The following is a 55,047-nucleotide window of genomic DNA, read 5'->3' as shown; positions in this document are numbered from 1 at the left end:
CGGCAGCATGGCCGAGGCGGACCTGGCCGAGCTCTACACCCGGGCCACGGTCTTTGCCCTGGCCACCCGCTACGAAGGTTACGGCATGGTCTTCGGCGAGGCGCTGCTGCACGGTCTGCCCATCGTCACCTGCGCCGCCGGGGCGGTGCCCGAGACGGTGCCCCCCGGCACCGGCCACCTGGTGCCGGTCGACGATGCCGCCGCCTTCGCCGCCGCGCTGCGCCACCTGCTGACCGACGCGCCCGCCCGCGCCGCCATGGCGGCGGCCAGCACCGCCGCGGGCCATGCCCTGCCCCGCTGGTCCGATACGGCGGCGGTGATGGGCCGCGTCCTCGACAGCCTGTGACGGCGCGGCTAGGGTCGGGCCATGTTCGCCGCCCGGCCCCTGTCGCTGCCCCCCGCGCGCCTGCTCTGGCCCGCCTTCTTCGGCACGGTCCTTGCCGCATGGGCGGGCGTGTTCCTGATGGCGCGCGCCCAGGCCCTGCCCGATGGCGCCCCGCCGGGCCTGCTCGCCTCGCTCTGCGTCGCGGCGGGCCAGGCACAGCCGCTGGCACTATTCGCGATGTGGGCGCTGATGGCGGCGGCGATGATGCTGCCGACCTTCGCCCCCGCGCTGTCCACCTTCCGCAACCTCGCCGCCACCGGCGCCACCGACGACCGCGCCGCCATGGCCCTTGCCGGGGGCTACCTCGCGGTCTGGCTTGCCGCATCGGCCGGTGGCGCGGCGCTGCAATCGGCCCTGTCCCAGGTCGCGCTGATCGGCCCCGACGGCGCCAGCCTGTCGCGCCCGCTGACCGCCGCGCTGCTGGCGGGTGCCGGCCTGTGGCAGTTCACCGCCTGGAAATCCGCCTGCCTGTCGCGCTGCCGCCATCCCTTGACCTTCTTCCTCGAACGCTGGCGCCCCGGTTCCGGCCCGGCCTTCCGGATGGGCCTGTCGATGGGCGTGCATTGCCTTGGCTGCTGCTGGGCGCTGATGGCCACGGCCTTTGTCGGCGGCACGATGAACCTGCTCTGGATGGGTGGCGCCACCCTGCTGATGGCGGCCGAGAAACTGGCGATCGGGCGGCGCCTGACCCGGCCACTTGGCGTGGCGCTGCTGGCCTGCGCGGCGGCGGTGGGCGCGGGACTACTGTAGCGGATAGGGGGGCGGCATGACCGACTGGGCCATCAAGGGCGAACTGATCCTGAACTGCAACTGCACGGTGTTCTGCCCCTGCGTCGTCAGCCTGGGCAAGCATCCCCCGACCGAGGGGTATTGCCAGGCCTGGATGGGCATCCGCATCGACAGCGGCCATTTCGGGGACGAACCGCTGTCCGGCCTCGCCATCGGCATGTGGCTCGACATTCCCGGCCTGATGGCGCGCGGCAACTGGAAGGCCGCCGCCTTCATCGACGACCGGGCCTCCGATGCCGCCTTCGACGGGCTGACCCGCATCTTCTCGGGCCGCGCGCGCGGAACGACCGGCCTGTTCTCGATGCTGGTGGGCGAATTCGCGGGCGCCGAACGCGCCCCCGTCAGCTATCAGACCGAGGGCAAGAAACGCCGCCTCATCGTCGGCAAGCGCATCCAGGGCGAGGTCGTCCCCATCGAGGGCCCCGATCCCGACCGCGACGTGACGGTCACCAACACCGGCTACTGGATGGGGCCCGACATCACCATCGCCACCGCCACCCGGGGCCGCGTGCGCAGCCATGGCCGCGTCTGGGATTTCGACGGCCGCAGCGCCGAGATCTGCCAGATCGACTGGCACGGGCCGGCCTGACGCCCGCGCCCCGGCCGGCGGGGCCGCGCCTTGCACCCGCCGCCGGCCTTGTCCATAACCGGCGGGCCGTCAGTCAGGGAGGGGCAGATGTTCCGCGCATTGCTGGTCGAGAAGGACGAGGCGGGCCAGACCCGTGCCACCCTGCAGGATCTGCCCGATGATCGGTTGCCCCCGGGCGACGTGACCGTGGCGGTCGAATACTCGACGCTGAACTACAAGGATGGCCTCTGCGTGACCAGCGGCGGCGGCCTGGTGCGCAGCTATCCCCATGTTCCGGGGATCGATTTCGCGGGCCGCGTGGAAAGCTCCGACGATCCGCGCTACCGCCCCGGCGATTCGGTGGTGCTGACCGGCTGGCGCGTGGGCGAGGCGCATTGGGGCGGCTATGCCACCCGTGCCCGCGTCAGGGCCGACTGGCTGGTGCCGCTGCCCGCCGGCCTGACCACACGCGACGCGATGGCCGTGGGCACGGCGGGGCTGACCGCCATGCTGGCCGTCATCGCGCTCGAGGATCACGGCCTGACCCCCGCGAAGGGCGAGGTTCTGGTGACCGGCGCCGCCGGGGGCGTGGGCTCGGTTGCGACCGCGATCCTTGCGAACCTGGGCTATGGCGTCGCCGCCGTGACCGGCCGCCCGGAAACCGAATCCTACCTGAAATCCCTGGGCGCCGCGCGGATCGTGCCGCGTGCCGAACTGGCCGAAACCGTCAAGCGCCCGCTTGAATCCGAGACCTGGGCGGGCTGTGTCGATGCCGTGGGCGGGGCCATGCTGGCCCGCGTGCTGGGCCAGATGAAATACGGCGCCTCGGTTGCCGCCGTGGGCCTTGCCGGGGGGGCGGCGCTGCCCGCAACCGTGGTGCCCTTCCTGCTGCGCGGCGTGAACCTGCTGGGCATCGACAGCGTGATGCGCCCCTATGCCGACCGGGTGCGCGCCTGGGACCGGATCGCCCGCGACCTGCCGATGGACCGGCTGCACGCCATGGTGCAGCCCGCCACGCTGGCCGACCTGCCCGCACTCGGGGCGGCGATCCTCAAGGGCCAGGTGCAGGGCCGCGTCGTCGTGGATGTGAATGCCTGACGCACCGGTCCGGGCGTTGCGTTAACTATGCCCGCCGCGCGCGGCCTGTCGGGACGGATGCCATACGCGGAACCGACGGCTGCTGGACGGGTGCCATACACCGAAATCCGCGCCGGATCAGCGCGTTAACCTGATTCGCCCGTCAGAATTGCGGCATCCCCGCCGGTCGCGCGGCGCGCTTCTGCGCCGCGATGCGGAACGGTGCGTTCGGGGCGCCATAGCCCTGATAGTTGCCCTGCCGCTGCACGATCTCGAAGAACAGCCCGTCCGGCCGGCTGGCCGAATAGAGCTGGAAGAACTGACCCCCCGGCTCCTCGTCATACATCACATTCGCCGCCCGCAGCCGCGCCGTCAGCGCCGGGTCCAGCCCGAACCGCGCCTCGACGTCGTCGTAATAGTTCGCGCCGATCTGCAGCACCGGGAACCCCCGCGCGGCAAGTCGCGCCGCCGTTCCGAAAATATCCTTTGTTTCAAAGGCTATATGCTGCACGGCCGAACCAAAGCTTTCCTCCACGAACCGCCCCGCCAATGTCCGGCGGGCCTCGGCGCCGTTCAGCGTCACGCGCAGCGCGCCCGACCTCACCGCCTGCGACCGCACCAGCCCGTCAGGATCGGCCACGTCGACCATCGGTGCCTTCACCCCGTCGAACACCGAGGTGTAGTAGAGCGCCCAGCTCAGCATCTCGTCATGCGCCATGGTCTGACCGATGTGGTCCACCCCGGCCAGACCCGCACCTTCGGGCGCCGCCACGCTGCGGAAATCCACCTGCCAGATGCGCCCAAGGTCCGATCCGTGGTCCAGCAGCCGGATCATGCTGCCCCCCACCCCCCGGATCGCCGGGATCGCCAGCTCACCCGCCGCGACCGGCTGGTCATGCACCTCGGCCCCCAATGCCACCGCCCGCCGGAACGCCCCCTCCGCATCCGGCACCGTCAGCGCGATCTCGGACACCGTCGTCCCATGGGCCACATAGGCAGAATGCGCAAACCCCTCGGTCTCGGTATTGACAAGGATGTTCACACCGCCCTGCCGCCACAGCGTGACGGCTTTCGACACATGCCGCCCCGCAGGTTCGAACCCGCTGGAATTCAGGAATAATTCCAGAGATTTGGCATCATCCGGGTCGGTCGCGAACTCGATGAACTCGACCCCTTCGACCGGCGCCGGGGCGGGAAATCCGGGCAGCTCGGGCAACAGGCCGGGCTCGGCCCGGCGCACCCGGTCGGCCAGGTGGATCAGGCTGCGGTGCCCGTCCTGCGCCACCAGCCGCGGCAGCCCCGCGCGGAACTGGTCGTTGAAGATCTCCAGCGACAGCGGCCCGCCATAGCCCGTCGCCATGACCGCCCTCAGAAAACCCGTCACGTCCAGGTCACCCTCGCCCGGCATGTTCCGGAAGTGTCGCGACCAGTACAGCAGGTCCATCGGGATGGCCGGTGCATCGGCAAGCTGGACGAAAAAGATGCGGTCGCCCGGGATACGACGGATGGTATCGGGGTCGATGCCCCGCCCCAGGGTGTGGAACGAATCCAGGATCAGGCCGACGTTCGGATGCTCCGCGCGGCGCACCACCTCCCAGGCGTCGCGGTGGTCGTTCACATGGCGACCCCAGCACAGCGCCTCGAACCCGACGCGGATTCCATGGCGCGCTGCCAGCTCGCCCAGATCGTGGAAATCCTGCGCCATGCGGTCGATGCCGCCCAGGGCGGCCGGGTGGACCGAGGAACAGACCAGCAGCAGATCCGTGCCAAGCTCGTCCATCAGGGCGAACTTGCGCGCCGCACGGGCAAAGGCCCGGCTGCGGTAAGGCTCTGGCAGACCTTCGAAATCCCGGAAGGGCTGGAACAGCGCGATTTCCAGGCCATGGTCGCGCACCATGGCGCCCACCTCGCGCGGGGAATGGTCGGCGGCGATGAAATCCTGCTCGAAGATCTCGATTCCGTCGAACCCCGCCTGGGCGATGGCGTCCAGCTTCTCGACAAAACGTCCCGAAACCGAGACGGTGGCAATGGCCGTTTTCATGACACGTCGCGCCCCGCCAGAAGGTCTGCCCGCAGCTGCGCCTCATCCAGAGGCAGGCCGGTAAAGATCGCCCAGGCGTCGACGCCCTGGCCCACAAACAGCTCGTAGCCCGAGATGATGCGCAGACCCGCCGCCCCGGCATCCTGCAGAAACTGTGTGTCCACAGGGGTATAGACCGCATCAAAGGCCCAGGCCGCCCCCGGCATCGCCGGGGCGGGCAGGGGCGTGCCCGCGTATCCGACCATGCCCACGGGCGTGCAGTTCACCAGGCCCGAGGCACCCTCGGACATCGCCTGGGCGTCGCTGCCGGTCCGCGTCAGCAGCCCCGGGCGCACCGTCCGCAGCGCTTCGGCCAGTGCCTCGGCCTTGGGCAGGTCGCGGTCGGCGATGCGGATCTCCGTCATCCCGAGCGCGACAAGACCAAAGGCCACCGCCTTGCCCACGCCCCCCGCCCCGATCATCAGCACCGGCCCCGGCGGGGTGTCGCCCATCACGCGGCGGTAGGCCGCGACGAAACCCGAATGGTCGGTGTTGAACCCCCTCGGACCGCCTGCGTCAAAGCGCACCGTGTTCACCGCCCCGATCGCGCGCACCAGCGGATCGTCGATCGAGACCTTTGAGGCCGCGCGTTCCTTGTAGGGGTAGGTCACGTTCACGCCACGGTAGCCGCCAAGCGCCACCCGGTTGAAAAGGCTGTCGAAATCCGCTCCTTCAAGGCGCGGGATCAGGCTGTCGTAGACGACCCGCCGATGGTTCTGCGCCCCCGCCAGCCGATGCAGGCGCGGCGACTGCGATGCGGCGATGTTGTCGCCGATCAGGCCAAGACGGATGGTATCGGTCATCGCGGCGCCCCTGGATGTCGTGGTCGCGGTTGCGGTCATGGTCTGGCGCCCCGGCGCAGAAGGCCGCGCAGCGGCAGTTTCGACAGCACGATCAGCACCACCGCAGCCAACAGCACCGCCGACAGGGGGCTTGTCAGGATGCCCTTCAGCAGCAGGGGCAGGCTTTCCTGGTCCGAGATGATGGCGCGGCGCCAGTTGTCATCCAGAAGCCGCGACAGGATCACCCCCAGGATCACCGGCCCCAGCGTATAGCCGTAGAGCCGCATGAAGTAGCCCAGAACCCCGAAACCCAGCATCCAGTAGACATCGTTCAGGCTGTTGCCCACCGCATAGGCCCCCACGATGGACAGCAGCAGGATCACGGGCACCAGCACGGTGCGCGGCATCTCGACGATCTTCACGAACAGGCGGATCCCGGTCAGCCCGAAGATCAGCATGAAGATGTTCGCCAGACACAGCGCGCCCACGATGAACCAGAACATGTCGGGTTGCTGGATCATCAGAAGCGGCCCCGGGTTCAGCCCGTGGATGAACAGCGCGCCGATCATGATCGCGGTCACTGCGTCACCGGGAATTCCCAGTGTCATCATGGGGATGAACGCCCCGCCGACGGCCGCGTTATTGGCGGTTTCGGGCGCGACGAGCCCCTCTTTCGCGCCCTGGCCGAAGGGCACCTCGGGGTTCTTCGTCACGCGGCGGGCATGGTCATAGGCCATCAGCGCGGCGATGTCGCCACCGGTGCCGGGCAGCGCGCCCACGATCACCCCGATGGACGAGGTCTGCAGCGACAGCGGCAGATACCTGCGGACCGTGCCGAAGCTGGGCACCACCCGCGCGATCCGCTGCTTCACCGCCGCCTTGTCGATGTGATGCAACTGCATCAGCGCCTCGGACACGCCGAACATCCCGATCATCACGGCGATGAAAGACACGCCACCCATGAGCTGCATCGACCCGAAGGTGAACCGCTGCTCCATCGTCATCGGATCAAGGCCGATCGACCCGATCATCAGGCCCAGGGCCCCGGCAAAGACCCCCTTTGTCAGGCTTTCCCCCGACAGCGAACCCACCAGCAGGATCCCCAGGATCGCCAGCAGCATGAAGTCGCGCGGCTGGAACCGCAGCGCAAAGTCCGACACCGCGGGCGCCGCGAGGGCCAGCACCAGGATGCCGATGAAGCCGCCGAAGAAGGACATGACCGTGGTGATGCCGATGGCCTCGCCCGCCTCACCCTTCTGGGCCATGGGATAGCCGTCAAGCGCCGTGGCGATGGCCGAGGGCGCCCCCGGAATGTTCAGCAGGATCGCGGTGCGCGACCCGCCATAGACCCCGCCCATGTAGATGCCGATCATCAGCGAAAGCGCCGGCAGCACATCCCAGGCGAAGGTGAACGAGATCAGGATCGACACGGCCATCGTGACCGACAGGCCCGGGATGGCGCCGATGTAGATGCCGGCGAAGGTGCCGAGACCAACCAGCGACAGCAACTTGAGGTCCAGCATGGGCACCAGCAGGGCAGACAGGATCTCCATGGCTCAGTTCCCCCCGGATGCGAGGTTGCGGACGAAGGCGAGGAATTCGGCTTCGGGCACGATGCCCGCAGGCATCAGGACCGAGAACACCAGCCGGAACACGACCCAGACCAGGATCACGCAGAAGGCCGAGATGCCGAACGTCCAGACGAGGCCGCGGCCCGACAGCATCCGGATCATCGCCGCGAGGAACAGGAACGAGGTCGGAAGGAACCCCAGCGGCTTCAGCAGCAGCGCGTAGGCCGCGATGAGCAGGATCGTCGCGATCACCGGCAGCGGCAGGATATCGCGTTCGATCCGTTCGCCTGTCACGCCTGACTTGCGCAGCGATTCAATCAGCACGATGCCTGCGGTGATCACCATCAGGCCCGTCGTCGCCATCGGAACGGTGCCGGGGGCCGAAAGCGCCTCGAACCCGGAAATCTTGTAGGCGGTATGGAACAGGAACAGGCTGACGGCAAAGACGGCGGCGTTGAACGCCAGTTCGCCGGGGCGCCTCGGGTGTTGCGAAACCATCTTCCCCTCCCTCGGGATCGGTCCGACCTTGGCCCGGGCACCTTTGCCCGGAATGGAAACGCCGCCCCGCTTGTCGAGGAAGGGGGCGGCGTCGCATCAGGTCACATGGCCGTCAGGGCTTCGGAATGCCGACCGTGGCCGGGTCGTTCTTGCCAAGGCCCGCTTCCCACACCAGCCAGGCAGTGGTGGATTGCCAGCGGCTCAGGAAATCCTGCGCCTCGGCGCCGGACAGCGACATCATCTTGAACCCCCGACCGTCCATCAGGGCCAGGAAGTCGGCCGATGTCGCGCCCTCGGCATAGGCGGCGGTCAGCTTGGCCACGACGTCGTCCGGCGTGCCGTTCTTGACGAATATGCCGAAGAACGGACCCCAGGGCAGGAAGTCGGCGAATTCCGGGTTGGTCGAGACGATGGTGGCGGCCTCGGGCAGTTGCGGCGCCGGTTCGGTGTCGAACAGGGCGATGGGTTTCATCTTGCCCGCCTTGACGTTCTCGATGGCCGCGCCAAGGACGGCGGGCATCACGTCGACGGCCCCGCCCATCAGCGCGGTCAGCGCCGGGCCGTCGCCGTCATAGGGGATGAAGGTCACGTCGATCGGCGTCTTGGCATTGATCATCGCCGTCACCACCGAGGGCAGGCCCCCCGGCCCCGTGGAGCCGAACTTCACCGCCTTGGGGTTGGCGTTGATGTAGGCGATCATCTCGGGGAAGGTGTTGAAGGGCGCATCCGGCCGCGCCACCAGCAGCGGCACGCCACGGGCGATCACATTGATCGGGATGAAGTCGGAATAGTCCTTCTCGCCCAGGCCCATCACCTTGTAGAGCAGCGGGTTCTCGGCGCCGAACAGCAGCGTGTAGCCATCGGCCTCGCCATTCGCCACCTGGTTCAGCGCGATCGCGCCGACGCCGCCGGTGACGTTCTGCATGACGATCTTGCCGCCCAGCACCGCCTCGGCATGAGGCGTGATCGCGCGCGACACGGTGTCGGTCGAGCCGCCGGCACCCCACTGGATGATGCCCTGGATTTCGCGTTCCGGGTATTCGGCAAGGGCCGGCAGGGCGGCCAGGCCAAGCGCAAGGGCCGCGCCGATCAGCGTTTGTTTCATGGGTTCCTCCCTCGGATATGGGCGGCCCGCCGTGAAGGGCCGCATGACAGGACTTTGACAGGATCGAAACATAACCGCAAATACCGCGAGTGCGAACTTGTGAACATCATGTTATTCTCGGGGCGGGATCCCAGGTGTCGCGCGCGCGGGCCTGCGACAGTTCCCGGCGAAAGCGCTCGATGGCAAAATCGGCAAAGCTGGACAGCTGCCGTCCCTTCTTCTGCAGCACATAGGCGGTGACGCTGGCCGGTTCCTTCAGCGGGCGGCGCACCAGTCCGGGCATGTAGACCTCGGCCACCGAGAACTCGTCGATCACCGCGACGCCCAGCCCGTGCCGCACAAGGCTGACCGTGGTCTGCGCGAACCGGCCCCGCATCGAGTAGCGCAGCGCGATCCCTGCGGCCCGGAACGGCTGGGCCAGCAAGGCGCCATAGGGGTCTTCCGGATCGACACCAATGAAGGCCTCGCGCGCCAGGTCGTGAACCGAGATCACCTCCTGTGCGGCCAGCGGATGCCCCTCGGGCACGATGGCCACCACGCGCCCCTCGACCAGGGGCTGGCTTTCCACTGCGGGATTGTCCAGGGGCGAGCTCATCACAACGAACTCGCCCCGCTCCAGCAGCAGGTAGTCGAGCGTCTCCTCGATCTTCAGGATGTTCAGGTCGATGAACAGGTCGGGAAACCGCGCGCGCATGCCACGAATCGCGCGTGCAGCGATGAACTGCGCGATCGAGGGCGCCGACGCGAAGGCCAGCGTGTAATCGGCACCCTTGCGCAGCGACGACACGGCGGTGGTCAGGTTCTCGACCTGCCGGTACACCTGATGGATCATCTCGAAGATGGCATGCGCCTCGGGGGCAGGCACGAAAAGGCCCGCCTTGCGCTCGAACAGGCGCATCCCGATCAGATCCTCGGTGTGGCGGACCAGGCGGCTGATGCCGGGGGCCGACACGTTCAGCAGCTTGGCGGCCCCCTGGATGGTGCCCGCCATCATCACCGCCCGGATGACCTCGATCTGCCGCAGCGTGAGTTCCCGCATGGCGCCGATGCTATCCGGCGCTGTACGGGCCGCAAAGGGGATTGCAGATTGGAATGAAATTCCGTATTGGAACATTGGTCCGAATCTGGGGTGCCCATGTCGAATGGTCTTGAGCGGGGTCTGGCTGTGCTGGACCTTCTGTCCCGGCACCCCGACGGTCTGTCGGTCGGTGCCGTCGCGGCGGCGCTCGACCTGCCGGGCAGTGCCACGCACCGGTTGCTGAACGACCTCATCCGCCTTGGCCATGTGCAGCAGCGTCAGGCGGGCGGCGACTATGCGCTGACCATCCGGCTGGCGGCCATCGGCCTGTCGTGGCTGGGCAGGGCCGGCGTCACCGATCTGGCGCAGCCGGTGCTGGACCGGCTGGCTGCGGACTGCGGTGAACTGGTGCGGCTGTCGGTTGCCGACCCGCCGCATCTGGTCTGGGTGGCGGTGGCGCAGGGCGCGACGCATGGCCTGCGCTACGATCCCGCCCGCGACCAGGGCGCCGAAGTCAGCCTGGCCTACAGCGCCACCGGCCGGGCCTGGCTGGCCAGCCTGCCCGAGGATCAGGCGCTGTCGCTGGTGGCCAGGCAGGGGCTGACCCCGCCCGAGGGCGCGGCACCGGGCAGCCGCATCGGCATTGCCGACCTCATGGCGATCATCGGTGAAGCCCGGGCGCGCGGGCATGCCGATGCGGTGGATTGCTTCCTTGCGGGAATGGCCGCCATCGCCGTGCCGATCCAGTCGCCCGGCACCCCTGCGATCGGCTGCCTGTCCATCGCCGGGCCCGCCGTCCGGCTGAGGGCGGCGCAGCGCGATGCCCTGGCCGCCCCGCTGCGCGAGGCGGCGGCCCGGATCGCCGATGCCGCGCCCGCATCGGCCTTCTTCCGCCGAGCCGTGCGATGACCGCTCCGGTGGACTGTGACCTTCTGGTGATCGGCTCGGGCGCGGCGGGGCTGGCGGCGGCGGTGACGGCGGCGCATCACGGGCTGCGCGTGGTGCTGGCCGAGAAGGATGCGGTTCTGGGCGGAACGACCGCCTGGTCCGGAGGATGGATCTGGGTGCCCGGCAACCCGCATGCGGAACGCGCCGGGATCACCGATGACCTGGCGACGGCGCGCACCTATCTGCAGGCCGTCCTGGGGGCCCGGTTCGACGCCGCGCGGGTCGATGCCTTCCTGGCCCATGGCCGGGGGATGGTGGAATTCTTCGAGACGCGGACGGCGCTGACCTTCGAGGGCGGATTTGCCATTCCCGATACCTATGGCCATCTGCCCGGCGCAGGTGTTGCCGGGCGTTCGGTGATTGCCGAACCCTATGACGGGCGCGGCCTTGGTCCGCTGATCGCCCTGTTGCGGCGGCCGATGCGGGAAACCGCCTTCATGGGCATGACCATACAGGCGGGCGCCGACCTGCGGGCCTTCCTGACAATGACGCGCAGCGCTGCGGCCCTTTCCCATGTCGCCGGTCGCTTCACCCGGCACCTTTGGGATCTGCTGCGCCACGGCCGCGGGATGCAGTTGCGCAACGGCAATGCGCTTGTCGCGCGGCTGATCCGTTCGGCGGTGGACGCGGGCGTGATGCTGCTGCCCGGCAGCCCGGCGTTGCGCCTGACCGCCGATGACGGCCGGGTGAGCGGCGCCATCCTGCGGCAGGGCCCGGGCGAGGTGACGGTGCGCGCCGCGCGCGGCGTGGTGCTGGCGGCGGGCGGTTTCCCGCATGATCAGGCCCGCCGCAATGCCCAGTTCCCGGCGCCCGCGTGGCACCGCACACTCGCGGTGCCGTCGGCCACGGGCGACGGGCTGCGCATGGCCGAGGCTGTGGGCGGGGTGCAGGCGCAGGGGCTGGCCAGCCCCGCCGCGCTGTGCCCGGTGTCCGAGGTGCGCCACCCGGACGGCACCGTCGGCACCTTCCCCCATATCATCGAACGCGGAAAACCCGGGATCATCGCGGTTCTGCCCGACGGGCGGCGGTTCTGCAACGAGGGGCTGGGCTACCACGATTTCGTCACTGCCCTGCTGGCGGCCACGCCCGAGCGTCGGGCGCCGGTCGCCTGGCTGGTCTGCACACGGGCCTTCCAGCGTCGCTACGGGCTGGGCATCTCGCGTCCGGCACCGGTTCCGCTGGGGTACTGGCTGCGGTCGGGCTATCTGCGGCAGGGCCGCACCATCCCGGACCTGGCCCGCGCCTGCGGGATCGAACCCGACGGGCTGGCGGCGACGGTGGCGGCATGGAACGCCGATGCGTCGCGCGGTGAAGACCCCGCGTTCGGCCGGGGCAGCACGCCCTACATGCGGTTGCAGGGCGACCCCGATCATCGCCCGAACCCCTGCGTCGCGCCGCTGGACCGGGGGCCGTTCCTGGCCGTCCGGGTTGTCCCCGGCAGCTTTGGCACCTTCGCCGGGCTGGCGACCGATGCCCATGCCCGCGTCACCGATGCCACCGGCGCGGTCATTCCCGGGCTCTTTGCGGCGGGTGCCGACATGGCCTCGGTCATGGGGGGGCATTATCCGGCGGGCGGGATCAACCTGGGGCCTGCGCTGACCTTCGGCCATGTCGCCGCCCTGCATGCCGCCGGTCGGCTGGAGCCTGTGCAATGAACCCGCCCCTGTCGCTGGCGCATCTGACCGTGATCGACCTGCCGCCGCCGCAGATGGTGCGGGTCGCGGCCGGGGCCGGGTTCGACATGGTGGGGCTGCGGCTGATCCGCGTGACCGACACCTCGCCCGGCTATCCGCTGATGGATGACCCCGCGATGCTGCGCGAAACCCTGGCCGTGCTGCGCGACACCGGCCTGACGGTGCTGGATATCGAGTTCGTGCGGCTGACGCCCGGGTTCGACGCGGCCGCGCTGCAGCCGTTCCTGCGGGCAGGGGCCGAGCTTGGCGCGCGCCATGTCATCTGCGCGCCCTATGACCCCGATCATGCGCGGCTGGCGGACAACCTTGCGCGACTCGCCGATCTTTGCGCCGGGCATGGCTTGCGCGCGGTGCTCGAGTTCTTTCCCTGGACGGACGTGCCCGACCTAGCGACCGCCGCCCGCGTGGTCGCGGCGGCCGGGCATCCCGACCTTGGCGTGCTGGTGGACATGCTGCATTTCGACCGGTCGGGCAGCCGGCTGGCCGACATTGCCGCGCTGCCGCCCGGCCGCCTGCCGTTTGCGCACCTGTGCGATGCGCCGGTGCTGCCGGCCTACACCACCGACGACCTGCTGCACGCGGGCCGGGCCGAGCGCCTGCCGCCGGGCGAGGGGCAGATCGACCTGCGGCCGGTGCTTGCGGCACTGCCGCCGGGGATACCGCTGGCGCTCGAGGTGCCGATGACGGCGCTGCGCGCGGCGCGGGGCAGCGCCGCCGTCGCCCGCCACGTCATGCGGAAGACGCGGGCGTTCCTCGGGGCGTCGGGATGATCAGCCGTTGCGGTCGGCCCATCTCGGGCGGTCCAGCGTGAACACCTCGGGCGCATGGGCATAGGCGCCTGCGCCCCCCATCCGGGCGATCAGGTCCAGCCGGGCGGTATCGACATGGCCGCGCTGCGCATCGATCAATGCCGCGTCGTCGATGTGGATGGCGTGGATGTGGCCCACGACAATGCACTGGTGCGGCCCGGTCACCAGCGTCGAGAACGAGGTGCATTCGAAGGACACCGGGCTTTCCGCGATGCGCGGCGGCTTCACATGGGTCGAGGGCGCGACCGCCAGGCCCGCCAGGTCGATCTCGGACACCTCCGGGGGGGCGTCGATGCAGGTCAGGTTCATCGCCTCGGCCAGCCGGTAGGGTACCAGGTTCACCACGAATTCGCCGGTGTCCAGGATGTTGCGGGCGGTATCCTTGAAGCCGCGCGCAGGGTCGGCCATCAGCCCCAGCACCAGGGTGGGCGGTGTGTGGCCCATGGCGTTGAAGAAGCTGTAGGGCGCGGCATTCACCACGCCGGCCGCGCTTTTCGTGGTGACCCAGGCGATCGGACGCGGGGTGATCGTGGCCGTCATCAGCTTGTAGCCGAAGGCCGCGTCGTGGTTGGCCAGGTCGAAGCGCATCAGATCTCGCTCACCGCGCGCTTGGGGCGGGTATCCACGGTCAGCTGAAAGACATCGGGGCGGGCATAGTGGCCCGTGGCGTCGAAGTCGTACTTTCCGCGCGCGATCTCGGCCGGGTCGAGCGTGGCGTAAAGCACTGTCTCGCCGCTGAAATCGGGGCCGGCAAGAACCCGGCCAAGGGGTGACACGATGGCCGATCCGCCGCGCATCATCACCGTCTCGGGGTCGTCGCCGAGCGCGCTTTCGTGGTCGGGGCCATAGGCCGCGCGGGTGATCCACTGGCAGGCCGTCAGCACGAAGCAGCGCCCTTCGAGCGCCACATGCTGCATGGTCGGCAACCAGGTGTCGCGGTCGTCCGCCGTGGGTGCGCAGTAGAGCGTCACGCCCTGATGATACATGTGCATCCGCAGGGCGGGCATGTAGTTTTCCCAGCAGATCACGGCGCCCACGGTGCCGAAATCGGTCTGGAACACGGGCATGGTCGACCCGTCGCCGAAGCCCCAGATCAGCCGTTCGGCGGCCGTCGGCATCAGCTTGCGGTGCTTGCCGACAAGACCCCTTGCGCCGTCGAAATACAGCGCCGTGCAATACAGCGTGCCGCCGTCGCGCTCGATCGCGCCGACCACGGCAAAGGCCCCGGTCTCGGCGGTGGCGGCCGCGATGGCGGCTGTTTCGGGTCCGTCGAGGTCGATCGCCGCCTCGTGGTAGCGGCGGAAGGCGTCGCGCCCTTCCGCCCTGCGGATGCCGACCGGTGCCCCAAAGGATGCGCCCTTGGGATAGCCGCCCAGCAGCGCCTCGGGAAACACGACCAGCCGCGCCCCCGCGGCCGCGGCCGCGCGCAGGGTGGCGGCGGCCTTTTCGGCTGTGGCAAGGCTGTCGCCGGGGATCGAGGCGATCTGGGCGACGGCGGCGGTGAAGGGTGTCATGGGCGAACCTCGGGCTTGGGCGGGGCGGGCAGACCGCCGGGACCGTGGTCCGGCGAAGAAAGCAAGGGAATATCAGGTGCCTCTGGCGTCGATGACCGGGTGGCGGATGGTCCCGATACCTTCGACGCAGGCCACGACCGTATCGCCCGGCCGCAACCATTCCTGCGGGCTGCGACCTGCGCCGACGCCTTCGGGCGTGCCGGTGGCGATGATGTCGCCGGGTTCCAGCGTGATGCCCCGGCTGATGTCGGCGATCAGGTCGTCCACCCGGAACAGCATCTGCCGCGTGTTCGATCGCTGCTTTTCCACGCCGTTCACCGTCAGCCACAGGTCGAGCGCCTGGGGATCGGGGATCTCGTCGGCAGTGACGATGCAGGGGCCGAAGGGGGCATAGCTGTCCATGCCCTTGGAATAGATCCACTGCCCCGCGCGCCGGTTGTCGCGGGCCGAGACGTCGATCATCACCGAATAGCCAAAGACATGGCGCAGGGCGTCGGCCTTGGCCACGCGGCGTGCCGTGGTGCCGATGATCGCGGCAAGTTCGACTTCCCAATCAAGCTGTTGCGTCAGGTCGCCATCGTGCCGGATGGGATCATCCGGGCCGATCACGGTGGTCGGCGGCTTGGAAAAGATCACCGGTTGCTTCGGCAGATCGCGCGCGGTGTCCAGGCTGCGGGCGCTTTCGGCGACGTGTTCGACATAGTTCAGGCCGATGCCGAAGATGTTCTTGCGGGGGCGCGGGATCGGGGCCAGCAGGCGGACATTGGCCAGGTCGGTGGCGCAGCCGAGCGGATAGTGGCCGCCGCATTCGTCGATCATGCCCGACAGCAGGCGCAGGGCATCGGGGCCCGCGTCGATCAGGCCAAGCATGGTGTCGGGCATGTCCTCGCCAAAGGCGGCGCCCAGGGCGACGACGTCGATCACGCGGCCTTCCACCAGGGCGCCAAGGCTGGCGGCGGCTTCGACGTTGGCGCGGTAGCTGACAAGTTTCATATATTCCTCAGAGTCTTGGCTGGTGGCCGCCGTTCTCGCCGAAGGCCTGTTCGCGGTAGAGCCCAAGCGCGCGCATGACCGGCAGGTCGGACAGGCAGAACAGGCAGGCGTCCTCGGTTTCCGAGGCGTTGGCGTGCTCGTGCCAGGCCCAGGACGGGACGCAGAAGATGTCGCGCTCGGCCCAGTCGAAGCGCTTGCCGTTGATCACCGAATGCCCCGCGCCCTTGGCGACATGGTAGAGCATGCTGCCGGTGTGGCGGTGCGCCAGCGTGGCCTGTCCGGGGCGCAGGAGCTGCATGGAGGCGCCCATGGTCTGCATCACGGGGCCGTTGGTGACCGGGTTGACGTAGTCCATCATCACTCCGTCGAAATCGGAACCCTTTGACGCAGCGGCATATTTCAGCAGCGCTTCATAGGTCGGTTCCCATTCGTACTTGAACATCGGGCTGTAGTCGCGGCCCCATGGAACGGCCGAGGGGGTCAGGCCGGGGTTGCCCCAGGTGGCGGTCATGTCGTCGACCGGGTGGGCGACGGCCTGGCGCAGGGCGGGGTGGACCTCGTAGAAATTCGCTTCGAGCGCGTTGACCAGCGGGATGTCCAGACCGTCCTGCCAGATGCAGGTGGTGCCGTCGGGTTCGACCGCGTGTTCGTGCCAGGTGCCGTTCGGGGTAAGAACAAAGTCGTTTCTTTTCAACGACATCTTGTGCCCGTCAACAATGGTGTAGGCGCCCGTCCCCTCCATGATGAAGCGGATGGCGCTGGCCGAGTGGCGGTGGGCCGAGGCGGCCTCGCCGGGGTGCATGACCTGGAGCCCGGCATAGAGCCAGCCCACGGCGGCGGCCACGTCGTCGCGGCCGGGGTTGCGCAGGTAGATCACCCGCCGCCCGGCCTTTTCCGGGGTCACCAGATCGACCGACCGCAGGACGTGCGACCGCAGGTCGGCATACCGCCAAAGCATTGGAACAGAAGCGCTTTTCGGTTCCCACGGTTCGATCTTGTTGGCGACGGTCCAGAGCGCGCCGGCCCCCAGACGGTCAAGATCGTCGTAGTAGGCCAGAAGCTCGGGCGTATCCTCGACATTGGCGCGGCCTGCCACGTCCTCGCGGTGGTTTTCGCGTGCCTGTGCCATCCGACCCCCCTGAGCGCGTTGCGTCGGGGCGCACTTTGGCGTGCGGTGGGGCGCTTGTCCACCGGGTCGGGACAGGGTGCGGCGAATGTGACGCAAGGCACTGGAAAGGCGGGAAAATGCCGTATGGCATCCGTCCCGCGGGCGTCGGTTTCGCGTATGGCATCCGTCCCGACACGTTGTCCGGACAGGTGGTTCGGCGCCGGGGGCATGAAAAAGCCCGGCGCGGGGTGCGCGCCGGGCCGGCGTTCCGGAACCGGGGAGGGGAGGCCGGTCAGAACACGTCGACGAGGTAGAGAAGAATGATGATCGGAATCGGGATGCCGATTGCCCAGGCAAGAACACCGCGCATGATGTGATCCTTTCGAAAGGGGCGGACCGGCATCCGGTTGGCGGCGCAGTCCTTGTGCAGAGGGAACGCGCGACACGCGCCACGGTTCCCGACCGGCGGCGCGATGACCGGCGACCCCGTGTCGGGGAGCGGTGGAACCGGGCGGGCCATCGGGGCGTTGTGGAGGCAGAGCGATCACGCCCCTGACCTGTCGGAGGATATCATGGACATCGACTTTCTGGTGCCGCTGCTGGCGCTTGGCACGCTGCTATCGGTCTGCATCTTTGCGCTGGTGAGCAAGGCCCGCATCGAGGAACGGCGCCACGATCCGCACGCCCCGAAATCGACGCTGGCGGCGGACGGTGCGCAGGGTGGCCTGCACCCCGCCAGCCGCTGACCTGACGACCGCCTGCCTGCCCCGACCTGCCCCGCACCCTGGTGCGGGGCTTTTTTTTCCGGGTTCCCGCGGCGATCAGGCGTTCCGGTTCAGGGCGCGGTGGACAAAGGCGATCTTGTCGCGCACCGGGGCGGCAAGCACGAAGGGATAGAGGTCGGCAAGACCCATGGCGCGATTGACGTGGTTCAGCGCCAGACCGATGGCGCCGGACTGTTCGATGATCCGGGCGGTATCGGCCATGGCATAGGGATCGGGCAGCGGCGCCCGGCCGTCGATCGCGAGGCCCGCCTGGGCGAAGCTGTCGGAGATATCCAGAAGGTGCAGGAGGTGGGCGGTGGTTTCGGCCCAGTCCTCATGCGGGTGGGCGGTGGCGTAGCTGGTGATGAAGCTGTCACCGGTCGCGGCAGGGCTGGCGTAGTGGGCGGCAAGCGCCGCGCCGTAGTCGGCGCGCTCGTCCCCGAACAGCGCGCGGAACCCGCTGGCAAAGCCCTCGTCGCCGACCAGGCGCCAGTGCAGGAAATGCGCGATCTCGTGGCGCAGGTGGCCCATCACCGTGCGATAGGGCTCGCCAAGTTCGGCCTGGCGCAGCGCGATGCGGGCGTGATCGGCCTCGGACACGTTCAGGGTGATGATGCCGTCGGCATGCCCCATGGTGACGGCCACGGCGCCACCCGAGGTATCTTCGGCCACCATGTCGAACAGCGGGCGGGGGCCGGGGTCGGCGGGACCGAACCATCCCAGCCGCAGCAGCCCCGTCAGCACCCAGCGTTTCGCGGTTTCGGCCTCTTGCCAGTGGTGGGCGTTCTGCGGCGGGCCGAGATCGGGGATCGTGCGGGTCATCGCGCAGGACAGGCAGAGATCGGCATCGGGCGCCGCGACCCAGTTGCACCCGGCGGACAGCCGGTTGGCGCAGGGCCGGTCGGGCGGCACGAGCGCACCGGCGACCGGATCGAGCGCCACGGCGGCACCGCAGGCTAGACAGGTGTGGTTCTGGAAGAACAGCCGGGCGCCGCAGGCGGGGCAGGAGAACAACTGCATCGGAGGCTTTCGTGAAAGGGTTCGGCGCGGGTCAGCGGGTGGGGCCGACCGGGCGGACGGCGGTGCGGCGCGGCCCGATCCCGCGGGGCAGCATGACGGCATGCAGCAGGGGCCGGTCGGCCGCGCGGCGGGCGAGCATCGCGGTGGTGACCAGGGTTGTACCCTCCGGCGTGACGCGGAACCAGCGGGAATCCTCGGCCGGATCCTCGCCCACCGCCAGCCCGTCGGGGATGGCTGTGCCGCAGGCGACGATGCAGCGGGTCAGGCGGACGCCGGTGGCCACGCGGGCGCCGGGCATCAGCACGCTGCGGTCGAGCACGGTCCAGCGGCTGCGCTGCGCGGGATGCAGCAGCGGCGACAGCAGGCGGATGCCGCCCAGGGTGAGTTGCGCGCCGAAGCGGCTGCGGGGTGCGGCCACGTCGGGCAGGTTGCGGGGCGCGATGCCCGGAACCAGCGGGCGCAGGCAGGGCGGAACCGGACGCTCGAAGTCGAGCGCGGCGCGGCGCAGGTCGTCCAGCGTGTCGATGTCGCGCCAGTAGGCGGCATCGGGCGGGCGGACGGCCGGGGGGCCGTCGGCCGCGGCGGCGGAAAGGATGTGGCGCGCGATGTTCTCGGGCGCCGCCGGGTTCCGCCGCAGCAGGGCCCGCAGCCAGGGCCCTGACACGGCGTGGATGCCGGTGGGGCCGGACGGGCTGCCGGCCAGCGCGGTGACGGCCGCCCCCGCCGCGCGGTGATGTGCGATCAGGGGACGGAGATCGAGATCATGGACCTGGTCGCCGGGCAGGATCACCACCTCGTCCGCCCCGGCCAGCGCCAGCAGGGCGTCGGCGGTGCGCTGCGGGCCGTCGCAGACCACGAGGCCGCCGGGGAAGGCGGGCGCCCAGACCCGCGCCAGGTGCCGGGCCAGGGTGCCGGGGCAGTGGCCGGTCGAGACGATCACCTGCCCGAGGCCCGCGCGGGCCGCGGCGGCGATCGGAAAATCGACGATGCGGTGGAGCGCGGCGACATGCAGGGCGGGCTTGCTTTCGCGGTCGGTCAGGTCGTGCATGCGGCTGCCGCGCCCGCCTGCGAGCACCAGCGCCACGCTGCGCGACAGACCGGCCGGGGTGGCAGGGCGGGGGGAAGCGGATGTCATGGCACGCTCGCTGGCTGGGAGGGACAGGTGCCGGATGAACCCCGGCGGGCGCGCGGCGGTTCCCTGCGGCAAGGCGCGATGGACGGGGAACCGGACGCGCGCCGGGGGCGTTGGGTATGCAGAGGCCGCTTGGCCCATCCATCATCCGCAAGGAGAACCACATGAAAAATCTCATGATTTCGACGGCCGTCATGGCCGTCCTAGCAGTGCCTGCGCTGGCGCAGGACACCGCGGCGCCGTCGCCCTTCATGGCCGACGCGATCCCGGGTCAGGTGCATGCCTCGGACCTGATCGGGGCGCGCATCTATGCCGTCGAGGGCACGATCGAGGCTGACGGCTATGCCGGGCTGCAGGACAACTGGGACGACATCGGATCGGTCGGCGATCTGGTGGTGAGCCGCGACGGACAGGTCGAGGCGGTGCTGGTTGACATCGGCGGCTTTCTGGGCATGGGCGCGCGCGAGGTCGCGGTGGACATGTCGGCGCTGCGCTTCGTGCCGGACAACGCGACCGAGAACGACCCCGACGACTGGTTCCTGGTGCTGAACGCCGACCGGACGATGCTGGAAGGCGCGCCGGAATGGCAGATGACGATGGCCCCCGAGGGGACGACCGCCGGCGCGCCGATGACGGTTCCCGCGGACAGCGTGGCCGCCGAGGCGCCTGCCGCCGACGACCCGGTCACTGCGGTCACGGACGGCACGGCGATGCGCGAGCCGATCCAGCGGGAGGGCTTCGCGGCCGTCGAGCGGACGCAGCTGACCTCGGAGATGCTGACCGGGGCCACCGCCTATGACGCCGAGGAGAACAACGTGGGTTCGGTGTCGAACCTGGTTCTGACCGAGGCCGGCGAGGTCACCGAGGTGGTCATCGACGTGGGCGGTTTCCTGGGGATCGGCGCCAAGCCGGTGTCGCTGTCGCTGGACCAGATCGACATCCTGCGGGACACCGATGGCGATACGATCCGCGTCTATGTGCCGATGACGAAGGAGCAGCTGACCGAGCTGCCCGCCTTCGAGAGCTGATCTGCCCGGCAGGGATCGAACGGAAAGGCCCGCGCACCCGCGCGGGCCTTTTGGCATTGGCCGAGGCCGGGGCCGGGTGCGGGGGGTGCTGCGATGCACGGCGGCGGCGGATCGGGGAGGGGGCCGGGAAGCTGTGCGGGAAGGTGTTTCGCGAGGATGGGCAGGCTGCGATGCGCCGAGCGGGAGCATCCGTCGGACATGAAAAAGGCCGCAGGGAGGGAACCTGCGGCCTTTTCCGTCCCGGACAGCGGGACCTGGGGATGGGCGGTCAGATAGGAGGCTGACCGCGAACTGCCCGGGCAATCATCGCGACCACGAAGAGCACGATGAAGATGAAGAACAGGATTTGCGCGATCCCGGCAGAGGCCCCGGCAATGCCGCCAAAGCCAAGGACCGCCGCGATCAGCGCGACCACGAGGAACGTAAGTGCCCAACCGAGCATGGGTTTCTCCTTCTGGTTCAAGAGGCGTCCTTGCCACTGGTTACCCAACGCCCGGCGTCCGATCCGGTTCCCGCAAGGCGGCGGAATTCGGCGGACCCTCCGGATCATTCCCGCCGGCGGTCACTGGCGGGCGGAACCCTGCCCCCGCCCGCGCGTTGGTCTTGCATGGACCCTATCCAGAAGGAGACCTCCGATGACGACCTTTCCCTTTGTCGATCCGCTGATGGGTCCGGTTGCCGGGCTGGCCGGGGATGACCCCGCACCGACGGCGCCCGACATGTCGGTCGTGGTGATCGCGCATGAGCGCACGGTCGATGCGGCGGCGGGTTTCGACAAGATGGCCGAAAAGGCCGAGCCGCATTTCCGCCCGGTGGCCGAGCGCTTTCTGGGCCTGCACCAGCGTCACGCGCTGATCCTGGCGGGCATCCTGCGCAAGGGCGGCATCGAGCCCGACGAGGACGGCACGCTGATGGGCACGATCAACCGTGCGGTGGTGGCCACGCGCGCCTTCCTTGACGAGATCGACGAGGATGTGATGGCGCAGGTCCGTCGCGGCGAGGCCCATGTGGTGGAAGCCTACGAGAATGCGCTGCATGCGGGCCTGCCCGATCCCGACCGCCAGGTGATTGCCGACCTGCACGAAGAGCTGACCGCGCTTCTGGCCGAGACGCGGCATCTGAGCTGATCACGTGCGGCCCGGCATCACCTTGCCGGGCCGCCACTGCCGCGGGCGGAATGGTCAGCGATGTGTCATTTTTGCGGACAGGATGGGATCCCGGGCAACGGGGGGCGACAGAGGGTTTTGCCGATGCGCCCGAATTGCAATAAAGTGATGACATGAAGGGGTATACCGACCGCGCCGCGCTTGTTGCGGCGCTGCAGGCTTCGCTGGCGGCGCTGGCGGCACGGGCCGAGCAGAATCGCGATCCGCGCCTGCGGGCGATCGTCGTGCGTCGCCGTGCGTCGCTGCTGCGCCTGCGGCAGGCGATGGTCAGCCCCGGGCCAGACCTTTGGCTGCGGCGCCGGGGCGGTGCGGGTGCGGAACCGTTCGAGACGCTGATCGCGGGAGAGTGGCGGCTTGCCCACAAGGTGACGGCCGCACTGGAGGCCCTGGGCCGCAGCGATCCGGCCTTCGGGCCGCTTTCCGCGCTGCGCGACGAGATCGAGGAGGCGGCGCTGTCGCTGCGGGTGATCGGGCGGACGGCGCCCGGCGCGGCGACCGGGGACGGCGGCTGAAACACGCGCGGCGCGGGTCAATGCGAAACCTGTCGATGCGGAACGGCCCCCGGGTGGGAACCCGGGGGCCGTCGGCCGTGATCGCGGTGCCGGTCAGAGCTGGCGGAACCAGTCATCGACCTCGCGCTCGGCCTCGTCGCGGGCCTTGCCGTAGGTCTTCTGCACCAGGCCCACGATTTCCTCGCGGCGCCCGCTGATGCTGGCCCAGTCGTCGCCGGTGATGTCGCCCCACTTGGCCTTGGCGCGGCCGGACATCTCTTTCCAGGTGCCTTCGATGGTATCCCAGTTCATGGCGATCTCCTTTCGGTTTGCCTTATGCAGACAGAACGCGCGGGTTGCGGTGAAGGTTCCGGACGGGCCGGGAAACAAAACCGGGAACCGCAGGGGCGGGGCGCGCGTTCATCCGCAAAGGTCCGCCCTGTGGCGACCCCGGGGGGCATCGGATGGAACGGCTGGCGCAGCTTGCGACGATCTTCATGGGCGCGGTGGCCGTGGTCTTTGCCATGGTCACGACCCGCGACCTGACGGCGCCGATGGTGCTGGCACTCGCCTTCGGCGTGGTGCTGTCGCCGGTGTCGGATTTCTGGGAACGCTTCGGCTTTTCGCCGGCCTTCGGGGCGCTGACCAGCCTGCTGTTCGCCATGGTCATCCTGATCGGGCTGATGCTGACGTTCCAGCCCATCGTGATGCAGCTGATCGAGGCCGCACCCAAGGTGTTCCGCGATGTGCAGGAGATCGTCGCGTCGTTCCGCAGCTTCACGCAGGGGCTGCCCGAGTTTTCGCAGAACGTGGCCGACGCCCTTTCGCAGGGGTCGGCGACCCCGGGCGCGGAGGCCAACGATGCGGCGTCCGAGATGCCGATCCCGTCGATGACCGATGCGCTGATGCTGGCGCCCAAGGTGGCGGCGCAGGTGCTGACCTTTGCCGGGACGCTGTTCTTCTTCCTGCTCAGCCGGGCGTCGATCTATGACGTGATGGCCCGCCGCCTGTCGGAGCCGTCGAACCGGGCGGTGACGGCGACGCGCCTGCGCGATGCCGAGCATTCGGTGTCGCGCTATTTCCTGACGGTGACGGCGATCAACGCGGTGTTCGGCCTGGCGACGGCAGTGGCGCTGCACGTCATCGGCCTGCCGGGGGCGACGCTGTGGGGCACGGTGGCCTTCATCCTGAACTTCGTCGTCTATCTCGGCCCCGCGATCCTGACGGTGGCGCTGCTGTTCGCGGGGATCGGGGCCTTCGACGGGGCAATGGTGCTGGCCCCGGCGGCGGCCTTCGTGGGGCTGAACATGATCGAGGGGCAGTTCGTGACGCCCGCGCTTGTCGGGCGGAACATGGAGCTGAACCCGCTGCTGGTGTTCGTGGTGCTGCTGTTCGGGATCTGGGTCTGGGGGCCGATCGGCGGCATCGTGGCGATCCCGCTGCTGCTGTGGGCGCGGGTCCTGGGAACCGGGCTTGGCCCGGCGGCGGCTGCGCGGGCGGTCGCGGCGCGCTGATGCCGCGCCGCCGTCAGACCAGTTCCTCGGGCAGGAGCGGCACGGCGTGGCCGTCGCGTTCCGCCACGCGCAGGTCATAGGGGACGACAAAGCCGCTGCGCGCTTCGGGCGGCAGGGCGGCGTTGCGCAGCGCGAGGTCGCGCCAGAGCCGCACGGCACGGGCGGGGTCCAGATAGCCCGGCGCGGCATCGGGCGGCAGCCAGTGCGCCATGGCGCGGTGGCGCAGCGCCCGCACCGTTGCCGGATCGTCCAGCTGCACGCCCGCCTCGGTATCCCATTTCATGCTGCGCCCGTTCAGGTTGGCGGAGGACACGATGGCGGTCCGGTCGTCGAAGACCGACAGCTTGGCATGGACATAGATGATCGGCGCGCCATGCAGGCCGTCGCGCCCCAGGGGGTGATCGCTGGCCCAGCGGCGGCGCTGCGCCGGGCAGCCGACGAACAGCCGCGCGCCGAAGGCCGAGACAAGCGTGCGGATGCAGCGCGATTGAAGCCACTCGCCGCCGCGCACGTCGATGCCGGTCTTGCGCCGGAACGCGAGGTCGTCGGGCGCGCCCGGCAGCATCAGGATCAGCGAGAGGTCCGGTTTGCGCCGCGCCGCATCGGCCAGGCTGCGGGCCAGGGTTCGGTCGCGGAAGAACTGGGTTTCCAGATAGATCAGCCGCTGCGCGCCGCCCACCGCCGCGAGATGGGCATCGCGCAGTTCCGACAGCATCGGTTCGGGGCCGAGGTGCAGGGGCTGGAACCTGCGCTTGCGCGACAGGGTGCGCAGCAGGCCCGATTGCGGCGGCGGCGCGTCGCGCCCCTCGATGGTGCCGAGGAAGGTTTCGAGATGGTCCTGGGCCGCCTGAACCGCGGGGCCGCCGTCGATGCGCAGCTGGATGTCGTGCCAGGTCTGGTCGGGGGCCTGACCGTGGTCAGGGCTGTCGTAGCGACGTTCATCCAGGTCAAGGCCGCCGATGTAGAGCGTGCTGCGGTCGAACACGGCGAGCTTCTGGTGATGCGTGCCGGGAAACAGCCGGGGCACCGGCCAGAACCGCGGCCGCACGCGCCCGCCGGTGCCGATCCGCATCCGCCGTGCCACGCCCGGCATTTCCCGCAGCACCGCGACGCGCGCGGCCGGCGAAAGGCGGTTCAGCCAGGCGGCAGTGCGATGCAGCCGCCGCAGGATGACGGGCCAGAACAGCAGGCGCGGGACAAGGCCGGTTTCGCTGGCGTGCATCGCGGGGATGACGCGCAGGCGGTCATGTGCGCCCGCCAGTTCGGCCGCGGCATGGAACAGCCGCACGGCGCGCCAGGTGTCGCGGTGCATGGCGGCGCGCATGGCCGGATCGACGTCGCTGATGACCATGGTGATCGACACGCCCCGGCGCAGCGTGTGTTCGATCAGGTCGAACCAGGTGGCCCCGATCTGCCGCGCCTCGGCCGAGCGCAGGCGGGTCTGCGGATCGAACACCAGAAAGCTGCCCCAGATCTCGGTGCGGGCCGAAAGAAAGAGCCGTTCGAATTCGGGATAGGCCTCTTGCGCGGTCAGAAGCACCTTCGGGCGGGCGCCGGTGCCCGCCGCCGCGATCGGTCTGCAATCCATCTGTCGGGTCCCCCGGGGCGGCGGCCCGCGCCGGGCCCTGCGCAATGCAACGCGGCACGCCCCGGGACGGTTCCGCACGGGGTCAGGTCTCTGCGAAACGGTGTTCGGCCTCGCTGAGCGCCTTCAGCGGAAATTCGATGACGACGGAGAAGCCCGAAGGGTCGCTGTTGATCGCGAGGTCGCCGGAAAGCTGGGTGGCGAAGGCGGCAAGCAACTGCGCGCCAAGGCCGGTGCTGTCGACCGACGGGGGAACGGTGCGTTCCGCGGTCTCCTGGGCCACGCTGTTGGCCACCCGCAGCGTCGCCCGTCCGTCACCCGCGCGCTTGAGCGAGACCGACAGGCGCACCTGCCCGCTTTCGTCGCGGCCTGCGTGCTTCAGCACATTGGTCAGCGCCTCGGTCAGCACCAGCGACAGGGGCACCGACTGGTCCGGGGTCATCCGGATCGCGTCGAAATCGGTTTCGGGCAGAATCTGCCGTCCGGGCAGAACGCCCATGCGCAGCACCTGCGCGACGATGGTGGACAGCAGCTCATCTGCCCGCACATCGGTCAGGCCGCTGGTCTGGTAGAGTTCGCGGTGAACGGTTGCCAGGCTCATCACCCGGTCGTGCAGGCCCTTGACGATCAGCTTCGCCTCGGGGCTGAACGCCTTGCGCATCTGGATGTTCATGATCGACGCGATCAGCTGCAGGTTGTTCTTGACCCGGTGGTGCACCTCGCGCAGCAGCACCTCTTTCTGGTGGACCATGTCCTCGAGCGCGGCCTCGTCATGCAGGACGCTTTCGACGAGCCGCTCGTAGGCCTCGCCGACGTCGCGAAGCTCGTTCGGTGCGCGGTCGAGACCGGGCGGCTCAACCGACCGGCTGCCGCCCGCAAACGCGATGATCGAGCGGCGCAGGCTGCGGACATGGCGCAGCACCTGGTGTTCGGCCGCGATCCACGCGACCAGCAGGCTGGCAAGCCACATCAGGAAGGGAAACACCCAGAGCGGCAGGATGCCGCCCAGGGTGCCCGACATGGCCACCGTGGGCGACCAGGCGCTGAGGACGTAGAGCGACCCTTCGGCCACCGGGACGACCGCGAAGGCGCGCGCATCGCCCGAGGGCGTCCGGCCGGAAAAGGTGTGGGCGCCCTGCCGCGTCAGGCTTGTCAGGTCGATATCGCGGGGCAGGCGATGTTCGAGCGACTCCATCCCGTAGGCGGCCGTCAGAACCGTGCCCTCGCCCGTGAAGGTGATCAGCGCGAGCGGTTCGGGGGTGGAGGACTTGTTCCCGTCGCCCGAGATCGAGGGGATGTAGTCAAGCGCGCGATGCGGGACGGAGGCCGAGACAAAGCCCAGAAGCGCGCCATTGGACCCGGTGACGGGGTTCGAGAAGATCATCACGGATTCGCCGGTCACCGCACCCTTGGGATTGACGGTCATCACCGGGCGCGGCTTTGCCAGAAGTTGGCGGCGTTCGGGGGTGTCGGGCAGCACATGGGTCTGCCCGGTCGAGGCGCAGGTCACCGGCCCGACGATCGGCACGAAACCGGCGAAGGTGATGCCCGGCTCGATCTCGACGACCCTGCGGAACGTGGCGATGCAGGCGTCGTTCTGCCCCAGCAGCGCGGGCATCACCGCGGCCAGCGCGCGCACCGTCGCCTTGGTGGTGCCGATCATGTCCACCAGCGGGCCGGCGGCAAGCTGGGTCTGGCCCAGCAGCGCCACCTCGGCGCGGGCGCGCGCCTCGGCCTGCACCCGTTCGGCCTGAAGGTAGGCCAGCACCGCAAGCGGGGTCAGCGCCAGGCCCACGGCCATGACCAGGCGTGTTCCAAGGCGACCGGGCAGGGGCCCGCGCGCGGCGTCGGGGATCATGCGGCGCTGAGCCCCGATCGCAGGACGACCGCCATGGTGGCACGGTCGGATGCGGCCAGATCCTCGCCCGGACCGGTCATTCCCAGGATCTCGCACAGCCGGACGCGGGCGCGGCTGGCGCGGCTTTTCACCGTGCCGCGGGCGACGCCCATCATCGCGGCGGCCTCTTCGTAGGAATACCCATTGGCTCCGACAAGGATCAGCACCTCGCGGTGTTCGGCGGAAAGCTGGTGGAAGGCGCGCATGAACTCGCCCATCGCCAGCCGGGAATCGTGATGCGGCTTTTCCGACAGCGAACCGGCGTGAAAACCGTCGGGATCCGAAACCTCGCGCCCGAGCTTGCGGCGGTCGGAGAAGAACGTGTTGCGCAGGATGGTGAACAGCCAGGCCTTGAGATCGGTGCCCAGCGAGAATTTGTCAAAGCGCGTCCATGCCTTGACGATGGTGTCCTGAACCAGGTCATCGGCGGCGGCATGGTTGCGCGTCAGCGACATCGCGAAGGCGCGCAGGGCAGGGATGTGGTCGGCGATCGCATCGCGCGGATCGTGCATCGGCGCAGCGGTTTCCGTCACGATTTTCCCTCCTTCTCGCGCAGCTGCGCCAGCAGCAGGCGGAACCTGTCGGGGACCTCCTCGCTGAGCGCGGCCTGGTAGACCCGCTTCAGGTTCTCGTCGATCTCGCGTGCCAGGGGCGTCGCGACGTTGCGCGCACCCCGGTTTGGCCGTTCGGCCTTGTCAGATATGTCCCCGGACAATTTTTTCACCTTTCCACGCTTCCCCCGGAACCGAACGCTCCACATCCGCGTTGGTTCCGCACGACACGCAAAAAAATCAGGAGCGACATGATGAGTGCGTCCGACGCCGACAGCCTGACGGCCGCCATTGCCCGCAACCTTCCCTACCTGCGCCGCTACGCCCGCGCCATCACCGGCAGTCAGGACAGCGGCGACCGTTTCGCGGCAGCAACGCTGGAGGCGCTTCTGGAGGACATGAAGGTCATGCAGGCCGCCGACGACCCCAAGGTGGCGCTGTTCCATGCGTTCCATCTGGTCTGGGCCAGTGCCGGGGCGCCGCTGGGCGATCCGGACAGCGCCATGTCGGCCCGGGCGCAGGCCCACATGGCCCGCCTGACGCCGCATTCTCGCGAGGCGCTGCTGCTGCATGTCATCGAGGGGTTCAGCCATCGCGACATCGCGGCGATCATGCAGATCGACACCGACGAGGCCACGCACCTGATCGCGGTGGCCGTGGAAGAGATGGAAAGCACCGTCGCCGGCCGGGTGATGGTGATCGAGGACGAGGCGATCATCGCGATGGACATCGTGGATATCGTGCAGGGAATCGGACACAAGGTGACCGGGACGGCGCGCACCCGGGACGAGGCGGTGGCGCTTGCCCTGCGGGACCGGCCCGACCTGATTCTTGCCGACATCCAGCTGGCCGACAATTCATCGGGGATCGATGCGGTCAACGACATCCTGGCGCGTTTCGCGGATACGCCGGTGATCTTCATCACCGCCTTCCCCGAGCGTCTGCTGACGGGCCAGCGGCCGGAACCGGCCTTCCTGATCACCAAGCCCTTCACCGAGGATCAGGTTCGCTCGGCGGTCAGCCAGGCGATGTTCTTTGCCTCGACCGAACCCCTGGCGGCGTGACGCCACGTTCCCCCGGCCGCGACGCGGGCGGGGGAACCCCGGCGGGGTGGCCTGCGTTTCGCATGCACGAGGCCCGGCAGACCGGGCCGTCTGAAACGCAGAGGAAGGAGGATCCCATGATCCGCACCACCGCACTTGCCGCAGCGCTTGCCGCGATGACGGGTTCGGCGCTTGCCAGCGTCGAACGCGTGGCCGAGGTTGAAGTGGTCACCGACATCACCGCAATCCAGAACGAGCGGGCCGCGGCCTATTGGGTCAACCTGGAGACCGACCTCGAGGCCGCGATCCTGACCCGGATCGTCGACCGCACCGCCGAGGAAGGCGCCAAGATCCGCGTGCTGATCCGCGAGATCGAACTCGCGAACGCGTTCGAGCGCACCTACAACCTGTCCGATGCCGTGCTGGTCGGACGGGTGATCGTGACCGACCCCACCGATGGGCGCAACGACAACGTCTATGACCTGTCGCTGTCGCTGCAGGGGGCACCGCAGATGGTCGCCGCCGACGGCACGCCGGTCGTGGTATCGACCATCGACACGCCCGAGGCCTATCGTGCCCTTGTCGAGGCCTATGCCGACAACATCGTGCAGCGCCTGGACTGACGCTGCATTTCAGGCCCCGGGCACCACGCCCGGGGCCGTTTGCGCCCGGTCGCACAGAACCCGCGCGACGCTGTCATGCGCAAAGGGAAAGTCCAGCACCGCCAGATCGTTCGTTTCCGGGCCCGCCGTCTGGCCAAGCAGCACCACCCGCGCACCCCGTGCCTGCATCGCGCCGAGGATGACCGGCGCCTGCGGATCGGCAAGATCGAGGTGCAGGAACGCCATGTGCAGCGCCGTCCCTTCCGGAACGAGTGCCGCCAACCCCGGCCCCGGCGGCGCCATGATGATCTCGGCCGTTGCATCGCACTCGCGGATGCTGCCCGCCAGATCCTCCGCGATCAGCGCGACAGGCTCAGCCACCAGATAGGTCCGCACGCCCATTCCACACCTCCGCCATGTTGAACGCGCATATGGAACCGGTTCGGGCCCCCGCGCATTAAACTGCGACATAGTTGACGCAAGGACATGCCCGATGCCCGCCACCGACTGCGCCCTCTGCCCGCTGCGACAGCGCAGGCTGTTCGTGCCGTTCAGCACCGCCGAACTCGCCTTCATGCAGGATTTCAAGGCCGGCGAGATCACCGCGCAGCGCGGCGACATCGTCCTTCACGAGGGCGAGATGTCGCCCCGGCTGTTCACGGTCTTGTCCGGCATGGCCACGCGGTCGGTGCTGCTGCAGGACGGCCGGCGGCAAGTGATCAACTTTGTATTTCCGGGCGATTTCGTCGGGCTGCAGGCCGGGCTGATGGGCGAGGGCAAGCACACCGTGCAGGCCGCCGCGCCGATGACGTTGTGCAGTTTCTCGCGGGCGCGGCTGTGGGAACTGTTCCGCGATCAGCCCGAGCGCGCCTATGACCTGACCTGGATCGCGGCGGTCGAGGAGCATTTCCTGGGCGAGACCATCGCCACGCTGGGGCAGCGCGACGCCATCGAACGGGTCGCCTGGGCGCTGATGCGGATGTGGCGGCGGCTGGCGGCGGTCGGTCTGGCGCAGGATGCGACCGTGCCCCTGCCCTTCCGCCAGCAGGATCTGGCCGATGCCCTGGGGCTTTCGCTGGTGCATACCAACAAGACCATGGCCCGGTTGCGCCGGGCCGGGCTGGCCATCTGGGCCGAGGGTCGGCTGACACTGCTTGATCCGGTGCGACTTGCCGCGATCGCCGGCCTGACGGATCAGCGCGAGGAGACCCGCCCGATCCTGTGATGCGACCGTTCGGCGCGGGAACCGGGGCCGCCCTTCGCGCGTTGTAGATTCATGAACGATGCGCCGTTTGCGCGATACGCGCAGGCGCCCCAAACCGCCCACACCCGGGATCGCGGCTGCGCGCGCGTTGCGCGGGGCGGTTCCGCCTTGTCGCAAGGAGAACGCAATGAAGGACCAATCCAGGACCGCCACCGCCGAGGAACTGCGCCACGCCGCGGGCGAAAAGATCGCCGCTGCCGCAATGGCAACCCGGGCCGCCGCGGGCGCGGCCGTGTCCGAGGCCCAGGACAAGGCGGTCGAGGCGCTGCATGTCGTGGGGGATGCGGCGGTGAAGCGTGCCGATGGCGCCAAGGTGGCGCTGTCCGATGCGGGCGACCGGCTGGCCAGCGGACTGCGCAACGCCGCGTCCGACGCGGCGCCCGACAGCTTGCAGGCCCGGTCGCTGAACACGCTCGCGGGCGGCATCTCGGATGTTGCGGGCGGGATCGCGCGGCAGGACGTCTCGACACTGCTGACGGACGCCCGCGCCTTTGCCCGCCGCCATCCCGGCGCCTGCGCCGTGGGTGCGGCGCTTGCGGGCTTTGCGCTCGTGCGCCTGCTGCGCGCCGAACCGACCCGCCGCCTGCCGCAGACCTCGGCCTGATGCCGGTGCCGCGCGATCCCCTGGCCGACCTTCTGGCCCGCGTTCTGGCCGACCTGTCTCGGCTGGTCCGCGGCGAGATCGCGCTGGCACGGGCCGAGGCCGCGCGCACCGTGCGGACGGCCGCCGCCGGCGTCGCCCTGGTGGTCGCCGGTGTCGTGCTGGGTCTGGTCGCGCTGATCGCCGCTGCGGCGGCAATCGGGGCCGGACTGGTCGCTGCCGGGCTGTCACCGGCGGCGGCCGCTGCGGCAACCGCAGCGGGCTTTGCCGCGCTTGCCGTGCTGTGCGCCAGCCTCGGCCTGCGCCGCCTTTCGGCCCGGAACCTGGCTCCGCAGCGTATCCTTCGCAGTCTTGCGCGGGATGTGGAAACCCTTGAACGAATGGTGAAATCAGATGCTTGATGATCGCACAGACCCGCATTCCATCGAGGCCCGCGTCACCCGTGACCGGGCGGAACTGGCCGCGTCGGTTGCCGCTCTGCGCGACCGGCTGAACCTCGACAGCCTGGTGTCCGACGGTGCGGCCGCGATTCGGCGCCATGCGGGGCCGCCGCTGCGCGCGGTCGACCGGGCGGTGCGTGACAACCCTGCGGGCGTCGCGCTGATGCTCGCGGGGGTCGCGTGCCTTGCCTTCGGCCGCCGCCGCGCCCCGGATGCACCCGCCCCCGATCCGCTGGCCGGAACGAAGTTCGAGGCGATCAGCCGGTGGGAGGATGAGGGCGGACCTGTCTCGCCCGATCCTCGCGCGGCCCCGGCGCCGCGCGACGACTGGATGGCCGAGGCCGAGGGGATCGGCAAGCGCGCCCGAGAGGCACTGGCGGTGCTTGACCGCGCGGCGGCCCGGGCCCTGGCCCCGGCGGCCGACATCGCCCGCGACCGGGCGCAGGTGCTGGCCGACCGGGCGGCCGATCTTGCCCGGGTGTTCCGCAAGGATCTCGACGGTCTGTCCGAGGCGGCCCAGGACCGCATCGCGCAGGCCCGCAAGGCGGCCTTCCAGGCACGGCAGGCCAATACGGTGCGCGAGATGCTGGCGCGGATGGCCGAGGATTTTCCGTTGGCCACCGCCGCCGTCGCGGCGGGGGCGGGGGCGGCGCTGGCATCGGCCTTCCCCGTGACGGATGCCGAACGGCGGACCCTTGCGGCACCGCGCGAGGCGCTGCTGGCCGAGGCCCGCCGCGTGCTGGACGAGGAGCGCGGCCGCGCAGAGGTGCTTGCCGAAAACCTCGCTGCCGACCTGAGGGAGGACATGCGCCGCGCGACAGGCCGGGTGGCCGAGACGGCGCGCGCCATCATCGACCCCGAGGGCTGACCTGCCGGGCGCTTTGGCCCGCCCCCCGGCGTCGGGGGCGGTGCCCTTCAGGAACCGGTCAGAACCACTGGCCGGGCTCCATCAGGCCAAGGTCCATCAGTTGCTGACTGTTCCACTGGAACGCAGTCGAGTTGCGCCACCGGAAATCGCGGATGTCGAACTTGGACCCCGGATTGGAACGCAGCGCCTTGGCGGTGCGGAAGCTCATCACGGCGGTGGTGATGTTGTTGTGCCAGGGGCAGGCGTAGGTGTTGTATTCCTCGTCCGTGAAGGTGAAATCCTCGCGCAGGGCCAGCCCGGGCTTGGCGCGGAACAGCGCGATGCGGTCGATCTTGCGCCGCGCGGGGGGCACATGTTCCTCGAACCGCCAGCGCAGGCCGCCGAAGAAATCCAGCTGACGTTCCTTCGGATGGTTGTGGTTCGCAGGATCGGGCCGCCCGAGGGCATAGTAGCCTGATCGGTCGAGCAGCGCCTCGGTGGGCGAAACCGCGTCGGGATAGGCCGACAGATCGCCGGCATAGAGGTCGATCACATAGGCGAGGAAGGCATCGCGCCGCTCCTCGGCATGGAAGGCGATGAGTTCCCGGACATTCCGTGTCTCGCAGAACGGAAAGAACAGGTATTCGGCGTTGTATCCGTAGTAGATCCAGCGGCCGGGCAGCGCCTCGATGGCAGCGTTGACCGCCCTGGTCATCGCGGCCTCGGCATGGACATCAAGCCGGACGAGATGCAGGCGCGGCAGTTCCGGCTGCGCCGGCTCGATCCCCGCCGGGGCAAGCAGCGCCACCTCGGCAAACCCCGCGCGCAGGTGGTGGGCGATGGTGCCGTCAAGCTCGGTCCCGTCCTCGGCCATGATCAGCGCCAGCGGGCCCTTGACCCCGCGTCCCGCGGCATCTGCCAGATAGGCCGTCAGGCTGTCGTGCCGCATCGGTTGCCCCCGTTTCGCGCGATCCTTCGCGTCATGCCCCAGAATCGTTGAATTTTTCCCTGCGGTCAAACCCGCATCGGCGCCTTGGTTGCCGCGCGGGTGGTGAAGGTGTAGAACCCCGGGCTGATCCTGACACCGGACCTTGCCATGACCACGCCGAAGAAGCTGTTCGTCAAGACCTACGGCTGCCAGATGAACGTGCATGACAGCGAGCGCATGGCCGAAGTCATGGGTGGCGAGGGCTATGTCGCCTCCGACAGCGCCGAGGGCGCGGACCTGGTGATCCTGAACACCTGCCACATCCGCGAGAAGGCTTCCGAAAAGCTGTACTCCGACCTCGGGCGCCTGAAACCCCTGAAGCAGGCCAATCCCGCGATGAAGATCGCCGTGGCGGGTTGCGTCGCGCAGGCCGAGGGGGCCGAGATCGTGCGGCGGATGCCGCTGGTCGATCTGGTCGTCGGGCCGCAGAGCTATCACCGGCTGCCCGGCATGATGCGACAGGCGGCGGACGGCGGGCGGGCCATCGACACCGAATTTCCCCCCGAAGACAAGTTCGACCACCTGCCGGAACGGCGGATGATGCGGGGGCCCACCGCCTTTGTCACCGTCCAGGAAGGCTGCGACAAGTTCTGCGCGTTCTGCGTCGTGCCCTATACCCGGGGCGCCGAGGTCAGCCGCCCGGTCGCCCGCATCCTGGCCGAGGCGGAGCGGCTGGCCGCGCAGGGCGTGCGCGAGGTCACGCTGCTGGGGCAGAACGTCAATGCCTGGCACGGCGCGGGCGAGGGCGGCGAATGGGGCCTTGGCCGGCTGGTGCGGGCACTGGCGCAGGTGGAGGGGATCGACCGTCTCCGCTATACCACAAGCCATCCCAACGACATGTCCGACGACCTGATCGCGGCGCATGGCGATGAACCCAAGCTGATGCCCTATCTGCACCTGCCGGTGCAGTCGGGGTCGGACCGGATCCTGAAGGCGATGAACCGCAAGCATCGGGCGGCGGACTACCTGCGCCTGGTCGAACGCATCCGCGCGGCCCGGCCCGACATCCTTCTGTCGTCGGATTTCATCGTGGGCTTTCCGGGCGAGACGGATGCGGATTTCGAGGCGACGATGGCGCTGATCCGGGCCGTGGGCTTCGGGGCCGCGTTCAGCTTCAAGTACTCGGCGCGGCCGGGAACCCCGGCGGCGGAAAAGGCCCCGGTTGCCGCAGAGATCGCGGACGACCGGCTGCAGCGGCTGCAAGCGCTCGTCTCCGCGCAGCAGCAGGCGGCGCAGGCGGGGATGGTCGGACGCGAGACAACCGTGCTCTATGAAAAGCCGGGTCGCATGCCGGGGCAATGGGTTGGCAAGTCGGAACACCTGCACGCGGTGCATGTGGTTGATCCGCAGGGCGCCGCAGGACAACTTGTGCGGGTACGCATAAGGGCTTCGGCGCCGAACTCGCTGGCAGCGGACCGGCTGGCCTGACTCTGACGTTTCCGTTGCGTCACCAATGCTGCCGCGACGGGCCGCACAATCGACGTATCCGCAACAATTAGGGCGATGCGGCCCCGATACCGCCATATTCTGCTTTACAACCTGCCATCTGCGGTGCCAAAATTTTCCTCAACATCATATAGTGTCCAAATAAGCTTCCGGGGGTGCTGCCTTGATCAGGGGAATGACTACGGCCATGCGGGGTGCGATGGCCGCCGCAGCCTTGGCGGTCTGTGCCGTGGGCGCGGTGCCCGCCGAGGCCCAGACCAAGCCGCGCCAGGTCGGCGTGATCGAATGGGGCGCCTGGATCGACGACGACGGCTGCATGCACTGGTGGGCGGACGGTGGCCTGGAAGGCTACATGGTGCCGCGGCGCAACCCGAAGACGGGCAAGCCGGTCTGCCTGAAAAAGAACACCTGCCTGGTGGAAAACACCGACACGCTGTTCGCGACCGACAGCCACCACCTGACGGCCCACGGCCGCGCCCGGCTGCAGCACTTCTTCCAGACGGCGGGCGCCTTTGGCTACGCGATCTACGGCCACACCGACAGCCGCGCCTCGGATGAGTACAACATGCGCCTGTCCGAGCGCCGTGCGCGTTCGGTGGCGCAGGTCGCCCGGTCGGTCGGCGCGGTAGTCGAGCGCGAGATCGGTTATGGCGAGCGTCAGCCGATCGCCACCAATTCCACGGCGGCCGGTATGCAAAAGAACCGTCGCGTCGAAGTCGTCTGCTACCGGTGGTGAAAAACATGAACATCCGCTTCGCCCCTGCGGCGCTTCTGGGCGCCCTCGCGCTGTCCGCCTGTGAAGGCGGCCTGACGCCCTATGTCGAGAATCCGAACACGGTGATCGCCACGGCCCGCGATACGGGCCGCGACAACATCAGCCTGCGCAACGGCGGGTTCGCCATCGCCTACGACCCGGACGGCTGCCAGAACTGGATCGCGGATGATGGGGTCGAGGGCTATTCGACGCCCCGCTACGATCCGGTGTCGGGCCTGCCGGTCTGCAACAACCACTTCCCGCCGGGCGCCGTGGTCAAGGATTACCAGACCCGCGACGCCGGTATTCGCGACTACGTGCCGGGCACCAGCCGTCGCTGATGCAGGTCGCCGCAGGGCACCACATGTCGAAATCTTCGGTCGGGGGCCGCAGCCAGCGCTGCGGCCCTTTCGCATCGCGGCAGGCTTCGCGCGGCGCATCGTTGCCGCCCGACGATCTGCCCGGTTTGTCATCGAACCGGCACGTTTCCGCGCCATCTTCGGATCATGCGGTACATGCCGCTTGCCAGCGCCCGGATGCGGGCGCAGATTCGCCTTACGGCCCTGCAACAAGGAGACCCCATTGGGCATCAGTGCGCTGACCCCCCCGACCGCCGCCGATGATGTTGTGGAAACGCTTCTGGAATTTCCCGACAACCGGCTGATGAAGGCGCTCTGCGGCGAGTATGACCGCAACCTGGCGCAGATCGAACACCAGACGGGGGTGCACATCCTGCCAAGGGGCAACAGGCTTGCCATCATCGGAGAGAGAAGCGCACGGGAGCAGGCCGCCGCGGTGCTGCGCTCGCTCTATGCCCGGCTTGAGGCGGGGCGGGGCGTGGTCGCCGGCGACATCGACGGCGCCATCCGTCTGGGCCGGCCGGTGGCGGCCATGCCCGCCGACGGCGAGCAGATCGAGATGTTCCAGGGTGGCAAGTACGAACTGCGCACCCGGCGCAAGCCCATCGAACCCCGGACCGAGGCGCAGAAGGCCTATGTCAAGAACCTGTTCGACAACGAACTGGCCTTCGGCATCGGGCCTGCGGGGACGGGCAAGACCTATCTTGCCGTGGCGGTGGGCGTGACGATGCTCATCTCAGGGGCGGTCGAGCGCATCATCCTGAGTCGCCCGGCCGTCGAGGCGGGCGAGCGGCTTGGGTTCCTGCCTGGCGACATGAAGGACAAGATCGACCCCTACATGCAGCCGCTTTACGACGCGCTGAACGATTTCCTGCCGCAGAAGCAGGTGCAGAAGCTGATGGAGGAAAAGCGGATCGAGATCGCTCCGCTGGCCTTCATGCGCGGGCGCACGCTGTCGGGCGCCTTCGTGGTGCTGGACGAGGCGCAGAACGCCACCACCATGCAGATGAAGATGTTCCTGACCCGCCTGGGCGAGGGCAGCCGCATGGTGATCACCGGCGACCGCACGCAGGTGGACCTGCCGCGCGGCACGGCGAGCGGTCTGGCCGATGCCGAGCGCATCCTGAAAGGGGTGCGCGGCGTATCGTTCAACTACTTCACCGCGAAGGATGTGGTGCGCCATCCGCTTGTGGCCCGCATCATCGAGGCCTATGAGGCCGACGATGGAGCCGCTGGTTGATACGGTGATCGAGGATGCCCGGTGGGAAACCGCCGGGCTTGGACTGCTGGCCGAAGGGGCGGTGCGGGCGGTTCTGGCCGACCGGGGGCTGGCGCCCGAGGGGTTCCAGATCAGCCTGATGGGCTGCGACGATGCCCGCATCGCCGCGCTGAACGCCGATTTCAGGGGAAAGCCCGCGCCCACGAACGTGCTGTCCTGGCCTTCCGAGGACCTGTCGGACGGGAATGTCGGGCGTGAACCCGCCCGCCCCCTGCCGGGCGAGGCCGGTGACCCCTGGGTGCTGGGTGACATCGCCATCGCCTGGGACACCTGCGCGCGTGAGGCGGGCGCGCAGGGAAAGGCCATGGCGGACCACGTCACGCATCTGATCGTTCATGCAACCTTGCATCTGCTGGGCTATGACCATGAGACCGAGTCGGATGCGGAATTGATGGAAGGCACCGAGGTGCGTATTCTGCGCAGTCTCGGGGTTGCCGATCCCTATGCGTGATCCCATCTGACCGCGAGCACGAACCGAGGCGCCCGGACGGCGCCACCAGACGGAAAAGGACCCATGGGCAGTACCAGCGACGGATCTACGGCAGCGCGCCGCGCGCCGGATCCCGAAACCGCCGAGCCTCCGCAGATTCAGCCCCGACCACGGGGCCGCAGCGATCAGCGGGGATTGATCAGCCGACTTCTCAAGGTGCTGGGCCCCGCACAGCCCGCCGCGCCGGTGCCGGAAGGCCCGGCCGTCGCGACGCCAGGCGGGCCGGCCGCCCCCGCCCATGGCATGGCCAACCTGCGCCGCCTGCGGGTCGACGACGTCTCGATCCCGAAGGTCGACATCATCGCCGTGCCGCTGGATATCGGCCGCGACGACCTGGTCGAGGTGTTCCGCAAGCATGGCTTCTCGCGCCTGCCGGTCTACAAGGGCACGCTGGACCATCCGCAGGGTCTGGTGCTGCTGAAGGACCTGGCCCTGACGCACGGGTTCGGCACCGGTGGCCGGTTCGGGCTGAAGAAGCTGCTGCGCCCGATCCTCTATGCCCCGCCCTCGATGCCGGTGGGCGTGCTGCTGCAGAAGATGCAGCGCGAGCGGGTGCACATGGCCCTGGTCATCGACGAATATGGCGGTGTCGACGGGCTGGTGACGATCGAGGACCTGATCGAGACGGTGATCGGCGAGATCGAGGACGAGCACGACGAGGACGAGGGCGCCCTGTGGAAGTCCGAGAAGCCCGGCGTCTTCGTGGCCCAGGCCATCGCGCCGCTGGAAGAGCTGGAGGCCGCCATGGGCTTGCGGCTGCGTGTGGGCGAGGATGATGAGGATATCGACACCGTCGGCGGCCTGGTGTTCCTGCGCACCGGCCGGGTTCCGGCCCGGGGCGAGGTGGTGCCGCATGAAAGCGGCGCCGAGTTCGAGGTGATCGACGCCGACGCGCGGCGCATCAAGCGGTTGCGCATCCGGCTGCCCGGCGCTGCCGCGCAGGTCCCCGCGCCCGAGCCTGCCCCCGCCCCGGCGGTCGCCGAAGGGGCATGAGGGCGCTGCCCCTGGCCAGCCTGCCCCTGTCGGGCTGGCCGCTGCGGGGCGCTGCCTTCGGGCTTGGCGCGGTGGCGGCGACCGGACAGGCGCCGCTGTCCTTCTGGTGGCTGGCGCTGCCCGCCCTGTCCGTTCTGACGCTTGCCGTTGCCCGGGCCGCGACGCCGCGGCAGGCTGCGGCACTGGCGCTTTGGGCGGGGGCCGGCCACTTCGGGCTTGGCCTTTCCTGGATCGTCGAGCCGTTTCTGGTGGATGCCCCCCGGCATGGCTGGATGGCGCCCCTTGCGGTGGTCCTGATGGCTTTCGGGCTGGCCTTGTTCTGGGCGGTCGCGGGATGGATGTCCGCGCGATTGCAAGGTGTTGCCGCGCGTGCCATGGGCTTTGCGCTGGCCCTGACGGCGGTCGAGGCGGCGCGCGGGGTCGTCCTGACCGGCTTTCCCTGGGCGCTGCCCGGCCATGTCTGGATCGGGACGCCGGTGATGCAGGCGGCGGCCCATGTGGGGGCGAACGGTCTGACGCTGATCGCCGCGGTGGCGGCGGCGCTGCCGGTGGCGTTCCGGTGGCGGGGCGGCGGGGCGGCGGCGGCCATGGTGGCCGGTCTGTGGGTCTGGGGTTCGGTTCGGCTGGCGGATGTGCCGGCGCCGCCGCCCGATGCGCCTGTCCTGCGGCTGGTCCAGCCGCATGCCGAACAGCACCTGAAATGGGATGCCGATCTTGCGCGCCGACACCTGGACGTCGCGCTTGACCTGACCCGGGGCAATCCGGGCGCGCCCGTGCCGGACCTGGTGATCTGGCCCGAAACGGCGCTGCCCTATGTGCTGGACAGCGCGCCGGGCGCCCTGGCGCTGATCGCCGAGGCCGGGGGCGGGGCGCCCGTGGCCGTGGGGGCGCAGCGCAGCGATGGCGGATGGCGGGCGTGGAACAGCCTTGCCGTGATCGGGCCGGATGGCGGTGTCGGCGCAGTCTATGACAAGCATCACCTTGTTCCCTTTGGCGAATACATGCCGATGGGCGATCTTCTGTTCGCGTGGTTCGGCCTGAGGGCCTTTGCCGCGCAGGAGGGGCATGGCTATTCGGCCGGGCCGGGCCCCGCGCTGCTGGACCTTGGGCCGGGGCTGGGGCGGGTGCTGCCGCTGATCTGCTACGAAGCGGTGTTTCCCGCCGCGCTGCGGGCGCCGGGCGGGCGGGCCGACTGGATTCTGCAGATCACCAACGACGCCTGGTTCGGCACCCTGACCGGGCCCTACCAGCACCTTGCCCAGGCGCGGTTGCGGGCGGTCGAGCAGGGGCTTCCCCTTGTCAGGGTCGCCAATACGGGGGTCTCGGCGGTGATCGACGCAAGGGGTGGGGTGGTGGCCACCATTCCGCTGGGCGTCCGCGCCGCCCGAGACCTGACGCTGCCGGTTGCCGCACCGCCCACGATTTACGCGCGATACGGCGAGACGCCCTTCTGGCTGTTGTGGGCAGGGTGCGCCGCCATGGCCTTTGCGGTGTCGCGGCGGCGGCGGGATTGACGTTCACCCAACAAGGCGCTAGCGCGATGCATCACACCGTCACAACGGCTTCCTGGCGTGGCGGATTGACACAATGGAGCGCTTCCCATGTCCCGTCTGAACTATGTCTTCACTTCCGAGTCCGTCTCGGAGGGCCACCCCGACAAGGTCTGTGACCGCATTTCCGACGCGGTTCTGGATGCCTTCCTGTCGGCAGAACCCCATGCCCGTGTGGCCTGCGAGACCTTTGCCACAACCAATCGTGTGGTGGTCGGCGGCGAGGTGGGGCTTTCGAAGAAGAAGCACCTGAAAGAGATGATGCGCCGGGTCGAGGACATCGTCCGCGACTGCGTCAGGGACATCGGGTACGAGCAGGACAAGTTCCACTGGAAGTCGGTGAAGGTCCACAACTACCTGCACGGCCAGTCGGCGCATATCGCGCAGGGGGTGGACCGCGACGGCGCGGGCGACCAGGGCATCATGTTCGGCTATGCCTGCCGCGAGACGCCGGAGCTGATGCCGGCGCCGATCCAGTATTCCCACGCGATCCTCCGGCGGCTGGCCGAGGTGCGGAAATCGGGGCAGGAGCCGAGCCTGCGCCCGGATGCCAAGTCGCAGATTTCATTGCGTTATGAGGATGGCAAGCCGGTCGAGGTGACGTCGATCGTGCTGTCGACGCAGCACGCCAGCGAGGACCAGACCTCGGACGACGTGCGCGCCATTGTCGAGCCCTACATCCGCGAGGTCCTGCCGTCGGGCTGGATCACCGACAAGACCGAATGGTGGGTCAACCCGACCGGCTGCTTCGTGATCGGCGGGCCGGATGGCGACGCCGGGCTGACCGGGCGCAAGATCATCGTCGATACCTATGGTGGTGCGGCCCCCCATGGTGGCGGCGCGTTCAGCGGGAAAGACCCGACCAAGGTTGACCGCAGCGCGGCCTATGCCGCCCGCTATCTGGCGAAAAACGTTGTGGCGGCAGGACTTGCCGACCGCTGCACGCTGCAGCTTTCCTATGCCATCGGGGTGGCCAAGCCGCTGTCGATCTATGTCGACACGCATGGCACCGGACAGGCGGAGGCGCAGGTGATCGAGCGCGCCGTGGGCGAGGTGATGGGGCTGACGCCGCTGGGCATCCGCCGCCACCTGGAACTGAACAAGCCGATCTATGCCCGCACCTCGGCCTATGGCCATTTCGGGCGGGCGCCCGAGGCGGATGGCGGGTTCAGCTGGGAACGCACCGATCTGGCCGAGGCGCTGCGCAAGGAAGTCGAGCGCACCGCCTGACCGACCCCGGGACACTGCATTCGCCGCGTTCCGCGCCATTCCGGCGCGGGGCGCGGCGAATCATGTGTTAACGCCTGATTTTCCCCGGAAACCCGCGTCGGTTTCCCGTCCCGCCCGCGTCGGTTCCGCGTATGGCATCCGTCCCGACAGGCCGCGCCCCGGGGGCGGGGTTAACGCAACGCGCGGTGTCTGACCGCGCGGCATGCACTGGCGCGCCCCCGGGCCGGTTTGCGTCCCCGCATCCGTCAAATCCGCGTCGGCCCCTTTGACAGGAGCCATGGCGCGGCGGAACCTGCGATCCGTGCCTTGGCCTTGATGGGAATGCCCATGGATGCGCGCATCGTGTTCGGCGTGATACTGGCGGTCGTGGCCGTATCGGGCGTGCTGGTTCTGGGCGGGCTGGCGGGAAGCGCCGCGCGGCCGCTGGCCAATGTGACGGTCGTGCGGGTGCTCTATTCCGCCGTGCTGGTGACGGCGGCGATGTTCCTGCTGCGCGAGCTGGAGGGGCTTTGGGCACGGCCGCCCACGACCATCGGGCCGCTGAAATACTCGATCGAGGGCAAGCCCGACGACGTGCGGGCCGAGGCGCTGGGCCATCGCATCCGCGAACGCTATGCCTCGCTGAACCGGTTCTTCCGCGACCTTGCCGCGCAGCGCGCGCGCGAGGTCGCCGCCGAGCGCGGCGGCGGGCAGGTGGTGCCATCGCTGGAGGGCACCCCGGCGCTGACCCGCGAGGGCGAGACACCGCTGGAGATCAACGTGCAGGGCGTCGATTTCGGCCGCATCCTGGGGGCGCTGCGCAAGTCGGTCTATTCGTCGGACCAGATCGCGGGAACGGTGGTGGCGGGCAAGGACGGCGCGGCGCCGGTGGCCATGCTGAACTGGGCGGGCGCGCCGCAACCGGCGCATCTGCCGGGGGAGACCGCCCGGCTGATGGCGTTCGACACCGCCACGAACGAGGACGAACTGGCCACCGCGATTGCCTGTGCGATGATCTGGGCGCAGGCGGTCCAGCCCGAGGCCAGCACGATCCGCTGGGTCCGCCGGACGCAGTATTGCGACTGGGTGACGGCGGCGCTGATCTGGCGGGACCTGGTGGACCGGGCCGCCGCGCCCGGCGGGCTGGTCGAGGGCGACCTGCTGCGCCTGGGCCGGGCGCGCGGTCTGGTGGACCGGCTGCATGCGCAGAAGGTGACCTTTGCCGAGGTCTACCGGCTGCGCGCCTCGCTCATCTCGCTCGATCCAGCCGCGACCGAGGCGGATGCGGTGACCGCGAAGGAAAGCACCTTCATCGCCGCGCAGATCCAGCAGGGCAGGTCATTCGACGAGGCGCTGGCCGAACTGGTGAAGGAGCAGGAGCGCGAGCGCGCGCAGGAGCGCGAACGGGTGGCCGCCGCCGCGACGTCGCCCGACCCCGGAACGCTGTTCGCGCCGACGCTGGCCAGCCCGACCCTGAAGGCGATCCTGACGCGGTCGTGGCAGGCGCTGCCGCAAGAAAGGACCGGCGCGGTGTTCGGGGCGGCATCGGCGGCGACCGGGGCGGTGATCGTGGCGGGGCGGGAAAACCCGCTGGTTGGGACCGGTTTCGTGGTGGGGCCCGGCCTGGTCATGACCACCAGGGAGGTGGCCGAGGTGATGCAGGCCGCGGTCACCAGTGCGACGCTGGGGGGATTTACCCTGTCGGCCAATCCGCGCGAGCCGGGCGAGGTGCACCGCGTGGCCGCCGTGACCCTGCTGGAGACGCCGGCGGGCGGTCTGGCCGTGCTGCATCTGCCGACGCTGCCGGACACTCCGGCGCCGCTGGACCTGGCCGACAGCCCCGGCGCGGCGGTCGCCGGGCGTGCCATCGGCATCGTCGGCTATCCGGTCGATTCCGGCGCCGCGCTGCTTTCGGCCTGGGCGGCGGCCCCGGCGGGCTGGCCGGAGCGCGCGACCGGAACGCGGCTGGCCGGTCTGGGCCGGATCATCGCCGCGCCGGGATCGGCCAGCGACCGCCTGGTGCATGACGCGACGACCTTTCCCGGGCATTCCGGCGCGCCGGTGATCGACATGGAAACCGGCCGGGTGCTGGCCGTGCATTCGGCCAAGGACAGCGAGGGGCGCGGCATGGCGGTGCCGCTGCTGGAGGGGATGCTGGCGTCGCTGCGGCCGATGACGCCGCCCCGGCCCTAGGGGGCTTGGCGCTTGACGGCGGGGGGGCGGGCGGATAGCGGGCGCGGCATGACCGCCCCCAGCACACCCGAGCGCCGCAATTTCTATGGCCGCGTCCATGGCAAGACGCTGCGGCAGAGCCAGAAGACCTATCTGGCCGAGGACCTTGACCGGTTCCGCCTGCGCGGCGTGACGGTGGAGGAGAACCCCGGCCGCGCCATGCTGGACCTTGCGGGGCTGGCGCGGGGGCGGCCGGTCTGGCTGGAGGTGGGGTTCGGCGGCGGCGAGCATCTGGTGCATCAGGCGGCGCGCAACCCCGATGCCTTCCTGATCGGGGCAGAGCCCTTCGTGAACGGCATCGCGATGTGCCTGGGCAAGCTGCGCGCCGGCGAGGCGGGGAACGTGGCGATCCATCCGGGCGACGTGCGCGACCTGCTGGACGTGCTGCCCGGCGGCGGCGTGGCCAAGGCGTTTCTCAACTATCCCGATCCCTGGCCCAAGGCGCGGCACCACCGGCGCCGTTTCGTGACGCCGGGCTATCTGGGCGCGCTGGCGCGGGTGATGCGGGCGGGGGCCGAGTTCCGGGTGGCGACCGACATTCCCGACTATGTGCGCCAGACGCTGGACGAGGTGCCCCGGGCGGGGTTCGACCTGGTGGCCGGGGGCGGTGTGGCCTGGGATGACTGGCTGTCGACCCGCTATGAGCAGAAGGCGCTGCGCGAGGGGCGGGTGCCGCATTACCTGACCTTCCGGCGGGCCGGGGCACTCTAGGCGGATGTCCTGCGACATGGGTGGATGATTTTCGCGCCTTGGTTGTGCTAGGCTGCCCCGAATATTGCCGGGGGGCGTGCGATGGCCGAGGACTGCATCACCAACTGCCATGTCCATACCTTTACCGCCGCGCATGTGCCGCGGGATTTTCCGCATCGCGCGCTGCGCCCGTTCAAGGTGATGCCCTTCCTGATCCGCTGGATGGCGGGCCTGTGCCGGGTGATCGGCCAGCATGGCTGGGGTTCGGCGCTGGACCGGCTCTACCGGTTCCAGACCGAGGCCGGGCGCGGCACGCAGGCCGAGGTGATGGATCGGGTGATTCCGCATTATCCCCGTGGCACGCGGTTCGTGGTGCTGCCGATGGACATGGAGCACGCGGGCCATGGCGCGGTGGAGCGGGGGCTTGAGGACCAGCTGCGCGAGCTGAAGGCGCTGCGCGACGATCCGCGCTTTGGCGGCGCGGTGATTCCCTTCGTCACGGTCGATCCCCGGCGCCCGGGCGCGGGCGGGCTGGTGCGGCGCTGGATCGAGGACGAGGGGTTCCGGGGCCTGAAGCTGTATCCCCGGCTGGGCTATCCGCCCGACCATCCGGTGCTGATGGACGAGGTCTATCCGCTGATCGCGGCGCGGGGGCTGCCGGTGATGACGCATTGTTCGCGCGGCGGTGTCGCCGGACGCGGCATCGGCACGGCGCAGGGCGACGCCTGGTCGGCGCCCGAGGCCTGGTTGCCGGTGCGCGACCGGTTCCCGGACCTGCGGGTCTGCCTGGCGCATTTCGGGGGCATGACGGACTGGCGCAGTTATGTGGACGAAGGCATCGACCCCCGCGACGCCGCGGCGCAGGCGGCCAACTGGCAGGTGGCGATCCGCAAGATGATCGAGGGCGGCGACTGGCCGAACCTGTGGACCGACATTTCCTACACGCTGTTCCAGTTCGAGGATTTCGCGCCGTTCCTGAAGATCTTCCTGCAGGATGAACGGCTGGCGGCGCGGGTGCTGTTCGGATCGGATTTCTACATGACCCGGCAGGAGGTGCTTTCGGAACGGGCGGTCTGTTTCCGGCTGCGGGTGGCGCTGGGCGAGGAACTGTTCCGGCGCATCGCCATCGAGAACCCGCGCGTCTGGCTGGGCGAGGCCGCGCAGGCGGCGGGCTGACTGGACGTCGGCGGGGCCTTGCGCTAGTGCCGTGGCGAGTTTTTCGCAGGGGGAAGCGGCATGTCCGGCCATGGTGAGGCGCAACCGATGACGGCGCGGGCCGGGGGCCCGCTGCGCGGCGTGGCCGAGGTGCCCGGCGACAAGTCGATCAGCCACCGGTCGCTGATCTTCGGTGCCATGGCGGTGGGCGAGACGCGGATATCGGGGCTGCTGGAAGGTCAGGACGTGCTGGACACGGCATCGGCGATGCGCGCCTTCGGGGCCAGGGTCACGCGGCATGGCGCCGGTGTCTGGACGGTCGATGGCGTGGGTGTCGGGGGGTTCCGCGAGCCTGCGGACGTGATCGACTGCGGCAATTCGGGCACCGGCGTGCGGCTGATCATGGGGACGATGGCCACGACGCCGATCACGGCCACGTTCACCGGGGATGCCAGCCTGCGCAAGCGGCCGATGGGGCGGGTGACGGACCCGCTGGCGCTGTTCGGCACGCGGGCCTACGGGCGGCAGGGCGGGCGGCTGCCCATGACGGTGGTGGGCGCGGCGAACCCGGTTCCGGTGCGCTATGCGCTGCCGGTGGCCAGCGCGCAGGTGAAATCGGCCGTGCTGCTGGCCGGGCTGAACGCCCCGGGCGAGACGGTGGTGATCGAGCGCGAGCCGACGCGCGACCATTCGGAACGGATGCTGCTGGGGTTCGGGGCGCAACTGTCGGTGGAAAGGACCGGTGAGGGCCATGTCATCACCCTGACCGGCCAGCCGGAGTTGCGGCCGCAGGCGGTGGCGGTGCCGCGCGATCCGTCCTCGGCGGCGTTTCCCGTCTGTGCGGCGCTGATCGTCGAGGGGTCGGACATCACCGTGCCGGGGGTCAGCCAGAACCTGACGCGGAACGGGCTGTACCTGACGCTGGTCGAGATGGGGGCCGAGATCGAGTTCCTGAACCCGCGCGAGGAGGGGGGGGAGCCGGTGGCCGACCTGCGCGTGCGGTTCTCGGGCGAGATGCGGGGCATCGAGGTGCCGCCGGAGCGGGCGCCGTCGATGATCGACGAATACCCGATCCTGTCGGTGGTGGCGGCCTTCTCGCATGGCCGCACGGTGATGCGGGGGGTCAGGGAACTGCGGGTCAAGGAAAGCGACCGGATCGACGCGATGGCGCGCGGGCTGGAAGCCTGCGGCGTGCGGGTCGAGGAGGACGAGGACACGCTGATCGTGCACGGCATGGGGCCGGGCGGGATGCCGGGCGGGGCGACCTGCGCGGTGCATCTGGACCACCGGATCGCGATGAGCTTTCTGGTCGCGGGGATGGCGGCGAAATCGCCGGTTGCGGTGGACGACGGCAGCCCGATCGCCACCTCTTTCCCGATCTTCGAGGGGCTGATGAACGGGCTTGGCGCCCGCATCCGGCGCGGCTGAGGTGACGGGGCGCCTTCTGTATCTGGCGCTGGCCGCCATCACGCTGGCGGTCTGGGCGCTGATGGTGGGCGTCACCGGCCCGGCCATTGAAACCGCCGCCGGGGGCCGTGCGCTGTTCGATGCCCGCCTGACGGGCTATGGGCTGGAAGAGGCGCAGGCCTTCCTGACCCGGCTGAACCCCGCCGGGCGCGACATGTATCTTGAGGCGCAGCACCGGCTGGACACGGTCTTTCCGCCGCTTTTCGCGCTGTTTCTGGTCTGGTCCTTCACGGTTCTGCTGCCGCGCCTGCCGGCGATCATCATGGCGGTGGTCGCCATGGCCGGCGCGGGGGTGGACCTGCTGGAGAACGCCCGCGTCGCGGCGCTTCTGACCGCGCAGCAGGTGACCGGGGCGAAGGTCGCCGCCGCCTCGCAGGCGACGGTGGCGAAATGGCTGCTGGACGGGCTGGCGCTGGCGGTCTTTGCAGGCGCCGTCGGGATCAGCGCCCTGCGGCGGCTGCGCGGCGCGGGGTAAGGGCCAGCGCCTCTTCCGCCATCGCGCCCTCCTCGCCCCAGAACTCGGCCACCGTCGGCCCCGGCACCGCGCGGAAGCGGAGCGCATCGGCAAATTCCCGCAGCCAGACGCCCCGCCCCATCCGCGTGTACCAGCGCTGCGCGTGGCGCAACTCGGCGTCCTTCTGCCCGAAGGCCCGCCAGAGTGCGCGCGTGCGCAGTTGCAGGCAGGCTTCGATCAGCTTGACCCAGAGGAACACCCGCCAGGCCGGGACGCGCGGCACTTCAAGCACCTGATGCTTGTAGTCCCACAGCTGCAGGTCGGTCTGCACCACCCGCCGCCCGGCCGACTGGCCAAAGAACGGCGTCCAGCGGTGCGGCGTGGCATAGACCGACATCACCTGATCGGGGTCATAGGCCAGAAGCTGGCGCAGAAGCCGCCAGTAATCGGCATCGGTTTCCTCGGCAAAGCCCACGGCAAAGGTGCAAAGCCCGATCATCCCATGCGCCCGCAGAAGCCGGATCGCCTCACGGTCCTTGGGGCGCGAGCCGCCCTTGCGCACGGCGGTCAGCGTGGCCTCATCCGTGCCTTCCAGCCCCAGAAGAAAGCGCAGGCAGCCCGCCTGTTTGTAAAGAGGCAGGATATCGGCATCGCGCACGATGTCATCGGCGCGGGTCGATCCGATAATGGTGACCTTCACATCCTCGGCGATCAGGGCGCGCAGGAACGCCTCCCACGCCTTGCGCGAGGATGTCGGGTTCTCATCGGCCAGATTGACCAGTTCCACCCCCTTCTCGCGCACGAGCCAGGCGATTTCCCGGGCGAATTCCACCGGATCGCGGTGGCGCCAGCGGGTCCAGAAGCCGCGCTGGCCGCAATAGGTGCAGGGATGCGGGCAGCCGCGTGAAAACTGGTGGATCACCGCGCGGCGCCCGCCCCAGTAGCTGTGATCGGCAAAGTCGATCAGCTCCCAGCCGATCCGCGCCGCCGCGAAGTCGCGCAGAATCGGCGCGGGCGGGGTGGCATGGGGCTGGCCGCCCCGGCGAAAGGCGATGCCCGGAACGGTTTCAAGTGAAGCCCCCGTGGCAAGGGCCGCCATCAGGCGCGGCGCGGTTTCCTCGCCCTCGCCCCGCACGATCACGTCGATATCGGGGCAGTCGCGCAGCACGGTTTCCCAATGATAGCTCGGATAAACCCCGCCATAGACGATCCGCACCCCCGGCAGCGCTGCCCGGATCAGGGGCGCCAGCCGCGCGACCACCGGATGGGCCGAGGTTGACCCGGAATGCCCCACCAGCACCGCATCCGGCGGATCATCCAGCAGCGCCGCGATGATCTGCGCGTCCTCCATCGGCTGAAGATCGGCATTCACCAGCCGCACCGCATGGCCCGCGTCGATCAGCGGCCCGCCGATGGCCAGAAGGCCGAAGGGCGGCAGCAGTTCCCCCGGCACGCGCGATCCGATGGCGCGGTGGGGCGGGTTCAGGAGGGCAATTTTCACAAGGCATCCCCGGACGTTTCGGGATCAACCTGCCAAGCCGCCCCGCCCCGGTCAACCAAGGGTTTCCTTGCCCCCCGCCGCGCGCTAGACCTGCGGCCACCCTTGGGGCGGCAGAGGCGGGCCAGATGATCTTTACCGTGGCGATCGACGGACCGGCGGCGGCGGGCAAGGGCACCATCGCGCGGGCGGTGGCGGCGCGGTTCGGCTTTGCGCATCTGGACACCGGGCTTCTGTATCGCGCGGTCGGCGCCAAGGGGGGCGACCCGGTGGCGGCGGCGCGGGGGCTGTCGCCCGCCGACCTGGCGCGCGACGACCTGCGCACGCTGGAGGCCGGTCAGGCCGCCAGCCGTGTGGCCGTGATCCCCGAAGTCCGCGCCGCGCTGCTGGATTTCCAGCGCCGCTTTGCCCGCAGGCCGGGCGGCGCGGTGCTGGACGGGCGCGACATCGGCACGGTGATCTGCCCCGAGGCGGAGGTGAAGCTTTATGTCACCGCCAGCCCCGAGGTGCGGGCGCATCGCCGCTGGCTGGAGGTCGGCGGAGACGAGGCGCAGGTTCTGGCCGAGGTGCAGGCGCGGGATGCGCGCGACACCGGCCGCGCGGATGCGCCGCTGCGCGCGGCCGAGGATGCGGTGCTGATCGACACCAGTGCGATGGGCGTCGAGGCGGCGGTCGACCGCGCGGTGGCCGAGGTGGAGCGGCGGCTTTCCGCCGTCCGCCACGCATAGCCGGCGGTCGCGGGTGATCCGAATCGCGCGCATGCCGTATCCACACAGGCACCGGGAGGACGGGTCATGCGGAGCGTGGTGATGGGTCTGGCGGTGGCGTGGGCGGCAGGAGGCGGGGCGCAGGCGGCGCCCCCGGATGCGCCCTTCGCCTCGATCGACGGCGGCACGCTGTCGCTTGCGGACTGGGCCGGGCGCCCCGTGCTGGTGGTGAACACCGCGTCGCTTTGCGCCTTTACCCCGCAGTACGAAGGGTTGCAGGCGCTGTACGATGCCTACCGCGACCGCGGGCTGGTGGTTCTGGCGGTGCCCTCGGACGACTTCCGGCAGGAACTGGACAGCGCCGCCGAGGTGCGCGACTTCTGCGCGATGAACTTCGACCTGGACATGCCGATGACCGATATCACCGGCGTGAAGGGGCAGGGGGCGCATCCGTTCTATGCCTGGGTCAAGGCCGAGACCGGTTTTGCGCCGAACTGGAACTTCAGCAAGGTGCTGGTCGGCGCCGACGGACGGGTGGCGGCAACCTGGGGGCCTTCGGTCGCGCCGATGTCGGACCCGGTGCGCGCGGCGGTCGAGGCGGCGCTGGACTGAACGCTTGCGAAGCCGCGGCGGGGCGGGTATAGGCGCCCGGTCACCGTGACGGAAGATCAGGGGCGGGAACGGCGGGCAGGGCTGGCGGCGACGCCTGCCCTTTGTCGTTTTCGCAACCCCGGGCGGTGGCGACGCGAAGCATCAGACCGGCGGAGCCAACCGCCTGGCCAGACACACCGTGAAAAGGACCAACTGCATATGTGCGCCAAGGCAACAATGGAAGAATTCGAGGCCCTGCTGAAGGAGAGCCTTGAAATCGACACACCCCAGGAGGGGACGGTCGTCAAGGGCCGCGTCATCGCCATCGAGGCGGGACAGGCCATCATCGACGTGGGCTACAAGATGGAAGGCCGCGTCGACCTGAAGGAATTCGCAGGCCCCGGCGAAACCCCCGACATTTCGGTGGGCGACGAGGTGGAAGTCTATCTCGACCGCGTGGAAAACGCCCGCGGCGAGGCGGTGGTCAGCCGCGAGAAGGCCAAGCGCGAGGAAGCCTGGGACCGGCTTGAGAAAGCCTATGCCAACGAGACGCGCGTCGACGGCGCGATCTTTGGCCGCGTCAAGGGCGGCTTTACCGTGGATCTGGGCGGCGCCGTCGCGTTCCTGCCGGGTTCGCAGGTCGACGTGCGCCCGGTGCGCGATGCCGGCCCGCTGATGGGCATGAAGCAGCCCTTCCAGATCCTCAAGATGGACCGCCGCCGCGGCAACATCGTCGTTTCGCGCCGCGCCATTCTGGAAGAGTCGCGGGCCGAGCAGCGCGCCGAGGTCATCTCGAACCTCTACGAGGGTCAGACGGTGGACGGCGTGGTCAAGAACATCACCGAATACGGGGCCTTCGTGGACCTGGGCGGTGTGGACGGCCTGCTGCACGTCACTGACATGGCCTGGCGCCGCGTCAACCATCCCTCGGAGATCCTGTCGATCGGCGAGACCGTCAAGGTCCAGGTCATCAAGATCAACAAGGAAACCCACCGCATCAGCCTGGGGATGAAGCAGCTTCAGGCCGATCCGTGGGATTCGGTCGAGAAGATGTATCCGCTGGAATCGGTGCACAAGGGCCGCGTGACCAACATCACCGACTACGGCGCGTTCGTCGAGCTGGAGGCCGGTGTCGAAGGTCTGGTCCACGTGTCCGAGATGTCCTGGACCAAGAAGAACGTCCATCCCGGCAAGATCGTGTCGACCTCGCAAGAGGTCGAGGTCATGGTGCTGGAGATCGACAGCCAGAAGCGCCGCGTGAGCCTTGGCCTGAAGCAGACCATGCGCAACCCGTGGGAAGTGTTCGCCGAGACCCACCCCGTTGGCACCGCCATCGAGGGCGAGGTCAAGAACATCACCGAGTTCGGCCTGTTCGTCGGGCTGGATGGCGACATCGACGGGATGGTTCACCTGTCCGACCTGTCGTGGGACCAGCGTGGCGAGGATGCGATCCAGAACTATCGCAAGGGCGACACGGTCAAGGCCGCGGTCACCGAGGTGGATGTGGAGAAGGAACGCATCAGCCTGTCGATCAAGGCGCTGGGCGATGACACCTTCACCGATGCCGTCGACGGCGTGAAGCGGGGCGGGATCATCACCGTCACCGTGACCGCGATCGAGGAAGGCGGGGTCGAGGTGGAATACAACGGCCAGAAGTCGTTCATCCGCCGCAGCGACCTGTCGCGCGACCGCGCCGACCAGCGGCCCGAGCGGTTCCAGAAGGGCGACAAGGTGGATGTGCGGGTGACCAACATCGACCCCAAGACCCGCCGTCTGGGCCTGTCGATCAAGGCACGCGAGATCGCCGAGGAGAAAGAGGCCGTCGAGCAGTACGGGTCGTCCGACTCGGGCGCCTCGCTGGGCGACATCCTCGGTGCGGCGCTGAAGGGCGACCGCCGCTGACAACCGGCCCCAGGGCTGGCGAAGGGGGCCCCGCCGTCGTGCGGGGCCCCTTGCCGTTTCCTGCCGGTGGCCACGGCCCCGCCGGTTTTCCTGTTTGTGCCTCTGGAATTTCCCCCTATAGTCCATGGCAATAACAAGGACGGCGTATGCGAACGCCGATCCGTAACGGGGGGTTGCCGAATGATCCGTTCCGAACTGATCCAGAAGATCGCTGACGAGAATCCGCACCTGACACAACGTCATGTGGAGCGGATCGTGAACACGGTCTTCGAAGAGATCATCGAGGCCCTGGCGCGGGGCGACAGGGTGGAACTGCGCGGCTTCGGCGCGTTCTCGGTCAAGGCGCGCGAGGCGCGGGTGGGGCGCAACCCCCGCACCGGCGAGGCGGTGCAGGTGGATGACAAGAAGGTGCCGTTCTTCAAGACCGGAAAGCTGCTGCGCGACCGGCTGAACGGCAAGTGAAACCGGCCTGTCCCGCCCCGGCGGGCATGGGCCTGATCCGGGACGGGGTGGATGATCCGCTATATCAAATACCTTTTTCTGGCGGTGCTGGCCGTGGTTCTGGTGACCGTGGCGCTGGCCAACCGCGACCCCGTGGTGCTGCGGGCGCTGCCGCCGGACCTGGCCACGGTGGCCGGGGTGACATGGGCGGTCGAGCTGCCGCTGTTCCTTGTGATCTTTGGCGGGCTTGGCGGCGGCCTGCTGATCGGGTTCCTTTGGGAATGGCTGCGCGAGATGAAGCATCGCAGCGTCGCCAGTTCCAAGATTCGCGAGGTGTCGCGGCTGGAACGTGAACTTGCGGCGATGCGCGACGCCAAGGGCCAGCCGCAGGATGATGTTCTGGCGCTGCTGGAGAAGCGGAAGGCGTCCTGATCCATGACGGATGTGCGGGTCAAGATCTGCGGGCTGCGCAGCCCGGAGGATGTGGCTGCCGTGGCGCGGGCCGGGGCAGCCTATGTCGGGCTGAACTTCTTTCCCAGATCGCCGCGTTTCGTGACGCTGGAGGAGGCCCGCGCATTGGCCGTGTCTGCGCCGCCGGGGCTGTGCAAGGTGGGGCTGACCGTCGATGCCGACAACGCCGCGCTGGATGCGATCGTCGCGGCGATGCCGCTGGACATGCTGCAGCTTCACGGCCACGAGACGCCGGATCGGGTGGCCGAGGTCAGGGCGCGGTATGGCCTGCCGGTGATGAAGGTGCTGGGTGTGGCGGACGAGGGTGATCTGGCGGAGCTGATGGAGCATTCGCTGGCCGCCGACCAGATCATGATCGACGCCAAGCCGCCCAGGGGGGCCGCGTTGCCGGGGGGCAACGGGGTCGCCTTCGACTGGCGGCTGCTGGTCGGGCGGAAATGGCTGCGGCCCTGGATGCTGGCCGGGGGGCTGACCGCGCAGAACGTGGCGCAGGCGGTGCGCCTGACCGGCGCGCGGCAGGTCGACGTATCCTCGGGCGTGGAAAGCGCGCCCGGCATCAAGGACCCGGCCAGGATCGCGGCCTTCGTGCAGGCGGCGCAGGGCATCGGCGCAGGCGGCGTCCCGATCCTGCGCTAGGGGGGCGATGCCCCGGGCGCGGACCGGAGCCCGCAGGGCAAGGCGGCGGATGCCGCCTTGCCGCCAGCAGTCACATCGCGGGCAGGATCGTCAGGTCGCGGATCGCCTCGGCGGTGCCGGTGATGCCCCAGGACCCGGTGACCTTGCCGCTGGTCAGGTCCAGCGTGTGCAGCCCGCCCATCGCCGCCAGCCAGGCGGTGTTGGTGCCGTCGGCCGTGGTGCCCACGTCAAAGGCAACCGGGCCCTCCAGCGTCACGCCAAGGGCGCCGATGGTCTTGTTCGTGCCGTCGTTCGGCGCGGTCTGCTGCAGCAGGGCGGAAAGGCCGGTGTCGATGTTGTACATCGCGGTCTTCTCGGGCTTGCCGTGGCTGTTGATGTAGGCGGTTGCCGCCACCATGGGCATGGCCGCCGCGTTCGCATCGCCCGCTTCCCAGTTCAGCGCGCCGTCCACCGTCACCTCGCCGGTGTCCATGTTCACGCGGTGGTTCACGCTGCCCGACATGAAGCGCAGGCGGTCGGCGGCCGGGTTCACGTCGACGATCACCGGCATGCCATCGGCAACCGGCAGCATCGTGTTCATCTGCGACAGCGGGGTGGTTGCGCCCGTGGCCGGGTCGATCACCACGATTGCCTGTTCGTCGGTCACGCCGATCACGGTCATGTTGCCCGGGCGCCAGTCGATGCCCAGCAGGCGGTTCACGCCCTGCACCTCGACGGTGCCGGTCACGGCGGCGGTGGCAGTGTCGATCATCACCAGCGTGCGGTCGCCGGCCAGGCCGAGCGCGGTGTCGGCGGCGGCGGGGGCGGCGAAGGCGGCGGTGGCCAGCAGGGCTGCGAGGGTCCGTGTCATG

General features: G+C 69.4%; 60 protein-coding genes and 1 riboswitch (1 of these 61 running past the window's edge). Of the genes, 37 read left to right on the top strand and 23 right to left on the bottom strand.

The window, feature by feature from the left end; genetic code table 11:
- The 4 genes from KF887_19260 to KF887_19245 form a co-directional block, all read left to right on the top strand.
- Positions 1-346: the 3' end of a glycosyltransferase family 4 protein gene (locus KF887_19260; GenBank protein QYK41472.1), read on the top strand. The gene continues 686 nt to the left of window position 1, outside the view; 346 of the gene's 1,032 nt are visible here — the last part of the coding sequence; its start codon lies off the left edge, out of view; its stop codon occupies positions 344-346.
- Between the two features lie 21 nt (positions 347-367).
- Positions 368-1,135 (top strand): DUF2182 domain-containing protein, encoded by a 768-nt coding sequence (locus KF887_19255; protein ID QYK41471.1) that lies wholly within the window; start codon positions 368-370, stop codon positions 1,133-1,135.
- Positions 1,136-1,151: 16 nt separating this feature from the next.
- Entirely contained in the window at positions 1,152-1,763 is a 612-nt protein-coding gene (locus KF887_19250; protein QYK41470.1) for a DUF1326 domain-containing protein, read from the top strand.
- A gap of 87 nt (positions 1,764-1,850) precedes the next feature.
- Entirely contained in the window at positions 1,851-2,840 is a 990-nt protein-coding gene (locus KF887_19245) for an oxidoreductase (GenBank protein QYK41469.1), read from the top strand.
- Positions 2,841-2,982: 142 nt separating this feature from the next.
- On the opposite strand, the gene KF887_19240 is transcribed toward KF887_19245, so the two are convergent.
- The 6 genes from KF887_19240 to KF887_19215 form a co-directional block, all read right to left on the bottom strand.
- Positions 2,983-4,860 (bottom strand): sugar phosphate isomerase/epimerase and 4-hydroxyphenylpyruvate domain-containing protein, encoded by a 1,878-nt coding sequence (locus KF887_19240; protein ID QYK41468.1) that lies wholly within the window; start codon positions 4,858-4,860, stop codon positions 2,983-2,985.
- Positions 4,857-5,702 (bottom strand): shikimate dehydrogenase, encoded by an 846-nt coding sequence (locus tag KF887_19235; GenBank protein QYK41467.1) that lies wholly within the window; start codon positions 5,700-5,702, stop codon positions 4,857-4,859. The genes KF887_19240 and KF887_19235 overlap by 4 nt, the downstream gene beginning before the upstream one ends.
- A 35-nt stretch (positions 5,703-5,737) precedes the next feature.
- Complete coding sequence (locus KF887_19230; GenBank protein ID QYK41466.1) at positions 5,738-7,234, bottom strand: tripartite tricarboxylate transporter permease; 1,497 nt, start codon at positions 7,232-7,234, stop codon at positions 5,738-5,740.
- Between the two features lie 3 nt (positions 7,235-7,237).
- Positions 7,238-7,750, bottom strand: coding sequence for a tripartite tricarboxylate transporter TctB family protein (locus tag KF887_19225; GenBank protein ID QYK41465.1), 513 nt, complete (start codon positions 7,748-7,750; stop codon positions 7,238-7,240).
- Positions 7,751-7,862: 112 nt separating this feature from the next.
- On the bottom strand, positions 7,863-8,855 hold the full coding sequence (locus KF887_19220) for a tripartite tricarboxylate transporter substrate binding protein (GenBank protein ID QYK41464.1): 993 nt from the start codon (positions 8,853-8,855) through the stop codon (positions 7,863-7,865).
- A gap of 106 nt (positions 8,856-8,961) precedes the next feature.
- A complete protein-coding gene (locus KF887_19215) occupies positions 8,962-9,894 on the bottom strand; it encodes a LysR family transcriptional regulator (protein ID QYK41463.1) in 933 nt (310 codons plus the stop codon).
- A gap of 96 nt (positions 9,895-9,990) precedes the next feature.
- Here KF887_19215 and KF887_19210 point away from each other — a divergent pair, with 96 nt between their 5' ends.
- Genes KF887_19210 through KF887_19200 form a run of 3 tightly spaced genes read left to right on the top strand, consistent with a single transcriptional unit; the run spans position 9,991 to position 13,285 of the window.
- A complete protein-coding gene (locus KF887_19210; protein QYK41462.1) occupies positions 9,991-10,782 on the top strand; it encodes an IclR family transcriptional regulator in 792 nt (263 codons plus the stop codon).
- Complete coding sequence (locus tag KF887_19205; protein ID QYK41461.1) at positions 10,779-12,476, top strand: FAD-dependent oxidoreductase; 1,698 nt, start codon at positions 10,779-10,781, stop codon at positions 12,474-12,476. Before KF887_19210 ends, KF887_19205 begins: the two co-directional genes overlap by 4 nt.
- Positions 12,473-13,285 carry a sugar phosphate isomerase/epimerase gene (locus KF887_19200; GenBank protein ID QYK41460.1) on the top strand — a complete coding sequence of 271 codons (813 nt, stop codon included), beginning with the start codon at positions 12,473-12,475 and terminating at the stop codon, positions 13,283-13,285. Before KF887_19205 ends, KF887_19200 begins: the two co-directional genes overlap by 4 nt.
- On the opposite strand, the gene KF887_19195 is transcribed toward KF887_19200, so the two are convergent.
- From KF887_19195 to KF887_19175, 5 genes are all read right to left on the bottom strand, one after another.
- Positions 13,286-13,912, bottom strand: coding sequence for a flavin reductase family protein (locus tag KF887_19195; GenBank protein QYK41459.1), 627 nt, complete (start codon positions 13,910-13,912; stop codon positions 13,286-13,288). It abuts the gene before it with no gap.
- Positions 13,912-14,838, bottom strand: a complete 927-nt coding sequence (locus tag KF887_19190; protein QYK41458.1) for a carbon-nitrogen hydrolase family protein — start codon at positions 14,836-14,838, stop codon at positions 13,912-13,914. Before KF887_19190 ends, KF887_19195 begins: the two co-directional genes overlap by 1 nt.
- A 72-nt stretch (positions 14,839-14,910) precedes the next feature.
- The gene (locus tag KF887_19185; GenBank protein ID QYK41457.1) at positions 14,911-15,831 is read right to left on the bottom strand and encodes a fumarylacetoacetate hydrolase family protein; all 921 of its coding nucleotides are present in this window, start codon (positions 15,829-15,831) and stop codon (positions 14,911-14,913) included.
- A 7-nt stretch (positions 15,832-15,838) separates the two neighbouring features.
- Positions 15,839-16,960, bottom strand: coding sequence for a cupin domain-containing protein (locus KF887_19180; GenBank protein QYK41456.1), 1,122 nt, complete (start codon positions 16,958-16,960; stop codon positions 15,839-15,841).
- Positions 16,961-17,231: 271 nt separating this feature from the next.
- Positions 17,232-17,459: a hypothetical protein gene (locus tag KF887_19175; protein ID QYK41455.1), complete on the bottom strand. Its 228-nt coding sequence runs from the start codon at positions 17,457-17,459 to the stop codon at positions 17,232-17,234.
- A 52-nt stretch (positions 17,460-17,511) separates the two neighbouring features.
- On the opposite strand from KF887_19175, the gene KF887_19170 reads away from it, so the two are divergent.
- Positions 17,512-17,685 (top strand): hypothetical protein, encoded by a 174-nt coding sequence (locus KF887_19170; protein ID QYK41454.1) that lies wholly within the window; start codon positions 17,512-17,514, stop codon positions 17,683-17,685.
- A 75-nt stretch (positions 17,686-17,760) separates the two neighbouring features.
- On the opposite strand, the gene KF887_19165 is transcribed toward KF887_19170, so the two are convergent.
- Positions 17,761-18,723: a putative zinc-binding metallopeptidase gene (locus KF887_19165; GenBank protein ID QYK41453.1), complete on the bottom strand. Its 963-nt coding sequence runs from the start codon at positions 18,721-18,723 to the stop codon at positions 17,761-17,763.
- A gap of 31 nt (positions 18,724-18,754) precedes the next feature.
- Entirely contained in the window at positions 18,755-19,858 is a 1,104-nt protein-coding gene (locus KF887_19160) for an NTP transferase domain-containing protein (GenBank protein QYK41452.1), read from the bottom strand.
- A 161-nt stretch (positions 19,859-20,019) separates the two neighbouring features.
- On the opposite strand from KF887_19160, the gene KF887_19155 reads away from it, so the two are divergent.
- The gene (locus KF887_19155) at positions 20,020-20,883 is read left to right on the top strand and encodes a PRC-barrel domain-containing protein (protein QYK41451.1); all 864 of its coding nucleotides are present in this window, start codon (positions 20,020-20,022) and stop codon (positions 20,881-20,883) included.
- 268 nt (positions 20,884-21,151) lie between these two features.
- On the opposite strand, the gene KF887_19150 is transcribed toward KF887_19155, so the two are convergent.
- Positions 21,152-21,325, bottom strand: a complete 174-nt coding sequence (locus tag KF887_19150) for a DUF1328 domain-containing protein (protein QYK41450.1) — start codon at positions 21,323-21,325, stop codon at positions 21,152-21,154.
- Positions 21,326-21,518: 193 nt separating this feature from the next.
- On the opposite strand from KF887_19150, the gene KF887_19145 reads away from it, so the two are divergent.
- Together KF887_19145 and KF887_19140 are read left to right on the top strand one after the other, a co-directional pair.
- Positions 21,519-22,010 (top strand): DUF2383 domain-containing protein, encoded by a 492-nt coding sequence (locus KF887_19145; protein QYK41449.1) that lies wholly within the window; start codon positions 21,519-21,521, stop codon positions 22,008-22,010.
- 152 nt (positions 22,011-22,162) lie between these two features.
- A complete protein-coding gene (locus KF887_19140; GenBank protein ID QYK41448.1) occupies positions 22,163-22,561 on the top strand; it encodes a hypothetical protein in 399 nt (132 codons plus the stop codon).
- A 93-nt stretch (positions 22,562-22,654) separates the two neighbouring features.
- On the opposite strand, the gene KF887_19135 is transcribed toward KF887_19140, so the two are convergent.
- Positions 22,655-22,852: a CsbD family protein gene (locus tag KF887_19135; protein ID QYK41447.1), complete on the bottom strand. Its 198-nt coding sequence runs from the start codon at positions 22,850-22,852 to the stop codon at positions 22,655-22,657.
- A gap of 152 nt (positions 22,853-23,004) precedes the next feature.
- Between KF887_19135 and KF887_19130 the strand changes: the two genes are divergently transcribed.
- Entirely contained in the window at positions 23,005-24,054 is a 1,050-nt protein-coding gene (locus tag KF887_19130; protein ID QYK41446.1) for an AI-2E family transporter, read from the top strand.
- A 13-nt stretch (positions 24,055-24,067) separates the two neighbouring features.
- On the opposite strand, the gene KF887_19125 is transcribed toward KF887_19130, so the two are convergent.
- From KF887_19125 to KF887_19110, 4 genes are all read right to left on the bottom strand, one after another.
- Positions 24,068-25,642, bottom strand: a complete 1,575-nt coding sequence (locus KF887_19125; protein QYK41445.1) for a phospholipase — start codon at positions 25,640-25,642, stop codon at positions 24,068-24,070.
- Between the two features lie 82 nt (positions 25,643-25,724).
- Positions 25,725-27,497, bottom strand: a complete 1,773-nt coding sequence (locus KF887_19120) for a sensor histidine kinase (GenBank protein ID QYK41444.1) — start codon at positions 27,495-27,497, stop codon at positions 25,725-25,727.
- Positions 27,494-28,048 (bottom strand): RNA polymerase sigma factor, encoded by a 555-nt coding sequence (locus KF887_19115; GenBank protein QYK43662.1) that lies wholly within the window; start codon positions 28,046-28,048, stop codon positions 27,494-27,496. Before KF887_19115 ends, KF887_19120 begins: the two co-directional genes overlap by 4 nt.
- Before the next feature lie 17 nt (positions 28,049-28,065).
- A complete protein-coding gene (locus tag KF887_19110) occupies positions 28,066-28,296 on the bottom strand; it encodes a hypothetical protein (protein QYK41443.1) in 231 nt (76 codons plus the stop codon).
- Positions 28,297-28,338: 42 nt separating this feature from the next.
- Here KF887_19110 and KF887_19105 point away from each other — a divergent pair, with 42 nt between their 5' ends.
- Positions 28,339-29,151 (top strand): response regulator, encoded by an 813-nt coding sequence (locus KF887_19105; protein QYK41442.1) that lies wholly within the window; start codon positions 28,339-28,341, stop codon positions 29,149-29,151.
- A 116-nt stretch (positions 29,152-29,267) separates the two neighbouring features.
- A complete protein-coding gene (locus KF887_19100; protein QYK41441.1) occupies positions 29,268-29,753 on the top strand; it encodes a hypothetical protein in 486 nt (161 codons plus the stop codon).
- A 9-nt stretch (positions 29,754-29,762) separates the two neighbouring features.
- Here KF887_19100 and KF887_19095 read toward each other — a convergent pair whose 3' ends face one another.
- On the bottom strand, positions 29,763-30,134 hold the full coding sequence (locus tag KF887_19095; GenBank protein ID QYK41440.1) for a hypothetical protein: 372 nt from the start codon (positions 30,132-30,134) through the stop codon (positions 29,763-29,765).
- 91 nt (positions 30,135-30,225) lie between these two features.
- On the opposite strand from KF887_19095, the gene KF887_19090 reads away from it, so the two are divergent.
- The 4 genes from KF887_19090 to KF887_19075 all read left to right on the top strand — a co-directional run bounded on the left by KF887_19090 (position 30,226) and on the right by KF887_19075 (position 32,905).
- Entirely contained in the window at positions 30,226-30,957 is a 732-nt protein-coding gene (locus KF887_19090; protein QYK41439.1) for a Crp/Fnr family transcriptional regulator, read from the top strand.
- Positions 30,958-31,123: 166 nt separating this feature from the next.
- Positions 31,124-31,600, top strand: coding sequence for a hypothetical protein (locus KF887_19085; GenBank protein ID QYK41438.1), 477 nt, complete (start codon positions 31,124-31,126; stop codon positions 31,598-31,600).
- Positions 31,601-31,605: 5 nt separating this feature from the next.
- Positions 31,606-31,998, top strand: a complete 393-nt coding sequence (locus KF887_19080; GenBank protein ID QYK41437.1) for a phage holin family protein — start codon at positions 31,606-31,608, stop codon at positions 31,996-31,998.
- Complete coding sequence (locus KF887_19075; protein QYK41436.1) at positions 31,991-32,905, top strand: hypothetical protein; 915 nt, start codon at positions 31,991-31,993, stop codon at positions 32,903-32,905. Before KF887_19080 ends, KF887_19075 begins: the two co-directional genes overlap by 8 nt.
- 58 nt (positions 32,906-32,963) lie before the next feature.
- On the opposite strand, the gene KF887_19070 is transcribed toward KF887_19075, so the two are convergent.
- The gene (locus KF887_19070; protein ID QYK41435.1) at positions 32,964-33,833 is read right to left on the bottom strand and encodes a hypothetical protein; all 870 of its coding nucleotides are present in this window, start codon (positions 33,831-33,833) and stop codon (positions 32,964-32,966) included.
- 147 nt (positions 33,834-33,980) lie between these two features.
- On the opposite strand from KF887_19070, the gene miaB reads away from it, so the two are divergent.
- From miaB to KF887_19005, 13 genes are all read left to right on the top strand, one after another.
- On the top strand, positions 33,981-35,300 hold the full coding sequence (miaB, locus tag KF887_19065) for a tRNA (N6-isopentenyl adenosine(37)-C2)-methylthiotransferase MiaB (GenBank protein ID QYK41434.1): 1,320 nt from the start codon (positions 33,981-33,983) through the stop codon (positions 35,298-35,300).
- A 205-nt stretch (positions 35,301-35,505) separates the two neighbouring features.
- Complete coding sequence (locus KF887_19060; protein ID QYK41433.1) at positions 35,506-36,054, top strand: OmpA family protein; 549 nt, start codon at positions 35,506-35,508, stop codon at positions 36,052-36,054.
- Between the two features lie 5 nt (positions 36,055-36,059).
- Complete coding sequence (locus KF887_19055) at positions 36,060-36,413, top strand: hypothetical protein (protein ID QYK41432.1); 354 nt, start codon at positions 36,060-36,062, stop codon at positions 36,411-36,413.
- Positions 36,414-36,654: 241 nt separating this feature from the next.
- Positions 36,655-37,671, top strand: a complete 1,017-nt coding sequence (locus KF887_19050) for a PhoH family protein (protein QYK41431.1) — start codon at positions 36,655-36,657, stop codon at positions 37,669-37,671.
- The gene (gene ybeY / locus KF887_19045) at positions 37,655-38,161 is read left to right on the top strand and encodes an rRNA maturation RNase YbeY (GenBank protein QYK41430.1); all 507 of its coding nucleotides are present in this window, start codon (positions 37,655-37,657) and stop codon (positions 38,159-38,161) included. The genes KF887_19050 and ybeY overlap by 17 nt, the downstream gene beginning before the upstream one ends.
- 63 nt (positions 38,162-38,224) lie before the next feature.
- The gene (locus KF887_19040) at positions 38,225-39,193 is read left to right on the top strand and encodes a CBS domain-containing protein (GenBank protein ID QYK41429.1); all 969 of its coding nucleotides are present in this window, start codon (positions 38,225-38,227) and stop codon (positions 39,191-39,193) included.
- The gene (gene lnt / locus KF887_19035; protein QYK41428.1) at positions 39,190-40,707 is read left to right on the top strand and encodes an apolipoprotein N-acyltransferase; all 1,518 of its coding nucleotides are present in this window, start codon (positions 39,190-39,192) and stop codon (positions 40,705-40,707) included. The genes KF887_19040 and lnt overlap by 4 nt, the downstream gene beginning before the upstream one ends.
- A 33-nt stretch (positions 40,708-40,740) precedes the next feature.
- Positions 40,741-40,788: riboswitch (SAM riboswitch) on the top strand.
- 6 nt (positions 40,789-40,794) lie between these two features.
- Positions 40,795-41,973, top strand: coding sequence for a methionine adenosyltransferase (gene metK, locus KF887_19030; protein ID QYK41427.1), 1,179 nt, complete (start codon positions 40,795-40,797; stop codon positions 41,971-41,973).
- A gap of 327 nt (positions 41,974-42,300) precedes the next feature.
- Positions 42,301-44,145, top strand: coding sequence for a trypsin-like peptidase domain-containing protein (locus tag KF887_19025; protein ID QYK41426.1), 1,845 nt, complete (start codon positions 42,301-42,303; stop codon positions 44,143-44,145).
- A 48-nt stretch (positions 44,146-44,193) separates the two neighbouring features.
- A complete protein-coding gene (locus KF887_19020) occupies positions 44,194-44,895 on the top strand; it encodes a tRNA (guanine(46)-N(7))-methyltransferase TrmB (protein QYK41425.1) in 702 nt (233 codons plus the stop codon).
- 81 nt (positions 44,896-44,976) lie between these two features.
- Positions 44,977-46,050: an amidohydrolase gene (locus KF887_19015; protein ID QYK41424.1), complete on the top strand. Its 1,074-nt coding sequence runs from the start codon at positions 44,977-44,979 to the stop codon at positions 46,048-46,050.
- A gap of 60 nt (positions 46,051-46,110) precedes the next feature.
- Positions 46,111-47,457 (top strand): 3-phosphoshikimate 1-carboxyvinyltransferase, encoded by a 1,347-nt coding sequence (aroA, locus tag KF887_19010; GenBank protein ID QYK41423.1) that lies wholly within the window; start codon positions 46,111-46,113, stop codon positions 47,455-47,457.
- Position 47,458: 1 nt separating this feature from the next.
- Positions 47,459-47,971, top strand: coding sequence for a hypothetical protein (locus KF887_19005; protein QYK41422.1), 513 nt, complete (start codon positions 47,459-47,461; stop codon positions 47,969-47,971).
- Here the strand turns inward: KF887_19005 and bchE are convergent.
- Positions 47,937-49,451, bottom strand: a complete 1,515-nt coding sequence (gene bchE / locus KF887_19000) for a magnesium-protoporphyrin IX monomethyl ester anaerobic oxidative cyclase (GenBank protein QYK41421.1) — start codon at positions 49,449-49,451, stop codon at positions 47,937-47,939. The genes KF887_19005 and bchE overlap by 35 nt on opposite strands.
- 125 nt (positions 49,452-49,576) lie before the next feature.
- On the opposite strand from bchE, the gene KF887_18995 reads away from it, so the two are divergent.
- From KF887_18995 to KF887_18970, 6 genes are all read left to right on the top strand, one after another.
- Positions 49,577-50,176, top strand: coding sequence for a cytidylate kinase (locus KF887_18995; protein ID QYK41420.1), 600 nt, complete (start codon positions 49,577-49,579; stop codon positions 50,174-50,176).
- 81 nt (positions 50,177-50,257) lie between these two features.
- The gene (locus KF887_18990; GenBank protein ID QYK43661.1) at positions 50,258-50,767 is read left to right on the top strand and encodes a glutathione peroxidase; all 510 of its coding nucleotides are present in this window, start codon (positions 50,258-50,260) and stop codon (positions 50,765-50,767) included.
- A 198-nt stretch (positions 50,768-50,965) separates the two neighbouring features.
- Positions 50,966-52,648 carry a 30S ribosomal protein S1 gene (gene rpsA / locus KF887_18985; GenBank protein ID QYK41419.1) on the top strand — a complete coding sequence of 561 codons (1,683 nt, stop codon included), beginning with the start codon at positions 50,966-50,968 and terminating at the stop codon, positions 52,646-52,648.
- A 180-nt stretch (positions 52,649-52,828) separates the two neighbouring features.
- The gene (gene ihfB / locus KF887_18980) at positions 52,829-53,110 is read left to right on the top strand and encodes an integration host factor subunit beta (GenBank protein QYK41418.1); all 282 of its coding nucleotides are present in this window, start codon (positions 52,829-52,831) and stop codon (positions 53,108-53,110) included.
- Positions 53,111-53,164: 54 nt separating this feature from the next.
- The gene (locus KF887_18975; GenBank protein QYK43660.1) at positions 53,165-53,521 is read left to right on the top strand and encodes a DUF1049 domain-containing protein; all 357 of its coding nucleotides are present in this window, start codon (positions 53,165-53,167) and stop codon (positions 53,519-53,521) included.
- A gap of 3 nt (positions 53,522-53,524) precedes the next feature.
- Positions 53,525-54,196, top strand: a complete 672-nt coding sequence (locus KF887_18970) for a phosphoribosylanthranilate isomerase (GenBank protein QYK41417.1) — start codon at positions 53,525-53,527, stop codon at positions 54,194-54,196.
- 70 nt (positions 54,197-54,266) lie between these two features.
- Here the strand turns inward: KF887_18970 and KF887_18965 are convergent, their stop codons facing one another.
- The gene (locus tag KF887_18965) at positions 54,267-55,046 is read right to left on the bottom strand and encodes a DUF4394 domain-containing protein (protein ID QYK41416.1); all 780 of its coding nucleotides are present in this window, start codon (positions 55,044-55,046) and stop codon (positions 54,267-54,269) included.
- Between the last annotated feature and the right edge of the window lies 1 nt (position 55,047).

It is taken from the genome of Paracoccaceae bacterium (assembly GCA_019454225.1).
Classification (GTDB): domain Bacteria; phylum Pseudomonadota; class Alphaproteobacteria; order Rhodobacterales; family Rhodobacteraceae.
This window is presented reverse-complemented; position numbering and strand designations above follow the sequence as displayed.

Coding starts and splice junctions, on each gene's coding strand:
- KF887_19075 (QYK41436.1), top strand. CDS start 31,991: ATGCTTGATGATCGCACAGACCCGCATTCCATCGAGGCCCGCGTCACC.
- KF887_19240 (QYK41468.1), bottom strand. CDS start 4,860: ATGAAAACGGCCATTGCCACCGTCTCGGTTTCGGGACGTTTTGTCGAG.
- KF887_19155 (QYK41451.1), top strand. CDS start 20,020: ATGAAAAATCTCATGATTTCGACGGCCGTCATGGCCGTCCTAGCAGTG.
- KF887_19070 (QYK41435.1), bottom strand. CDS start 33,833: ATGCGGCACGACAGCCTGACGGCCTATCTGGCAGATGCCGCGGGACGC.
- KF887_19205 (QYK41461.1), top strand. CDS start 10,779: ATGACCGCTCCGGTGGACTGTGACCTTCTGGTGATCGGCTCGGGCGCG.
- KF887_19165 (QYK41453.1), bottom strand. CDS start 18,723: ATGCAGTTGTTCTCCTGCCCCGCCTGCGGCGCCCGGCTGTTCTTCCAG.
- KF887_19105 (QYK41442.1), top strand. CDS start 28,339: ATGATGAGTGCGTCCGACGCCGACAGCCTGACGGCCGCCATTGCCCGC.
- KF887_19250 (QYK41470.1), top strand. CDS start 1,152: ATGACCGACTGGGCCATCAAGGGCGAACTGATCCTGAACTGCAACTGC.
- KF887_19025 (QYK41426.1), top strand. CDS start 42,301: ATGGATGCGCGCATCGTGTTCGGCGTGATACTGGCGGTCGTGGCCGTA.
- aroA (QYK41423.1), top strand. CDS start 46,111: ATGTCCGGCCATGGTGAGGCGCAACCGATGACGGCGCGGGCCGGGGGC.
- metK (QYK41427.1), top strand. CDS start 40,795: ATGTCCCGTCTGAACTATGTCTTCACTTCCGAGTCCGTCTCGGAGGGC.
- KF887_19210 (QYK41462.1), top strand. CDS start 9,991: ATGTCGAATGGTCTTGAGCGGGGTCTGGCTGTGCTGGACCTTCTGTCC.
- KF887_19180 (QYK41456.1), bottom strand. CDS start 16,960: ATGGCACAGGCACGCGAAAACCACCGCGAGGACGTGGCAGGCCGCGCC.
- KF887_18990 (QYK43661.1), top strand. CDS start 50,258: ATGGGTCTGGCGGTGGCGTGGGCGGCAGGAGGCGGGGCGCAGGCGGCG.
- KF887_19130 (QYK41446.1), top strand. CDS start 23,005: ATGGAACGGCTGGCGCAGCTTGCGACGATCTTCATGGGCGCGGTGGCC.
- KF887_19160 (QYK41452.1), bottom strand. CDS start 19,858: ATGACATCCGCTTCCCCCCGCCCTGCCACCCCGGCCGGTCTGTCGCGC.
- KF887_19110 (QYK41443.1), bottom strand. CDS start 28,296: ATGTGGAGCGTTCGGTTCCGGGGGAAGCGTGGAAAGGTGAAAAAATTG.
- rpsA (QYK41419.1), top strand. CDS start 50,966: ATGTGCGCCAAGGCAACAATGGAAGAATTCGAGGCCCTGCTGAAGGAG.
- KF887_19060 (QYK41433.1), top strand. CDS start 35,506: ATGCGGGGTGCGATGGCCGCCGCAGCCTTGGCGGTCTGTGCCGTGGGC.
- KF887_19120 (QYK41444.1), bottom strand. CDS start 27,497: ATGATCCCCGACGCCGCGCGCGGGCCCCTGCCCGGTCGCCTTGGAACA.
- KF887_19220 (QYK41464.1), bottom strand. CDS start 8,855: ATGAAACAAACGCTGATCGGCGCGGCCCTTGCGCTTGGCCTGGCCGCC.
- KF887_19020 (QYK41425.1), top strand. CDS start 44,194: ATGACCGCCCCCAGCACACCCGAGCGCCGCAATTTCTATGGCCGCGTC.
- ybeY (QYK41430.1), top strand. CDS start 37,655: ATGGAGCCGCTGGTTGATACGGTGATCGAGGATGCCCGGTGGGAAACC.
- KF887_19235 (QYK41467.1), bottom strand. CDS start 5,702: ATGACCGATACCATCCGTCTTGGCCTGATCGGCGACAACATCGCCGCA.
- KF887_19135 (QYK41447.1), bottom strand. CDS start 22,852: ATGAACTGGGATACCATCGAAGGCACCTGGAAAGAGATGTCCGGCCGC.
- KF887_18965 (QYK41416.1), bottom strand. CDS start 55,046: ATGACACGGACCCTCGCAGCCCTGCTGGCCACCGCCGCCTTCGCCGCC.
- KF887_19150 (QYK41450.1), bottom strand. CDS start 21,325: ATGCTCGGTTGGGCACTTACGTTCCTCGTGGTCGCGCTGATCGCGGCG.
- KF887_18970 (QYK41417.1), top strand. CDS start 53,525: ATGACGGATGTGCGGGTCAAGATCTGCGGGCTGCGCAGCCCGGAGGAT.
- KF887_19040 (QYK41429.1), top strand. CDS start 38,225: ATGGGCAGTACCAGCGACGGATCTACGGCAGCGCGCCGCGCGCCGGAT.
- KF887_19140 (QYK41448.1), top strand. CDS start 22,163: ATGAAGGGGTATACCGACCGCGCCGCGCTTGTTGCGGCGCTGCAGGCT.
- KF887_19090 (QYK41439.1), top strand. CDS start 30,226: ATGCCCGCCACCGACTGCGCCCTCTGCCCGCTGCGACAGCGCAGGCTG.
- KF887_19190 (QYK41458.1), bottom strand. CDS start 14,838: ATGACACCCTTCACCGCCGCCGTCGCCCAGATCGCCTCGATCCCCGGC.
- KF887_19175 (QYK41455.1), bottom strand. CDS start 17,459: ATGGCCCGCCCGGTTCCACCGCTCCCCGACACGGGGTCGCCGGTCATC.
- KF887_19195 (QYK41459.1), bottom strand. CDS start 13,912: ATGCGCTTCGACCTGGCCAACCACGACGCGGCCTTCGGCTACAAGCTG.
- KF887_19185 (QYK41457.1), bottom strand. CDS start 15,831: ATGAAACTTGTCAGCTACCGCGCCAACGTCGAAGCCGCCGCCAGCCTT.
- miaB (QYK41434.1), top strand. CDS start 33,981: ATGACCACGCCGAAGAAGCTGTTCGTCAAGACCTACGGCTGCCAGATG.
- KF887_19225 (QYK41465.1), bottom strand. CDS start 7,750: ATGGTTTCGCAACACCCGAGGCGCCCCGGCGAACTGGCGTTCAACGCC.
- KF887_19145 (QYK41449.1), top strand. CDS start 21,519: ATGACGACCTTTCCCTTTGTCGATCCGCTGATGGGTCCGGTTGCCGGG.
- KF887_19245 (QYK41469.1), top strand. CDS start 1,851: ATGTTCCGCGCATTGCTGGTCGAGAAGGACGAGGCGGGCCAGACCCGT.
- KF887_19085 (QYK41438.1), top strand. CDS start 31,124: ATGAAGGACCAATCCAGGACCGCCACCGCCGAGGAACTGCGCCACGCC.
- KF887_19055 (QYK41432.1), top strand. CDS start 36,060: ATGAACATCCGCTTCGCCCCTGCGGCGCTTCTGGGCGCCCTCGCGCTG.
- KF887_19095 (QYK41440.1), bottom strand. CDS start 30,134: ATGGGCGTGCGGACCTATCTGGTGGCTGAGCCTGTCGCGCTGATCGCG.
- KF887_19100 (QYK41441.1), top strand. CDS start 29,268: ATGATCCGCACCACCGCACTTGCCGCAGCGCTTGCCGCGATGACGGGT.
- KF887_19215 (QYK41463.1), bottom strand. CDS start 9,894: ATGCGGGAACTCACGCTGCGGCAGATCGAGGTCATCCGGGCGGTGATG.
- KF887_19015 (QYK41424.1), top strand. CDS start 44,977: ATGGCCGAGGACTGCATCACCAACTGCCATGTCCATACCTTTACCGCC.
- KF887_19230 (QYK41466.1), bottom strand. CDS start 7,234: ATGGAGATCCTGTCTGCCCTGCTGGTGCCCATGCTGGACCTCAAGTTG.
- KF887_19125 (QYK41445.1), bottom strand. CDS start 25,642: ATGGATTGCAGACCGATCGCGGCGGCGGGCACCGGCGCCCGCCCGAAG.
- lnt (QYK41428.1), top strand. CDS start 39,190: ATGAGGGCGCTGCCCCTGGCCAGCCTGCCCCTGTCGGGCTGGCCGCTG.
- KF887_19255 (QYK41471.1), top strand. CDS start 368: ATGTTCGCCGCCCGGCCCCTGTCGCTGCCCCCCGCGCGCCTGCTCTGG.
- KF887_18995 (QYK41420.1), top strand. CDS start 49,577: ATGATCTTTACCGTGGCGATCGACGGACCGGCGGCGGCGGGCAAGGGC.
- KF887_19170 (QYK41454.1), top strand. CDS start 17,512: ATGGACATCGACTTTCTGGTGCCGCTGCTGGCGCTTGGCACGCTGCTA.
- ihfB (QYK41418.1), top strand. CDS start 52,829: ATGATCCGTTCCGAACTGATCCAGAAGATCGCTGACGAGAATCCGCAC.
- KF887_19200 (QYK41460.1), top strand. CDS start 12,473: ATGAACCCGCCCCTGTCGCTGGCGCATCTGACCGTGATCGACCTGCCG.
- KF887_19115 (QYK43662.1), bottom strand. CDS start 28,048: ATGCACGATCCGCGCGATGCGATCGCCGACCACATCCCTGCCCTGCGC.